The sequence below is a fragment of the Streptomyces sp. NPDC017246 genome, from assembly GCF_044331325.1.
Classification (GTDB): domain Bacteria; phylum Actinomycetota; class Actinomycetes; order Streptomycetales; family Streptomycetaceae; genus Streptomyces.
Genome location: NZ_JBIRMW010000002.1, coordinates 108,858 through 163,190, shown reverse-complemented (window position 1 = coordinate 163,190; position 54,333 = coordinate 108,858). Strand labels below are relative to the sequence as shown.

Annotated in this window: 55 protein-coding genes, 3 tRNA genes and 2 pseudogenes (2 of these 60 running past the window's edge); 33 read left to right on the top strand and 27 right to left on the bottom strand. The window is 71.8% G+C overall.

Annotated elements, in window-relative coordinates:
- The 11 genes from ACH4MY_RS05495 to ACH4MY_RS05445 all read left to right on the top strand — a co-directional run.
- Positions 1 to 136, top strand: partial view of an antitoxin gene (locus ACH4MY_RS05495; protein WP_397997900.1) — the 3' portion only. The gene continues 86 nt to the left of window position 1, outside the view; 136 of the gene's 222 nt are visible here — the last part of the coding sequence; the start codon falls outside the window, past its left edge; it ends in the stop codon at positions 134 to 136.
- A 204-nt stretch (positions 137 to 340) separates the two neighbouring features.
- Positions 341 to 865 (top strand): O-acetyl-ADP-ribose deacetylase, encoded by a 525-nt coding sequence (locus ACH4MY_RS05490; protein ID WP_397997897.1) that lies wholly within the window; start codon positions 341 to 343, stop codon positions 863 to 865.
- A 427-nt stretch (positions 866 to 1,292) separates the two neighbouring features.
- The gene (locus ACH4MY_RS05485) at positions 1,293 to 1,598 is read left to right on the top strand and encodes a hypothetical protein (RefSeq protein ID WP_397997894.1); all 306 of its coding nucleotides are present in this window, start codon (positions 1,293 to 1,295) and stop codon (positions 1,596 to 1,598) included.
- Between the two features lie 199 nt (positions 1,599 to 1,797).
- Complete coding sequence (locus tag ACH4MY_RS05480) at positions 1,798 to 2,964, top strand: acyl-CoA dehydrogenase family protein (RefSeq protein WP_397997891.1); 1,167 nt, start codon at positions 1,798 to 1,800, stop codon at positions 2,962 to 2,964.
- Positions 2,961 to 4,013 (top strand): OB-fold domain-containing protein, encoded by a 1,053-nt coding sequence (locus ACH4MY_RS05475; protein ID WP_397997887.1) that lies wholly within the window; start codon positions 2,961 to 2,963, stop codon positions 4,011 to 4,013. Before ACH4MY_RS05480 ends, ACH4MY_RS05475 begins: the two co-directional genes overlap by 4 nt.
- 1 nt (position 4,014) lies before the next feature.
- Entirely contained in the window at positions 4,015 to 5,055 is a 1,041-nt protein-coding gene (locus tag ACH4MY_RS05470; protein WP_397997884.1) for an acyl-CoA dehydrogenase family protein, read from the top strand.
- Positions 5,052 to 5,435, top strand: a complete 384-nt coding sequence (locus ACH4MY_RS05465) for a MaoC family dehydratase (protein ID WP_397997881.1) — start codon at positions 5,052 to 5,054, stop codon at positions 5,433 to 5,435. Before ACH4MY_RS05470 ends, ACH4MY_RS05465 begins: the two co-directional genes overlap by 4 nt.
- Complete coding sequence (locus ACH4MY_RS05460) at positions 5,432 to 6,598, top strand: lipid-transfer protein (RefSeq protein ID WP_397997878.1); 1,167 nt, start codon at positions 5,432 to 5,434, stop codon at positions 6,596 to 6,598. The genes ACH4MY_RS05465 and ACH4MY_RS05460 overlap by 4 nt, the downstream gene beginning before the upstream one ends.
- 292 nt (positions 6,599 to 6,890) lie before the next feature.
- Positions 6,891 to 7,778, top strand: coding sequence for a DUF1906 domain-containing protein (locus ACH4MY_RS05455; protein WP_397997875.1), 888 nt, complete (start codon positions 6,891 to 6,893; stop codon positions 7,776 to 7,778).
- A gap of 181 nt (positions 7,779 to 7,959) precedes the next feature.
- A complete protein-coding gene (locus ACH4MY_RS05450; RefSeq protein ID WP_266894292.1) occupies positions 7,960 to 8,505 on the top strand; it encodes a SigE family RNA polymerase sigma factor in 546 nt (181 codons plus the stop codon).
- Between the two features lie 145 nt (positions 8,506 to 8,650).
- Positions 8,651 to 10,303: a long-chain fatty acid--CoA ligase gene (locus tag ACH4MY_RS05445; protein ID WP_397997873.1), complete on the top strand. Its 1,653-nt coding sequence runs from the start codon at positions 8,651 to 8,653 to the stop codon at positions 10,301 to 10,303.
- Positions 10,304 to 10,375: 72 nt separating this feature from the next.
- On the opposite strand, the gene ACH4MY_RS05440 is transcribed toward ACH4MY_RS05445, so the two are convergent.
- Together ACH4MY_RS05440 and ACH4MY_RS05435 are read right to left on the bottom strand one after the other, a co-directional pair.
- Positions 10,376 to 14,311 (bottom strand): PAS domain-containing protein, encoded by a 3,936-nt coding sequence (locus ACH4MY_RS05440; protein ID WP_397997870.1) that lies wholly within the window; start codon positions 14,309 to 14,311, stop codon positions 10,376 to 10,378.
- A gap of 126 nt (positions 14,312 to 14,437) precedes the next feature.
- On the bottom strand, positions 14,438 to 14,860 hold the full coding sequence (locus ACH4MY_RS05435) for an SSI family serine proteinase inhibitor (protein ID WP_397997867.1): 423 nt from the start codon (positions 14,858 to 14,860) through the stop codon (positions 14,438 to 14,440).
- Positions 14,861 to 15,135: 275 nt separating this feature from the next.
- Here ACH4MY_RS05435 and ACH4MY_RS05430 point away from each other — a divergent pair.
- Positions 15,136 to 15,226, top strand: a tRNA-Ser gene (locus ACH4MY_RS05430).
- A 222-nt stretch (positions 15,227 to 15,448) separates the two neighbouring features.
- Positions 15,449 to 15,521 (top strand) — tRNA-Arg (locus tag ACH4MY_RS05425).
- Between the two features lie 84 nt (positions 15,522 to 15,605).
- On the opposite strand, the gene ACH4MY_RS05420 is transcribed toward ACH4MY_RS05425, so the two are convergent.
- Positions 15,606 to 15,965: a hypothetical protein gene (locus tag ACH4MY_RS05420; protein ID WP_397997864.1), complete on the bottom strand. Its 360-nt coding sequence runs from the start codon at positions 15,963 to 15,965 to the stop codon at positions 15,606 to 15,608.
- 440 nt (positions 15,966 to 16,405) lie between these two features.
- On the opposite strand from ACH4MY_RS05420, the pseudogene ACH4MY_RS05415 reads away from it, so the two are divergent.
- Positions 16,406 to 16,711, top strand: a pseudogene (locus ACH4MY_RS05415) (GNAT family N-acetyltransferase); the annotation flags it as partial.
- 74 nt (positions 16,712 to 16,785) lie between these two features.
- Here the strand turns inward: ACH4MY_RS05415 and ACH4MY_RS05410 are convergent.
- Positions 16,786 to 16,923: a hypothetical protein gene (locus ACH4MY_RS05410; protein ID WP_397997861.1), complete on the bottom strand. Its 138-nt coding sequence runs from the start codon at positions 16,921 to 16,923 to the stop codon at positions 16,786 to 16,788.
- A 703-nt stretch (positions 16,924 to 17,626) separates the two neighbouring features.
- On the opposite strand from ACH4MY_RS05410, the gene ACH4MY_RS05405 reads away from it, so the two are divergent.
- The 3 genes from ACH4MY_RS05405 to ACH4MY_RS05395 all read left to right on the top strand — a co-directional run bounded on the left by ACH4MY_RS05405 (position 17,627) and on the right by ACH4MY_RS05395 (position 19,716).
- Entirely contained in the window at positions 17,627 to 18,271 is a 645-nt protein-coding gene (locus ACH4MY_RS05405; RefSeq protein ID WP_397997858.1) for a hypothetical protein, read from the top strand.
- A 43-nt stretch (positions 18,272 to 18,314) separates the two neighbouring features.
- Positions 18,315 to 18,680 carry a PH domain-containing protein gene (locus ACH4MY_RS05400; protein ID WP_327163245.1) on the top strand — a complete coding sequence of 122 codons (366 nt, stop codon included), beginning with the start codon at positions 18,315 to 18,317 and terminating at the stop codon, positions 18,678 to 18,680.
- 208 nt (positions 18,681 to 18,888) lie between these two features.
- Entirely contained in the window at positions 18,889 to 19,716 is an 828-nt protein-coding gene (locus ACH4MY_RS05395) for a BRO family protein (RefSeq protein ID WP_397997854.1), read from the top strand.
- Here the strand turns inward: ACH4MY_RS05395 and ACH4MY_RS05390 are convergent.
- Positions 19,701 to 20,105 (bottom strand): hypothetical protein, encoded by a 405-nt coding sequence (locus ACH4MY_RS05390; RefSeq protein WP_397997851.1) that lies wholly within the window; start codon positions 20,103 to 20,105, stop codon positions 19,701 to 19,703. The genes ACH4MY_RS05395 and ACH4MY_RS05390 overlap by 16 nt on opposite strands.
- Positions 20,106 to 20,169: 64 nt before the next feature.
- On the opposite strand from ACH4MY_RS05390, the gene ACH4MY_RS05385 reads away from it, so the two are divergent.
- The 9 genes from ACH4MY_RS05385 to ACH4MY_RS05345 all read left to right on the top strand — a co-directional run bounded on the left by ACH4MY_RS05385 (position 20,170) and on the right by ACH4MY_RS05345 (position 30,755).
- The gene (locus ACH4MY_RS05385; RefSeq protein WP_397997848.1) at positions 20,170 to 21,000 is read left to right on the top strand and encodes a DUF2797 domain-containing protein; all 831 of its coding nucleotides are present in this window, start codon (positions 20,170 to 20,172) and stop codon (positions 20,998 to 21,000) included.
- Between the two features lie 85 nt (positions 21,001 to 21,085).
- On the top strand, positions 21,086 to 21,424 hold the full coding sequence (locus ACH4MY_RS05380; protein WP_397997844.1) for an antibiotic biosynthesis monooxygenase family protein: 339 nt from the start codon (positions 21,086 to 21,088) through the stop codon (positions 21,422 to 21,424).
- Positions 21,411 to 22,301 carry an amidohydrolase family protein gene (locus ACH4MY_RS05375; protein WP_397997841.1) on the top strand — a complete coding sequence of 297 codons (891 nt, stop codon included), beginning with the start codon at positions 21,411 to 21,413 and terminating at the stop codon, positions 22,299 to 22,301. The genes ACH4MY_RS05380 and ACH4MY_RS05375 overlap by 14 nt, the downstream gene beginning before the upstream one ends.
- Positions 22,302 to 22,368: 67 nt before the next feature.
- On the top strand, positions 22,369 to 23,112 hold the full coding sequence (locus ACH4MY_RS05370) for a response regulator transcription factor (RefSeq protein WP_397997838.1): 744 nt from the start codon (positions 22,369 to 22,371) through the stop codon (positions 23,110 to 23,112).
- Between the two features lie 168 nt (positions 23,113 to 23,280).
- Positions 23,281 to 24,765, top strand: coding sequence for a sensor histidine kinase (locus ACH4MY_RS05365; protein WP_397997835.1), 1,485 nt, complete (start codon positions 23,281 to 23,283; stop codon positions 24,763 to 24,765).
- Between the two features lie 26 nt (positions 24,766 to 24,791).
- A complete protein-coding gene (locus ACH4MY_RS05360; RefSeq protein WP_397997833.1) occupies positions 24,792 to 26,075 on the top strand; it encodes a glycosyltransferase in 1,284 nt (427 codons plus the stop codon).
- Positions 26,072 to 28,276 carry an ArnT family glycosyltransferase gene (locus tag ACH4MY_RS05355; RefSeq protein ID WP_397997830.1) on the top strand — a complete coding sequence of 735 codons (2,205 nt, stop codon included), beginning with the start codon at positions 26,072 to 26,074 and terminating at the stop codon, positions 28,274 to 28,276. Before ACH4MY_RS05360 ends, ACH4MY_RS05355 begins: the two co-directional genes overlap by 4 nt.
- Positions 28,277 to 28,410: 134 nt before the next feature.
- Positions 28,411 to 29,949 (top strand): MFS transporter, encoded by a 1,539-nt coding sequence (locus ACH4MY_RS05350; protein WP_397997827.1) that lies wholly within the window; start codon positions 28,411 to 28,413, stop codon positions 29,947 to 29,949.
- 35 nt (positions 29,950 to 29,984) lie between these two features.
- Complete coding sequence (locus ACH4MY_RS05345) at positions 29,985 to 30,755, top strand: TetR/AcrR family transcriptional regulator (RefSeq protein ID WP_397997824.1); 771 nt, start codon at positions 29,985 to 29,987, stop codon at positions 30,753 to 30,755.
- Positions 30,756 to 30,836: 81 nt separating this feature from the next.
- Here the strand turns inward: ACH4MY_RS05345 and ACH4MY_RS05340 are convergent, their stop codons facing one another.
- Positions 30,837 to 32,453 (bottom strand): MDR family MFS transporter, encoded by a 1,617-nt coding sequence (locus ACH4MY_RS05340; RefSeq protein WP_397997821.1) that lies wholly within the window; start codon positions 32,451 to 32,453, stop codon positions 30,837 to 30,839.
- Between the two features lie 15 nt (positions 32,454 to 32,468).
- Positions 32,469 to 32,912, bottom strand: coding sequence for a MarR family winged helix-turn-helix transcriptional regulator (locus tag ACH4MY_RS05335; RefSeq protein WP_397997818.1), 444 nt, complete (start codon positions 32,910 to 32,912; stop codon positions 32,469 to 32,471).
- Positions 32,913 to 33,101: 189 nt separating this feature from the next.
- On the opposite strand from ACH4MY_RS05335, the gene ACH4MY_RS05330 reads away from it, so the two are divergent.
- Complete coding sequence (locus ACH4MY_RS05330) at positions 33,102 to 33,344, top strand: hypothetical protein (protein WP_397997815.1); 243 nt, start codon at positions 33,102 to 33,104, stop codon at positions 33,342 to 33,344.
- A 78-nt stretch (positions 33,345 to 33,422) separates the two neighbouring features.
- Here ACH4MY_RS05330 and ACH4MY_RS05325 read toward each other — a convergent pair whose 3' ends face one another.
- The gene (locus tag ACH4MY_RS05325) at positions 33,423 to 34,052 is read right to left on the bottom strand and encodes a TetR family transcriptional regulator (RefSeq protein ID WP_397997812.1); all 630 of its coding nucleotides are present in this window, start codon (positions 34,050 to 34,052) and stop codon (positions 33,423 to 33,425) included.
- Between the two features lie 100 nt (positions 34,053 to 34,152).
- Here ACH4MY_RS05325 and ACH4MY_RS05320 point away from each other — a divergent pair, with 100 nt between their 5' ends.
- Positions 34,153 to 35,091, top strand: coding sequence for an oxidoreductase (locus ACH4MY_RS05320; protein ID WP_397997809.1), 939 nt, complete (start codon positions 34,153 to 34,155; stop codon positions 35,089 to 35,091).
- Here the strand turns inward: ACH4MY_RS05320 and ACH4MY_RS05315 are convergent.
- The 9 genes from ACH4MY_RS05315 to ACH4MY_RS05275 form a co-directional block, all read right to left on the bottom strand.
- Positions 35,078 to 35,911: a hypothetical protein gene (locus ACH4MY_RS05315; protein ID WP_397997806.1), complete on the bottom strand. Its 834-nt coding sequence runs from the start codon at positions 35,909 to 35,911 to the stop codon at positions 35,078 to 35,080. The two genes, ACH4MY_RS05320 and ACH4MY_RS05315, sit on opposite strands and share 14 nt — an antisense overlap.
- A gap of 62 nt (positions 35,912 to 35,973) precedes the next feature.
- A complete protein-coding gene (locus tag ACH4MY_RS05310) occupies positions 35,974 to 36,879 on the bottom strand; it encodes an RNA polymerase sigma factor SigF (RefSeq protein ID WP_397997804.1) in 906 nt (301 codons plus the stop codon).
- Positions 36,880 to 37,114: 235 nt separating this feature from the next.
- Entirely contained in the window at positions 37,115 to 37,960 is an 846-nt protein-coding gene (locus ACH4MY_RS05305) for an RNA polymerase sigma factor SigF (protein WP_397997801.1), read from the bottom strand.
- A 234-nt stretch (positions 37,961 to 38,194) separates the two neighbouring features.
- Positions 38,195 to 38,488 carry a Dabb family protein gene (locus tag ACH4MY_RS05300; protein ID WP_397997799.1) on the bottom strand — a complete coding sequence of 98 codons (294 nt, stop codon included), beginning with the start codon at positions 38,486 to 38,488 and terminating at the stop codon, positions 38,195 to 38,197.
- Positions 38,489 to 38,498: 10 nt separating this feature from the next.
- Entirely contained in the window at positions 38,499 to 38,663 is a 165-nt protein-coding gene (locus tag ACH4MY_RS05295) for a hypothetical protein (RefSeq protein ID WP_397997796.1), read from the bottom strand.
- A gap of 450 nt (positions 38,664 to 39,113) precedes the next feature.
- Positions 39,114 to 39,198: transfer RNA gene (locus ACH4MY_RS05290), tRNA-Ser, on the bottom strand.
- Between the two features lie 55 nt (positions 39,199 to 39,253).
- Complete coding sequence (tadA, locus tag ACH4MY_RS05285) at positions 39,254 to 39,682, bottom strand: tRNA adenosine(34) deaminase TadA (RefSeq protein WP_397997793.1); 429 nt, start codon at positions 39,680 to 39,682, stop codon at positions 39,254 to 39,256.
- 62 nt (positions 39,683 to 39,744) lie between these two features.
- Complete coding sequence (locus ACH4MY_RS05280; RefSeq protein ID WP_397999342.1) at positions 39,745 to 40,278, bottom strand: hypothetical protein; 534 nt, start codon at positions 40,276 to 40,278, stop codon at positions 39,745 to 39,747.
- Positions 40,279 to 40,540: 262 nt separating this feature from the next.
- Positions 40,541 to 40,750: a hypothetical protein gene (locus ACH4MY_RS05275; protein ID WP_397997790.1), complete on the bottom strand. Its 210-nt coding sequence runs from the start codon at positions 40,748 to 40,750 to the stop codon at positions 40,541 to 40,543.
- 92 nt (positions 40,751 to 40,842) lie between these two features.
- Between ACH4MY_RS05275 and upp the strand changes: the two genes are divergently transcribed.
- Positions 40,843 to 41,478, top strand: coding sequence for a uracil phosphoribosyltransferase (gene upp / locus ACH4MY_RS05270; protein WP_015034991.1), 636 nt, complete (start codon positions 40,843 to 40,845; stop codon positions 41,476 to 41,478).
- A gap of 63 nt (positions 41,479 to 41,541) precedes the next feature.
- Here the strand turns inward: upp and ACH4MY_RS05265 are convergent, their stop codons facing one another.
- Positions 41,542 to 42,171 (bottom strand): LytR C-terminal domain-containing protein, encoded by a 630-nt coding sequence (locus ACH4MY_RS05265; protein ID WP_397997787.1) that lies wholly within the window; start codon positions 42,169 to 42,171, stop codon positions 41,542 to 41,544.
- Between the two features lie 118 nt (positions 42,172 to 42,289).
- Positions 42,290 to 42,586, bottom strand: a complete 297-nt coding sequence (locus ACH4MY_RS05260) for a type II toxin-antitoxin system VapB family antitoxin (protein WP_015034993.1) — start codon at positions 42,584 to 42,586, stop codon at positions 42,290 to 42,292.
- A 97-nt stretch (positions 42,587 to 42,683) separates the two neighbouring features.
- Here ACH4MY_RS05260 and ACH4MY_RS05255 point away from each other — a divergent pair, with 97 nt between their 5' ends.
- Positions 42,684 to 44,363 (top strand): helicase HerA-like domain-containing protein, encoded by a 1,680-nt coding sequence (locus ACH4MY_RS05255; protein ID WP_397997785.1) that lies wholly within the window; start codon positions 42,684 to 42,686, stop codon positions 44,361 to 44,363.
- A gap of 69 nt (positions 44,364 to 44,432) precedes the next feature.
- On the opposite strand, the gene ACH4MY_RS05250 is transcribed toward ACH4MY_RS05255, so the two are convergent.
- From ACH4MY_RS05250 to ACH4MY_RS05230, 5 genes are all read right to left on the bottom strand, one after another.
- Complete coding sequence (locus ACH4MY_RS05250; RefSeq protein ID WP_397997782.1) at positions 44,433 to 45,986, bottom strand: M28 family metallopeptidase; 1,554 nt, start codon at positions 45,984 to 45,986, stop codon at positions 44,433 to 44,435.
- A 115-nt stretch (positions 45,987 to 46,101) separates the two neighbouring features.
- Positions 46,102 to 46,743 (bottom strand): HhH-GPD-type base excision DNA repair protein, encoded by a 642-nt coding sequence (locus tag ACH4MY_RS05245; RefSeq protein WP_397997779.1) that lies wholly within the window; start codon positions 46,741 to 46,743, stop codon positions 46,102 to 46,104.
- A gap of 42 nt (positions 46,744 to 46,785) precedes the next feature.
- The gene (gene pip / locus ACH4MY_RS05240; protein WP_397997776.1) at positions 46,786 to 47,721 is read right to left on the bottom strand and encodes a prolyl aminopeptidase; all 936 of its coding nucleotides are present in this window, start codon (positions 47,719 to 47,721) and stop codon (positions 46,786 to 46,788) included.
- A gap of 65 nt (positions 47,722 to 47,786) precedes the next feature.
- Positions 47,787 to 48,347, bottom strand: coding sequence for an RBBP9/YdeN family alpha/beta hydrolase (locus tag ACH4MY_RS05235; RefSeq protein ID WP_397997773.1), 561 nt, complete (start codon positions 48,345 to 48,347; stop codon positions 47,787 to 47,789).
- Between the two features lie 113 nt (positions 48,348 to 48,460).
- The gene (locus ACH4MY_RS05230; RefSeq protein ID WP_397997771.1) at positions 48,461 to 50,731 is read right to left on the bottom strand and encodes an ATP-binding cassette domain-containing protein; all 2,271 of its coding nucleotides are present in this window, start codon (positions 50,729 to 50,731) and stop codon (positions 48,461 to 48,463) included.
- Between the two features lie 100 nt (positions 50,732 to 50,831).
- Here ACH4MY_RS05230 and ACH4MY_RS05225 point away from each other — a divergent pair, with 100 nt between their 5' ends.
- A complete protein-coding gene (locus tag ACH4MY_RS05225) occupies positions 50,832 to 51,614 on the top strand; it encodes a TetR/AcrR family transcriptional regulator (protein WP_397997768.1) in 783 nt (260 codons plus the stop codon).
- 63 nt (positions 51,615 to 51,677) lie between these two features.
- On the opposite strand, the gene ACH4MY_RS05220 is transcribed toward ACH4MY_RS05225, so the two are convergent.
- Positions 51,678 to 52,316: a TetR/AcrR family transcriptional regulator gene (locus ACH4MY_RS05220; RefSeq protein WP_397997765.1), complete on the bottom strand. Its 639-nt coding sequence runs from the start codon at positions 52,314 to 52,316 to the stop codon at positions 51,678 to 51,680.
- Between the two features lie 174 nt (positions 52,317 to 52,490).
- On the opposite strand from ACH4MY_RS05220, the gene wrbA reads away from it, so the two are divergent.
- On the top strand, positions 52,491 to 53,099 hold the full coding sequence (wrbA, locus tag ACH4MY_RS05215) for an NAD(P)H:quinone oxidoreductase (protein WP_397997763.1): 609 nt from the start codon (positions 52,491 to 52,493) through the stop codon (positions 53,097 to 53,099).
- Between the two features lie 135 nt (positions 53,100 to 53,234).
- Here wrbA and ACH4MY_RS05210 read toward each other — a convergent pair whose 3' ends face one another.
- Positions 53,235 to 53,522: a metal-sensitive transcriptional regulator gene (locus tag ACH4MY_RS05210; protein ID WP_189835492.1), complete on the bottom strand. Its 288-nt coding sequence runs from the start codon at positions 53,520 to 53,522 to the stop codon at positions 53,235 to 53,237.
- Between the two features lie 69 nt (positions 53,523 to 53,591).
- Here ACH4MY_RS05210 and ACH4MY_RS05205 point away from each other — a divergent pair.
- Positions 53,592 to 53,897, top strand: a pseudogene (locus ACH4MY_RS05205) (rhodanese-like domain-containing protein); the annotation flags it as partial.
- A 98-nt stretch (positions 53,898 to 53,995) separates the two neighbouring features.
- Here the strand turns inward: ACH4MY_RS05205 and ACH4MY_RS05200 are convergent.
- Positions 53,996 to 54,333, bottom strand: the 3' portion of a protein-coding gene (locus tag ACH4MY_RS05200) for a TetR/AcrR family transcriptional regulator (RefSeq protein WP_397997760.1). 391 nt of this gene lie beyond the right edge of the window; the window shows 338 of its 729 coding nt (coding positions 392-729); its start codon lies off the right edge, out of view; the stop codon is at positions 53,996 to 53,998.

Genomic DNA, 54,333 nt, shown 5'->3' with positions numbered 1-54,333 from the left:
CGACGGGAAGACGCAGGGCAAGTACAGCAGTCAGGTCGACACCGCCCAGGAGAAGCTCAAGCAGCAACTGGGAGAAACGGGTCGGACCCCGGACTCTCCGCCGCAGCCTCCGCCCCCGCCCCCGCCCCAGCAGTAGCGCGGCGGCGCGAACCGACCGTCAGGGGCGCCCCGGATTCGTGTCCGGGGCGCCCCTTCGGCGATGCGCGGGGGCACCCTTCCGGGGACGAGCGAGGAGTTCTCTCCGGGGGTGACGGAATCCCCCGCCGACGCTGTCCCGGGGCGTTCCTTCAGGGTTTCAATGGACGCTTCGAAGGGTGTGGCCGGAGGAAGGGGTTCTGTCGTGGTGCGGATCGTGCTCGTGCAGGGGGACATCACCGCCGAGGCCGCGGACGCGATCGTGAACGCCGCGAACTCCTCGTTGCTGGGCGGTGGAGGGGTCGACGGCGCCATTCACCGGAAGGGCGGTCCCGAGATCCTCGCCGCCTGTCAGGATCTGCGTCGCTCGCACTACGGCAAGGGGCTGGCGACCGGGCAGGCCGTCGCGACCACGGCCGGGCGGCTGCCGGCCCGGCATGTGATCCACACGGTCGGACCGGTCTGGTCGGCGGAGACGGACCGCTCGGAGCTGCTGGCCTCCTGCTACCGCGAATCCCTGAAGGTCGCCGACGAGTCGGGGGACCGGACGGTCGCGTTCCCCGCCATCTCCACCGGGATCTACGGCTGGCCGATGGACGACGGCGCGCGGATCGCCGTGGAGACGGTACGGGCGACCCCCACCGAGGTGGAGGAGGTCAGGTTCGTGCTCTTCGACGGGTCTGCCTACGCGGCCTTCGAGGCGGCCGCGGGGGAACGGGACGTCCCTTAGGGGTGTCGTGCCGATCAGGCCGGGCTCGCGGTGCGGTCGCACTCCATTTCTCTTCTGGTCTCCCGTTCGGTTTCCCCGTCCCGGGAACGCGCCGGCGTGTTCTTCCGGGAGGGAGATTGGCGGGAAATCTGCCGGAACGCTTCCTCCCTTGTGACGTACGGGCCGTGCCTGTCCTGAACTCTCTCTGCCCCGGTGAGCTGGGCCTTTCCTCATACTGACCTGGTTTATCGGCTTGTCCTCACGCTTGCGGGGGAATCAGGCGCTCCGGGGTGGTTCGCCGGGGATTCGGTGGGCAACTCTGGATTCGCGACGTCGAGCACAAAGGACCGGGGCGGTCGGCCAACTGCCTTGGAAATAGCCGTACTTCAGAACACTTCAGAGCAGTTCCGTGCAGCAGGACCAGCTTTCAGTTCCCGGAGGAACAGACATGGCAAGCATCCGTACCGCCCGCATCCTCGCCGTTGCCGCCGCCCTGCCCGTCGCCGCCGTGCTCTTCGCCGGGGTGGCCCAGGCGGACAACGGCGGGTTCGCGGACAACGGATCGAACACGAGCGTCGCCTCGATCGTCGGCAGCGGCGTGGGTGGGGACAACTTCGGCAACTCGACCACGACGCAGCAGGTGGCGACGGGTTCCGGTGCCTCCAATCAGAACAACACGGCCAGCGTGAACGGCTCCGGCTTCACCCACATCGCGCAGAGCAACCCGGTGGTCAACTTCAACCCGTGGTGGTGATCCGCCCCGCACGGCAGCCGGCCCGACGGGGGGCGTGAGCGCGGTGTGAACGACGGCCTGTGCGCCGGTGCTTCGGTACCGGCGTGCGGGCCGTCGCGCTTGTGTGCGCGGGGGCACCCGGTCGGTCGACGACCTTGACAGAGGTCCTGAATCTGACGGACAGTCAGAAACCTCAGTCGTCCCACGGGAGGCCGTCGCCGTGCACCTCGCCCCGACCGAGCGGCAGCTACGGCTGCGCGCCGAACTCCGCGCGTACTTCCGGGACGTGATGCCCGACGGTCCGCCCTCCGCCACGGACACCGCCGCCCAGCGCCGGCTGCTCCGCCGGATCGGCGCCGACGGGCTCCTCGGCCTCGGCTGGCCCGAGGAGTACGGCGGACAGGGCCGCGGCCCCGACGAGCAGTTCGTCTTCTTCGACGAGGCCTACCGTGCGGGCGCCCCCGTCTCGATGGTCACCCTCAACACCGTCGGACCCACCCTCATGGCCTACGGGACCGAGGATCAGAAGGCCTTCTTCCTGCCCCGGATCCTCCGCGGCGAGACCGTCTTCGCCATCGGGTACAGCGAGCCCGAGGCCGGCACGGACCTCGCCTCCCTCCGGACGCGGGCGGTCCGCGACGGCGACTCCTGGCTGATCGACGGCCAGAAGATCTTCACCTCCAACGCCCAGAACGCCGACTGGATCTGGCTCGCCTGCCGCACCGATCCCGACGCGCCCCCGCACCGGGGCATCTCCATCGTCCTCGTCCCCACGGACACCCCCGGGTTCTCCTGGACCCCGATCTCGACCGTCGGCGGTCTGACGACCACGGCCACCTACTACGACGGGATACGGGTCCCCGCCGGGAACCTCGTCGGGCCCGAGCACGGGGGCTGGGGACTCATCACCAACCAGCTCAACCACGAGCGGGTCGCCCTCGCCGCGATCGGCATGCAGGCCGAGGACTTCTTCGCGGCCGTGCTCGACCGGGCCCGTACCCCCGATCCGGTGACGGGCAGGCGCCGTATTGACGAGCCGTGGGTCCGGATCCGAGCCGCCGAAGCGCATGCCCGGCTGGCGGCGACACGCCTGCTGAACTGGCGTTTGGTCGGCGATGTGGGGGCCGGCCGACTGGCCCCGGGGGATGCGAGCGGCGTGAAGTTCGCGGGAACCGAATCGGCGGTGGAGGTGTATCGAATATGTCAGGAGATCGCGGGTGGGCCGGGGACGGTGCGAGCGGGATCGCCGGGGGAGTTCGACGGCGGTGAGCTGGAGCGCATGAACCGGGCCGCGCAGATCAACACCTTCGGGGGAGGGGTGAGCGAGGTGCAGCGCGAGATCGTCGCGAGGATGCGGCTCGGCATGAAGGGAAGGGGGCGGCGATGACCCTCACGGAGCGGGACGGGGCGGCGGGGCCGCCGGAAGGGCCGGAGGGCCTGTACGAGCGGCTCGCGGGGTTCGCGGGGCGGGCCGCCGCCACCACGGGCCTCGGCAAGGACCCGGTCAACCTGCCCATGATCAGGCACTGGTGCGAGGCCATGGGGGACGCCCACCCGGCGTACCGGGGGGCGGACGCCGTCGCGCCGCCCACGATGCTCCAGGCCTGGACGATGGGCGGCCTCTCGGGGCACACGGACCGCACCTCCGCCCACGAGGAGATGTTCGCCCTCCTCGACGGCGCCGGATACACCTCCGTGGTCGCGACCGACTGCGAGCAGGAGTACCTGAGGCCGCTGCGGCCCGGCGACGAGATCACCTTCGACACCGTCATCGAGTCCGTGTCGGAGCTCAAGACCACCAAGCTCGGGACGGGGCACTTCGTCACGACCCGGACGGACGTCCACGCCGACGGCGAGCTCGCGGGCACCCACCGCTTCCGCATCCTGAAGTACGCGCCCGCGGCCAGGCCCCCGAAGCCCGACGCCCGGGGCGCCGGCCCGAAGCCCGCCGCCCCGGGCGCCACCGCGCAGTCCGTCGTCCCGGCCGCCGCCACCCCGAAGTCCGTCGTCCCGGTCGCCACCACCCCGAAGTCCGCCGTGCGGCCGCGGCCGGTGATCAACCGGGACAACGCCGGGTTCTGGGAGGGAGTGGCCGCGCACCGGCTGCTCATCCAGCGCTGCGGCGACTGCGCGGCCCTCCGCCTCCCCTGGCTGCCCGGCTGCGCCGACTGCGGCTCGCGGGAGTGGGACACGGTCGGGGCGAGCGGCGAGGGGACGGTCTATTCGTACGTGGTGATGCACCACCCGGCCTTCCCGGCCTTCGACCCTCCGTACGCGGTGGGACTGATCGAACTCGCCGAGGGCGTACGGATGATCAGCAACGTGGTGGGCGTGCCGTACGACAAGGTGCGGATCGGGATGCCGGTGCGGCTGGAGTTCCTGCGGGTCGACGAGGAGCTCGAGCTGCCCGTCTTCCGCGCGGAAGGGGAGGACTGACATGGACTTCACCCCCACCGAGGAGCAGGAGGCGGCCCGGGAGCTGGCCGCCCGGATCTTCGCCGATCTCGCCACCCACGAGCGGCTCAGGGCGGCCGGCACCGGAACGGACTCCGAGCTCTGGAAGGCGCTCTGCGCCGCCGGCCTTCCCGGCGCCGTCGAGGAGATCGGACTGCTCGGCCTGGTCCTGCTCCTGGAGGAGCAGGGGCGGGTGACGGCCCAGGTGCCCTTCGCGGCGACCTGTGTGTACGGGATCCTCGCCGTCGCCCGGTACGGCACGGAGGAGCAGCGCGCCCGGCTGCTGCCCGGCCTCCGCGACGGTACGACGGTGGTGACGGGGGCCTTTCCTGCGTCCGGCGCGGTCGCCCCGCGCGACGGGCGGCTCAGCGGGGCCGTGGACTGGGTGCCGTGGCTCAGGGACGCCACCCATGTCCTCGTGCCGGACGGGAACGGCACCCTGTGGCTCGTCCGCACCGAGGACGCGGCCCCGGTGGATCCCGTCGAGCTCACCGCACCCTGGTCCGCCGGCCGGCTCGTCCTCGACGGGACGCCGGGGGAGCGGCTCGGTGCCGGGGACGCGGCGGGCGGTGCCGGGGCGGACGTGCTCGCCGCCGCCCGGATCGCCTTCGCGGGGCTCCAGGCGGGGGTCTGCGCGGGCTCGCTCGCCAGAGCCGTGGAGTACACCTCGGTACGGGAGCAGTTCGGCCGCCCGCTCTCCACCCACCAGGCCGTCCAGCTGCGGGCCGCCGACGCCCATATGGACACCGAGGCCATCCGGGTCACCGCCTACGAGGCCGCCTGGCGCTTCGACGAGGGCCTGGACGCCGGCGGCGCGGCGCTGACCGCCGCCTGGTGGGCCTCGGAAGCGGGGAAACGGGTCGTGCACGCCGGGCAGCATCTGCACGGCGGCATGGGCGCGGACCTCGACCACCCCGTCCACCGGCACTTCCTGTGGGGCCGGCAGCTCGACGCCCATCTCGGCTGCGGCACCGAACTCCTCGCCGAACTCGGCGACCTGCTCGCTGAAGGAGACCTGTCATGAAGGCCGGGGACGAGCTGCCGCCGCTGACGATCCCGATCACCCGCACCCTGATCGTCGCCGGGGCCGTCGCCTCCCGGGACTACCAGGACGTCCACCACGACGCCGAGCTGGCCCGGGAGAAGGGATCCCCGGACATCTTCATGAACATCCTCACGACGAACGGTCTCGTCGGCCGCTACATCACCGACCACTTCGGCCCCCACGCGGTCCTCCGGAGGGTCGCCATCCGGCTCGGCGCCCCCAACCACCCCGGCGACACCATGGTGCTGACCGGCACGGTCACCGAGGTCGATGGGGGCACCGCGCACGTCCGGGTCGTCGGGGCCAACGGAATCGGGCACCACGTCACCGGGACGGTCACCGTGGAGGTGCCGCGATGAGCCTCCGCACCAGGGACGGACTCGGCGGCCGGGCGGCCGTCGTCGGTATCGGGGCCACCGAGTTCTCCAAGGACTCGGGCCGCAGCGAACTCTCCCTCGCCGTCGAGGCGGTGCGGGCGGCTCTGGACGACGCCGGGCTCGCCCCCGCCGACGTCGACGGCATGGTGACCTTCACCATGGACACCAACCCCGAGATCACGGTCGCCCAGGCGTCCGGCATCGGTGAGCTGTCCTTCTTCTCCCGGGTGCACTACGGAGGTGGGGCCGCCTGCGCCACCGTCCAGCAGGCGGCGCTGGCCGTCGCCGCCGGGGTCGCCGAGGTCGTGGTCTGCTACCGGGCGTTCAACGAGCGCTCCGGGCGGCGCTTCGGCTCCGGGGTCCAGCAGCGGGAGCCCTCCGCCGAGGGGGCCGCGCTCGGCTGGCAGCTCCCCTTCGGGCTGCTCACCCCGGCCTCCTGGGTCGCGATGACCGCCCAGCGGTATCTGCACACCTACGGGCTGACACCGGACGCCTTCGGCCATGTGGCCGTCACCGACCGGCGGCACGCGGCCCGGAACCCCGCCGCGTACTTCCACGGGAAACCGATCACGCTCGCCGACCACGCGGCCTCGCGCTGGATCGTCGAACCGCTCCGGCTCCTCGACTGCTGCCAGGAGACCGACGGCGGCCAGGCGATCGTCGTCACCTCCGTCGAGCGCGCCCGTGACCTGCGACGCCCGCCCGCCGTGATCCTGGCGGCGGCGCAGGGCGCGGGGCGGAAGCAGGAGGCGATGACCAGCTTCTACCGGGACGAGCTGACGGGCCTTCCGGAGATGGGCGTGGTGGCCCGGCAGCTCTGGCGGACCTCCGGGCTGGCGCCGTCCGACATCGACGTGGGCATCCTCTACGACCACTTCACCCCGTTCGTGCTGATGCAGTTGGAGGAGTTCGGCTTCTGCGGGCCGGGGGAGGCGGCCGACTTCGTCGCGGCCGACGCGCTCCCGCTGAACACCCACGGCGGGCAGCTCGGTGAGGCCTATCTGCACGGCATGAACGGCATAGCGGAGGCGGTACGGCAGCTCCGCGGCACCTCCGTGAACCAGATACCCGGGGCGGAGCGGACCTTGGTCACGGCGGGCACGGGGGTTCCCACGTCCGGGTTGATCCTGGGCACGGACGGCTGAGGCGACGGCCCCTGCGGTGGCCGGGCGGGGCGCGCGGTTCTTCACTCGCGCCATGAGCACCCACGCACCGCCCGAGCGCGGACCCGACCCCGGCCCCCACTCCGGACCCGCTTCCGCACCCCATTCCGGACCCGCTTCCGCACCTCACTCCGGACCCGCTTCCGCACCCGACTCCGCACCGTCCCCGTCTTCGGCCCGTTCGCAGCCGTGCGCCCTGTTCCGTTCGGGTTCGGGTTCCCGTTCTCGTCTCCGCTCCCGCTCGCGGTCCTCGGCGCCTCCCGGGGTGCGGACCGTGGTCACCGCCCTGCTGGCGGTGCTGGCCGGGGCGGCTCTGCTCACCGCGCCCGTCCCGGCCTCGGACGCCCGGCGGGGAGCCGACGACAGGAACTCGACCGGCCCCACCGCTGTCGCCGCCCCCACGTACTACACGGGTCGGGCCTTCGACACCTGTGAGGCACCGTCCCTCGCGGTGATGAAGGCCTGGCGCAGCTCCCCGTACGGGGCCGTCGGGATCTACTTCGGCGGCCGGGGGCGCGGCTGCCCGACGCAGCGGGAGCTGACCCCCGCCTGGGTCGCCTCCGCCCACGCCATGGGCTGGCGGCTGCTGCCCCTGTTCGTCGGCTCGCAGGCGCCGTGTGTGGTGGCCGCCGCCAAGCGGCCCTTCGCCATCGGCAGCAGCCCCGTGAGCCAGGGCACCCGGGAGGGGGGCGAGGCGGTACAGGCGGCGCGGGCCCTCGGGCTGGGCACGAGCAGTCCGCTCTACCTCGACATCGAGGCGTACCGGGCGGGTGACGCGCCCTGCGCCGCGACCACCCTCTCGTTCGTCCGCGCCTGGAGCAGGGAGGTGCTGCGTCTCGGCTATGTGCCCGGCTACTACAGCAGCGCCGACACGGGGGTACGGGACATCGAGGCGGCACGGCGGGCTGGTACGGCGGACCTGCCGGCGGTGATGTGGTTCGCGCGCTGGCAGGGACGGCCCGCGCTGTACACGGAGTCGGTGCTGCAACCGCAGGCCTGGATGCCGCACGCCCGGATCCACCAGTACGCGGGCAACGTCGCCGAGGCGTACGGCGGGCGCCGTCTCCTCATCGACCGGAACGAGATGGACGCGCCCGTCGCCAGCGTCACGCCCGCCACCGACCGCGTGACCGGGGCCCCGGGCCCACGGCCGCGTGGGTGACCGCGCGGCCCCCGGCCGAGGCCCCGGCCCCCTCCCGCCCCCCGTCCCGACCCTGACGCGCCCCCGAAGGGTCTCCACCCAGAGGAGGTCGGGGCGTCCCCGCCCCTACAACCTGAGGCGGACTGCGGGTCGGGACCTGGGGCCGATCCGCCGGGTACCCCCTTCCTCCTAGCGTGGAGCCATGACTCCGCCACCCTCTGGCCCCGTCTGCGCCGGTGCCTCGCAGTACGCGTCGTACTCGACCTTCTCCTCGTACGTACGGGCGCGTGGGCCCGTACTCCTGCGCACCGCGCGCTCCCTGACCGCCAACCCCTGCGACGCCGAGGACCTGCTCCAGACCGCGCTCGCCAAGACCTTCGTGGCCTGGGAGCGCATCGAGGACCACCGCGCCCTGGACGGCTATGTCCGTCGCGCGCTGCTGAACACCCGCACGTCGCAGTGGCGCAAGCGCAAGGTCGACGAGTTCGCCTGCGAGGAGCTGCCCGAGCCCGCCGGTCTCCCGGAGCCGGACCCGGCCGAGCGGCAGGTGCTGCACGACGCGATGTGGCGGGCGGTGCTGAAGCTTCCGGAGCGGCAGCGTCAGATGGTGGTCCTCAGGTACTACGAGGACCTCAGCGAGGCCCAGACGGCCGAGGTGCTCGGGGTCTCCGTCGGCACGGTGAAGAGCGCGGTGTCGAGGGCGCTCGGCAAGCTGCGTGAGGATCCGGAACTGACGCCCGTCCGGTAGGAAACCGCAGGAATCGGTACAGCGGGTCACTCATGCCAGTGATCACTGGCAATTTCCGTACCCCCGGGTAGTGACATACCGCGCGGTACGTGCGCAGAATCTGCACACCCTTTCTGCCACGTAGCGCCCACCGGGAGGACGCCCCGTGTACAGCACCATGCAGGACGTACAGCTGACCGTGAGCCGCATCCTCAAGCACGGGATGACGATTCACGGGAAGTCGATCATCACCACCTGGACGGGCGAGCCCGAGCCGCAGCGCCGCACGTTCGCGGAGGCCGGAGCACGCGCGCACCAGCTGGCCAACGCCCTGCGCGACGAACTCGGGGTCGTCGGCGACCAGCGGGTCGCGACCCTGATGTGGAACAACTCGGAGCACGTCGAGGCGTACTTCGCGATCCCCTCGATGGGCGCCGTCCTGCACACCCTGAACCTCCGTCTGCCCCCCGAGCAGCTGGTGTGGATCGTCAACCACGCCGCCGACCGGGTCGTCCTCGTCAACGGCTCCCTGCTCCCGCTCCTCGCCCCGCTGCTGCCGCACCTGCCGACGATCGAGCACATCGTGGTCGCGGGCCCCGGGGACCGGTCCGTCCTGGACGGCGTGGCCCCGCGCGTGCACGACTACGAGGAGCTGATCGCGGGCCGTCCGACCACGTACGACTGGCCCGAGATCGACGAGCGCTCGGCCGCCGCGATGTGTTACACCTCCGGCACCACCGGCGATCCCAAGGGCGTCGTCTACTCCCACCGTTCGATCTACCTGCACTCGATGCAGGTGAACATGGCCGAGTCGATGGGCCTCACGGCCAAGGACACGACGCTGGTCGTCGTCCCGCAGTTCCATGTCAACGCCTGGGGCCTGCCGCACGCCACCTTCATGACCGGCATCAACATGCTCATGCCGGACCGTTTCCTCCAGCCGGCCCCGCTCGCCGAGATGATCGAGCGCGAGAAGCCGACGCACGCGGCCGCTGTTCCCACCATCTGGCAGGGTCTGCTCGCCGAGGTCACCGCCAACCCCCGTGACCTCTCCTCGATGTCCCAGGTCACCATCGGCGGCGCGGCCTGTCCGCCCGCCCTCATGGAGGCGTACGACCGGCTCGGCGTCCGGCTCTGTCACGCCTGGGGCATGACCGAGACCTCCCCGCTGGGCACGATGGCCCACCCGCCGCACGGCCTGACCGCCGAGGAGGAGTGGCCGTACCGCGTCACGCAGGGCCGTTTCCCGGCCGGCGTCGAGGCCCGCCTGGTCGGCCCCGCCGGCGAACACCTGCCCTGGGACGGCGAGTCGGCCGGCGAGCTGGAGGTGCGCGGCACCTGGATCGCGGGCTCGTACTTCGGTGGCATCGACGCCGAGGCGATCCGGCCGGCGGACAAGTTCAGCGAGGACGGCTGGCTCAAGACCGGCGACGTCGGCGTGATCAGCCCCGATGGCTTCCTCACCCTCACGGACCGGGCCAAGGACGTCATCAAGTCCGGCGGCGAGTGGATCTCCAGCGTCGAGCTGGAGAACGCGATCATGGCGCACCCGGAGGTCGCGGAGGCCGCCGTCGTCGCCGTGCCGGACGAGAAGTGGGGCGAGCGTCCGCTGGCGACCGTCGTCCTCAAGGAGGGGGCGACGGCGGACTACGAGACGCTGAAGGCCTTCCTCGCCGACGAGGGCGGCATCGCCAAGTGGCAGCTGCCGGAGCGCTGGGCGATCGTGCCGGCGGTGCCGAAGACGAGCGTGGGCAAGTTCGACAAGAAGGTCATCCGCCGGCAGTACGCGGAGGGCGAGCTGGACGTGACCCAGCTGTAGCCGGCGGCGGTGCGAAGGGTACGGGGAGGGCTTCGGTGACGAAGCCCTCCCCGTACCCGTGTGCGCCGGAGGCTAGTTGGTGCCGATCTTGGCGAGCAGGTCGACGATCCGCGCCTGCACCTCGCCGCTGTTCGAGCGCTCGGCGAGGAAGAGGACCGTCTCGCCCGAGGACAGCTGCGGCAGCTCCTCCTCGGCCAGGTCGGTGGAGGTGTAGACGACGAGCGGGGTGCGGTTCAGCTGCCCGTTCGCCCGCAGCCAGTCGATGATCCCGGCCCGGCGGCGGCGTACCTGCATCAGGTCCATCACCACCAGGTTCGGCTGCGTCTGGGTGGCCAGGGTGACCGCCTCGGTGTCCGTGGCCGCCCGTGCGACCTGCATCCCGCGCCGCTCCAGGGTGGCCGCGAGCGCCCCCGCGATGTCCTCGTTCTCCTCGATCAGCAGGACCCGGGACGGGTGCTGCTCGCTGTCGCGCGGTGCGAGCGCCTTGAGGAGGACGGCCGGGTCGGCGCCGTACGCCGCTTCCCGGGTCGCCTGACCGAGCCCGGCCGCGAGCAGCACGGGCACCTCGGCGGCGACGGCGGCCTGACGGAGCGACTGGAGCGCGGTACGGGTGATGGGGCCGGTCAGCGGGTCGACGAAGAGCGCGGCCGGGAAGGCGGCGATCTGGGCGTCGACCTCCTCGCGGGAGTGCACGATCACCGGCCGGTAGCCCCGGTCGCTCAGCGCCTGCTGGGTGGAGACGTCGGGGGCGGGCCAGACGAGCAGCCGGCGCGGGTTGTCGAGGGGCTCCGGCGGCAGTTCGTCGTCGACGGGGCGCGGCGCGGGCCGGTTGGCGACCTCGACGGCGCCGCCCGGGCCGTCGAGCGGCTCGGGGCCCTCGTCGGAGCCCTCGGCGGGCGCTCCTATGGCGTACGCGCGGCCCTCCGGGGCGGCGGGGACGAGCCCGAGCGCGGCCTCCGGCGTCTCGCCGCCGGCCGGCGCGGGGAGCGCTGCCGGTGCGGGGAGCGCTGCCGGTGCGGGCGGGTCGATCTCGGGCGGGGTGGCGAGCCTGCGCCGCCGTCCTGAGCCGTTGGAGGGCGCGCCGGGGGCCGCCGGTACGGAAGATGCTGCCGGGGCGCCAGGTGCCGCCGGGGCGGCGGCCGGAGCCGCGGGGGAAGGGGTGGCCACGGGGGCCGGGGGGACGAAGGGAACGCCCTGCCCGAGGGTCCGGACGCTGAACGCCCGTCCCTGGGTCGAGTCCTTCGGCATGGGCAGCTCGGGCGGCAGCGGTACGGAACCGGTGCCGGGACCGGAACCCGTGCTGTTCCGGGGCTCGGACCGCGGAGCGGACTCCGCCTGCGCGTCCGAGGGGGCCTGAGCGTCCGGCTCGGGCGGCGGAGGCGTGACGGCCCGGCGACGTCCGGTCGGTTCGGCCGGCGGGATCACGGGCGGGATCGCCGCCCGCGTCGGACCCTGCGGCTGCGGCTGTGTGTGCGGATGGGGCTGCGGGGGCGTGTGACCGGCGCCCGGGACACCCCGTACGGCCTCGTGCCGCCCCTCGTCGGAGACGGGCGGCGGTCCGGCGGCGGGAGTTCCCCCCGGCCCGGTGAACGGCATGGCGAACGGTGCGTCGAAGGGCCCGTCGAACGGGGCGACGACCGGCTCGGGAGCGCGGTCGGCATCGGCCGGCGGCAGCGCGAACGGCGTCCGGGGCCCGGCCTCGGCGGCGGCCGCCCGCTCCTGCGCGGCGGCGAGCGCACGGCGGCGGCGCCCGCTCGGCCGCGCCTCGGGCGCGGCCTCGGCGGAGGCGACGGCCGGCAGGGCGCGGGCCTGCGCGGGAGCACCCGAGGGCTCGACGGAGACACCCTGCGGCGGCACTGCGGCGCCGAGTGCGGCCCGCCCCTGCGCACCCTCGGCGGCGGTCACCACGGACCCCTCTGCGGGCCGCCCGCGACGACGTCCGGTCGGCTCGACGACGGAAGCGGCGGACGCGCCGGAAGAGGCGGAAGTGCCCGGAGCGACCGGGACGCCCGCGGAGCCGGAGCCGGGACCGGAGACGACGGCGGGCACGGCCGAGCCGGCGGCCGGGGCGACGACCGCGTCGGCGGCGGCGTTCTGCTGGGCAGGGATCAGCTCGGCGGGTCCGCCGGAGGCCTCTCCCGTACGGGCACGGCGGCGGCCACTGGGCTCCGCGCCGCCCTCGGGGGCGACCGAGCTCTCCAGGAAGGCGTCCGTGGAGCCGCGCCGGGCCCGACGCCGTCCTCCGCCGGAGGTCTCGGGCGAGTCGGCGGGCGGTGCCGTGACGGGTGCGGACGCCTGCGCGGGCAGCGCGAGAGCCTCCCGCACACCACCGATCGGCCCACCGCCCGGGCCACCGGCCGAGCCACTGCCCGGGCCGGTCCCCAGCCCGCCGGCCGAGCCGCCGACCGGTCCGGTCGTCGGACCGTCCGGCCTCGTCTCCGTCGCGGGGACGGTGCCCCGCCCGGCGCCGAGCGGGACTTCGAGGACGTACGCGCCGCCGCTCGTCCCCGGCACCTCATGGGTCTGCACGACACCGCCGTGCGCCGCCACGATCCCGCGGACGACCGGCCCGTGGACCGGGTCGCCGCCCGCGTACGGTCCGCGGACCTCGATCCGTACGACGTCACCGCGCTGCGCGGCCGCGACGACGATCGTGGAGTCGGCCGGTACGGAGCCCTGGGCCGTGGCCCGGTTCTTGCCGGTCGCGTCGACGCCCGCGACGTCCGCGACGAGATGCGCGAGCGCCGTCGCGAGCCGGGTCGCGTCGACCTCGGCCTCGATGGGCGGCGCGTGGACGGCGAACTGGGCGCGGCCCGGCCCGATCAGCTCGACGGCCCCGTCGATGCCGGCCGTGACGACTCCGTCGAGGAGCGCGACGCGCTTGTCGAGCTTCTCCGTGCCCGCGTCCAGGAGCTGGTAGCCCAGGACGTTGTCGACGAGCGCCGTCATCCGCGCGTACCCGGCGGCGAGGTGGTGCAGGACCTGGTTGGCCTCGGGCCACAGCTGTCCGGCGTCGTCGGCGGCGAGGGTGCCCAGCTGGGTGCGCAGCTCCTCCAGGGGGCCGCGCAGCGACTCGGCGAGGACGGCCGTCAGCTGCTCGTGCCGGGCGGCGAGGGAGGCGTACCGCTCCTGCTGCGCCTCCCGCTCGGCGGCGTTCCGCTCGGCGCGGTCGGCGAGTTCGGCGGTGTGCTCCTCGACGAGCTGCTCGTACGGCCTGCGGTCGGTGAAGGTCATGACCGCGCCGACGAGCTGGTCGCCGTCGCGGACCGGAGCGGTCGTCAGGTCGACCGGCACCCGGTCGCCCTTCTTCGCCCACAGGACCTGCCCGCGGACGCGATGCTTGCGCCCGGACTTGAGGGTGTCGGCGAGCGGCGACTCCTCGTACGGGAAGGGTTCGCCGTCGGGCCGCTTGGCGAGGATCAGCGGGTGGAGCTCCTGCCCGCCGAGTTCGCCGGCGCGGTAGCCGAGGATCTGGGCGGCGGCGGGGTTGACCAGGACGACCCGGCCGTCGGTGTCCGTGCCGACGACGCCCTCGGCCGCGGCGCGCAGGATCATCTCGGTCTGCCGCTGCGAGCGGGCGAGTTCGGCCTCGGTGTCGAGGGTGCCGGTGAGGTCCCGTACGACCAGCATGAGGAGCTCGTCGCCGGTGTAGCCGCCGTACGAGTCGTAGGCCTCGCGGCCGTCCTCCAGGCTGGCGCTGGTCACCTCGACGGCGAATTCGCTGCCGTCGGTACGCCGGGCGATCATCCGGGTCGGCTTGGTGCGGCCGCGCTCGTCGGTGCCCTCGGGGCGGCGCATCGAACCCGGGATGAGCCGGGAGTCGAAGCCGGGCAGGAGATCGAGCAGCCCGCGCCCGACGAGTGCGGTGCCCGGAGTCTCGAACATGCCGAGGGCGATCGTGTTGGCGTTGACGACCGTGCCGTTGCAGTTGACGAGCACGAGCCCGTCGGGGAGGGCATCGAGTATGGCTGCGAGGCGAGCAGCGCCTCGGGATGGCCTGCTGCTCACGACGACGCTTCCTCCCAGACGCACTGCACGTGCTCGCCCTATCGGCCGGCCGGCCCCATCTTGCCCCTCGGGCCGCAGCCTGTCACTGAGGGGAGTCTAAGGGAGCCTCCGGGGGGCAACCCTGCCTCATCCCCTGACAAGGGGAAGGACCGGCTCCAGATTCTCCCAGCGATCGATCTCGCAGCCGTCGGCGCGGGAGAACCTGGCGTCGACCGTACGGCCCTGCCAGGTGCCGGTGACGCGGGCGACGGCGGGCCCGCCGTACACCTGTGTGCAGAGCCGGTCGGCGGGCACGGGCTCGAACGGGTTCGCGCCCTCCTCCGCGAGCCGGCCCAGGCGCTCACAGGCGTGCTCACGGGCCGGGTGGTTCCCGCCGGCCACGCCGTCGCAGCTCAGCTCGAAGGTGCCGTCGGCGTCCGGAACGCCGCTCTCGGCCACGGTCACGGTCAGCGAGTCGGGCGGCGACAGCAGTGGCAGCGGCGGCAGCGCACCGAACCCGGCGGTGCCGGCGGCGGTGGCGAGGGACGCGAGGACGAGACGGCGCAGCATACGAATCTCCAGGAGCGGGGTGTACGACGGGCGCGGGTGCACGGCGCGCCCGCCCCCTCTAACGCTCCGGGCGCCGGGGCGTTGCGCAAGCGGGGTGCGCCGGGCGGGGAGGGAGCGGCTCCGGAGGAGGCCGCGGGGTGTCGGCGGACGCCACGAGGATGCCGTGGGGCTTTGCCCTCGACCCCGGAGGCCTAGTACGGTGAGAATCGATTGGTGACAGCCGGTTCGCCTGTGTCATCATCTGCACGCACCGACCGCGCATGCGCGAGGTGCATGGAGGCGTCGCCTAGTCCGGTCTATGGCGCCGCACTGCTAATGCGGTTTGGGTCTTAAAGCCCATCGAGGGTTCAAATCCCTCCGCCTCCGCCCCTACCGAAGCCCCGGCCCACAAGGCCGGGGCTTCGGCCGTTCCCGGCCCGCCCGCACCCCGTCCCACCAGCCTCGCCATCCACGGCTCGTGCGGCGTTTTCGCAGGTCACAAGGGGTGGGGCAATCGGATTTCACATGGCGGCGGCAGTCATGTAATGTTCTTCCTGTCGCCGCGAGCGGGTCGAAAGACCGGGGAGCGAAGACAAAACAAAAGAACAAGCACTCGTAGCTTAACGGATAGAGCATCTGACTACGGATCAGAAGGTTGCAGGTTCGAATCCTGCCGAGTGCACACAGATCAGAGGCCCCCTGGACATCGTCCAGGGGGCCTCTGGCATCAGTGGGTGACATCAACGTCCTGTCACGCGCACTCTCCTCAGAACCCACTGCAGGTGGCTGCCGCCGATGGCCCGGAGGCGATAGCTGTCTTTGGCGAGTCGTTGTCCACGCTCACTGAGCATGTGGCCGTCCCTCCTGACCCGCTCAGACTGATGAGCAGTGATCCACCCTTCATGAAGCCCTTCGTCTTCAGGGTCTTCCGCCACGGCAGTTTCTCGACCGTCTCGGATCTTGACGAGATGCCATCGTCGTTCCAGAAGGAGTAGGCGATGGTTACGTCTCTTGCGTCGCCAGTAACCGCGTACTCCACCGTGACTTCTTTCGACACTTCGTTGGAGATGCCCGCGATGACGGCTACGCATCCGCCTGCCGCCAGCAGGACCAGGATGAGCAGCACCCACGGCCACTTTCGCCGCTTCTTCTTTGGCGGTGCTGCTCCATAAGGTGCGCCACCGCCCGGCGGGGCCTGCCAGCCTGCCCCGGCGTGAGGCTGCTGTGCACCCTGCCCCCACGGCTGCTGGTACGGATCTGGGCGGGGCTCTTGCCCTGATGGGGGTTGGTTCATGCCATCAGCGTCCGACTGCACGCTCAGGCGCGCTACTCCGCTTTCGGGTCCTGGCGCCCGTTCGGTTGACGATGCGAGGGCGAGTCGTGGTCGTTCTCGCCTTGGTCGGTCTCCAACCCCAGAGCGTCGTCCATTCGCTCGGCCGCCGCCCTGCATGCCGGCCTGCATCCCGTCCTGCTGCGGGGGTCGGTGGCCCGGCCGGTCGACGTGGTGAAGATGAGCCCACCCGGCTGGTGCTCCAGCGGCTTCCACTTCTCGCCGGCCACCTTCCGTTCCTGCAACTGCTGACAGTGGCACGCACGCACGCCGGCCAAGACCTTGGTGGTCGAATGCTCGATTGGGCAGGCGACCAGGCGTATCGTTCCGGCGCTCAGTGGCTCCGGCTCGACGCGTGGACCACGAACAGGCCGCTTCAGGACTACTACCTTCGTCACGGATTCCAGCACGTGCGAACGGTCACGGAGGGCGGTGCCGTGAACGGGGGACCCAGGGTTTCGGGATGGCTTGCGCAGCGGCCCGCTCGGCCGACCAACTATCGAGAGTTGATGGACGCGACCCGTCCCACTCAAGCGTTGTGATCGTTGGGCGGTCGGCTGCGCGACCCACGTGCGGGCCGCCAGCCGACCGGATTCAGTCCCGTCTCCGCCTGTCGTCAGATCAGCCCGACTGCGGAGAACGCCGACAGGAAGAGGGTCATGCTTACGGCGAAGGCGCCGCCGCCGTAGAGGAAGGCTTCCGCTAGCGAGGCACCTGTCGTGCTGACGAGGATGCCGGCTACCAGCGCAACCACGAGGGCGAGAGTTGCCGCGAGCAGGACAGTGAGGATCCTTGTGGTGCGGACGGGCTGTACGGGCTGTGAAACCAAGAACTCATTCCCTCCTGAAACGGAGGGTGGTTGGGCAAAAAAAGACAGACCTCAGCCCAACCACCCAGATGGGTGTTTGACCTGAGATCTGCAGACGCTCAGTTTCACAGCTTGTTCGTTTGCCGGAGCGGCGCTGGTCTAAGCCCCGCTTGACTACACGGCACAGCATCCCATTTGCGTCATGGGACTTCTGCCACTGCAACGGTAGCAGGACTGGCAACCGGTGCGAGGCGTAATGATGAAAAGCGATGCGCAGCTGGAAGACAGAGCCTGACATCAGCAGCTGACATCAACGCCCATGTACACCAGCGCATGTGGCCGGACGTCGAGTCACCGCGGGCCTTGGTCCGACGGGCTCCAGGCCTGGGGACGACGTCGAAGTGCGCGAGTTGGCACCCGCCTACGGATCAGAAGGTTGCAGGTTCGAATCCTGCCGAGTGCACACAGGCAAGAGGCCCGGACGAGAGTCCGGGCCTCTTGCGTTGTCGGCTCGCCGTCGGCGCGACGCGCCCAGCGGCCGGACCGATCGCTCAGCGCCGCAGAGCGGGGCGTGGGGGTTCGCTGGAATCGGGTCGACTTGGCACGCCGCGCGCGCGATCCTCGGCCTGGACCGAACCGAGGAGACAGGTTGATCACGGAGTACCAGCAGCGCAGGCGCGATCGCTACCTTGCCGCCCCCGTCATGTCGGCGCCGGCGCCCTGGCAGCCGGTCATGGACCGCGGGATCCCGGTCGGAGGCCTCATCGGCATCGGCTTCGCGGTGCATCCGGACACCGGGCACGATCTCGTCATGGCCGTATCTCACGACGGACACGGACTCTTCGACGCGGTCACCGGCGAGAAGATCGCGCGCGACCGGGATCCCGACCCCGCCACCAGCACCCCCGACGCGCACCCGGACCTCGCCTGCCCCGGACTCGGTCCCGTCGCGGGCGTCGAGATCCGCATCGCCGGCCTCTTCGGCGGCGGTCCGCACAGCACGACCTCGGACGGTTGGACGGTGGATGTCGTCAGTCCCGACTGGCCCCACGACCGCGTCATCCTCTCCGCCGACGGCGGAGTGCACAGGGGAGCGGCGGGAGGCAGTTGGTGGCATGTCCTCCACGCCGACCACGCGGAGCTGCGCGCCGCCGGATTCTCGCCGGCCGGTCGCACCCTGGCGGTCGCGACCAGCGGTGACCTCACCCTCTGGACCCGCCCTCGGTTCCGCGGTGGGGAGGGAGCGGCCGCAGAGGCGTCCGGGGCCTTCGGCGTTGTCGGGGTGGGGGGTTAGGGTCGGATGATCGTTCTTTCTCTTTGAATGTGGGGGTTGGGGCATGGCGCTCTTCGGGAACGCGCACGCGATAGATCCGGCGCAGGCGCAGCAGGACTACGCGCGGCTGCTCGGGCCGGGGGAGCAGGTGCACGCCGCGTACCTGCTGATCCGCGACACGATCTTCTTCACCGACCGGCGGCTCGTGCTGGTCGACAAGCAGGGCATCACCGGCAAGAAGGTCGAGTACCACTCGATCCCGTACCGGAGCATCACGCACTTCGCCGTCGAGACGGCCGGCACCTTCGATCTGGACGCCGAGCTGAAGATCTGGATCTCGGGCAGCCAGCTGCCCGTGCAGAAGACCTTCACCAAGGGTGTCGACATCTACGAGGTGCAGGCGATCCTGACGCAGTTCGTCGCGAAGTAGCCGACGGCGCGCGCCTCCTCGTCCGTTCGGGCCGGGCCGACCCGGTCGACGGTCCGGGCGCGCGTGGGGCGTACGCGTACGCCTAGTCGTGGGGGAGGGATTCCGGGGGGTATACCCGGAAATCTCTCCCCTTTTGGGTGAACCTGTCTGATTTGCATGTCAGTTGAATATGCCCTCGGCCTAGCTTGCGAAGCGGAGGTGATGATCGATGGACGCGATCGACATCGATGACTTGGTGCGTGCCGCCACCGGTGCGCCCCTGCGGCGGCTGACCGGGCCCGACGGGACCCATTGGTTCCCCGTGGTGGATGTGGCGAAGCGGCTGGGATACACGGGGACACGGGAGGCGCTGCGGACGGTGGCGCTGCCCGGGACGTGTCTGGCGTCCGCCCGGGAGCTCGCCGGAGAGGAGGAGTTCCTCGGCCGGTACGGGATCCGGGCGTCGACGCGGATGGTGAGTCTCCAGGGACTCGTCCAGCTCGTCGGGGCGTGCCGGAGGCCGGAGGCCGGGCCGTTCAGGGCGTGGACGGCCGAGGTCATAGCGGCGGTCCAGCGGTACGGGGGATACGGGCTCGAACCCTCGCCCGTGCACGCCGGGTTCGTCCTTCCGCCGGAGCTCGTGGACGTCCTGGTCGACCTGGAGGGGCAGTTCGACGAGCGGGCCGCGGCGTACGCCGAGCACACCGAGTACGCGGAGCTGCTCCGCGAGACCCGGCGGAGTCTCTCAAGGGTCGCCGAATCCCTTGAGCGGCTCTCCGTGCCCCGCCAGCGCACCGGCGCCGCCGCCGTCGCGCTCTCTCCGCAGGAGCTCGTCGAGTCCTGGGCGCTCACCGGCGACGTGCGGACGGTCGCCGGCTGCCTCGCGCCCGGGCTGGTCAGGGGCGGTGTCCGCTACCGGACCCAGGACGTCACCCGGCGCACCGGTCTCTCCCGCGAACGGGTCCGCGACTGCGTACGCCTTCTCCTCGAAGCCGGCTGTATGCGGGAGGTGGGCGAACCCGACGCGGACGGGGCGCGGATCTACGTCCTGCCCTGAACGGCCGGTGGTGGCACCGCCACCACCTGGTACGCGTCCGCGTAGACGATCCTGCCCGGGTTCGCCGACTCCAGGCGCACGCAGGGCACCCCGTGGTCCCTGAGGATGCGCAGATACGGGGCGACCCGGGCCAGTGCCTCGGTCGCCGTCGGGAGGAACCAGGCGGCCGCGCCCGGGTTCAGCTCCGGGTCGTAGACCGTCGGGTCGGCCGTCGACGGGTTCGGGAAGTGGGCGTCGTACCAGTCGTTCGAGGCACGCCAGATCGCCCGGTCCCCGGGCGAGAGCCGGCCCTCCCGCGCCAGGGCGTTGGCCAGGCCGAAGACCCCGGGGTGGTGGCCCCGGGGGCTCCGGTCCGGGGACTGGAAGCGGATGTGGCGGAGACTGGACATCCGAGGAGCATAGGGAGGCGTGGGCGTGGAGTGGCGGTGCCGGAGGATCACCTGGAGGGGTGGTGTGCCCGGGCTCGGGTGGAGCGGCGGGAGGGTCAGCCCGCTCGCGTACGGGCAGTGGCTCGCCTTCCGGGCCGTGGGAGCGCGGCGGTGTCCCGGCGCCCGGGGGAACCCCTGTCCGCTGGAGGCCGTGGTGCCCGGCCGGGCCACCGGTGGGCGGTGCGCGGAGTGCGCGCGGCTGGACCGGGCCCACTCCGTCGCCGCCGACACCTTCCTGGACGACCCGCAGCCGTACCGCGTGTACCTGGCCTGGTTCGGGCCCGGTATGACCAAGGTGGGGATCACCGCCGAGGCGCGGGAGGAGGCCCGGCTCCTGGAGCAGGGCGCCGTCACGTTCAGCTGGCTCGGGCGGGGGCCGCTGATGGCCGCCCGGCGCACCGAGGAGGTGCTGCGGCAGGCGCTGGGGGTGCCCGACCGGGTGGCGTACGAGCGGAAGCGGGCTGCCCGCCACACGCTGCCGTCCGCCTCGGCCCGTGCCGGGGAGGTCGAGGAGCTGCACCGGCGTGCGGGGGAGGTCGGCGGCTGGACGGAGACCCTGGAGCCGCTGGAGTTCGTCGCGCGCGACCATGCGGAGGCCTTCGGTCTCGACGGGCTGCCGCCGCTCGCCGGCACGGTCTCCGAGCTGGTCGACGGGGGTGTCGTCACCGGGCGGCTGCTCGCCGCGGCCGGTCCGGATCTGCATCTTCTCGATCCCGGCGGGCGCTGTCTCGCCCTCGACACCCGGCTGATGGGCGGGTGGGTGCTCCAGGGCGCGGGGGAGGGGGAGGGTTTCTCCGTGCCGGTGTCGGAGGTGGTGTCCGTCGTCGACCCGAGCACCCAGGGGGAGCTCTTCTGAGGGGCGGCGGTCGCTTCGTAAAGTCTTGGATCCCTTTGCCCGGCGGCCGTGGACAGCGCCGCCCGGACCCGGCGAGGGTGATCGCATGACCCCCAAGCTGGTGGCGGACATCGAACCGCCCTACTACACCGCTGTGTTCACTTCCGTGCGGCCCGAGGCCGCTCCCGAGGGCTATGCCGAGACCGCCGTCCGGATGCGGGAGATCGTCGCCAGGGTTCCCGGCTTCCTCGGCTACGAGACGGCCCGTACCCCTGGTGGCATCGCCATCAGCGTCGCCTACTTCCGGGACCTGGAGTCCCTGGACGCCTGGCGCGTCGACACCGAGCACCAGGCGGCCAAGTCGTACGGGCGGGAGCACTGGTACGACAGCTACAGCGTCCATATCGGCAAGGTCGAGCGGAGTTACAGCTTTGAGCGAGAGTGACGGCATCCGGGCTCTGGTCGAGCGGCTCGGGATTCCCGGGCTCGTCGATGTGCACACCCATTTCATGCCGCAGAACGTCCTCGACAAGGTGTGGGCCTACTTCGACGCCGTCGGTCCCCTGACGGGTCTGGAGTGGCCCATCACCTACCGCGAGGAGGAGGAGCGCCGGCTCGCCCTGCTGAGGGGCTTCGGGGCGATCGCCTTCACCGCCATGCTCTACCCGCACAAGCCCGGCATGGCCGCCTGGCTGAACTCCTGGGGCGCCGACTTCGCCGCCCGTACCCCCGACTGTCTGCACACCTCGACCTTCTTCCCGGAGCCGGACGCCGGCCGGTACGTCCACGAGGCGCTCGACGCCGGTGCCCGTGTCTTCAAGGTGCACCTCCAGGTCGGCGGCTTCGACCCGACCGACATCCGGCTGGACGCCGTGTGGGGAACCCTGGCCGACAGTGGCACCCCCGTCGTCGTCCACTGCGGCTCCGGGCCCACCCCGGGCGCCTTCACCGGCCCCGGTCCCATGGCGCGGCTGCTCGCCCGCCATCCCCGGCTGCGGGTGATCGTCGCGCATATGGGGATGCCGGAGTACAGCGACTTCCTCGATCTCGCCCAGCGGTACGAGGGCGTCCATCTCGACACCACCATGGCCTTCACCGACTTCAGCGAGCGGCTCGCGCCCTTCCCCGAGGCGGAGCTCAAGCGGCTCGTGGACATCGGCGACCGGATCCTCCTCGGCTCCGACTTCCCGAACATCCCGTATCCGTACCTGCACCAGCTCCAGGCGCTCGAACGCCTCGGGCTCGGGGACGACTGGCTCCGGCGTGTCCTGTACGAGAACGGCGCCGCGTTGTTTCACGTGAAACCTCCCCTGGACCGCTGAGGCCTTTCTCAGGGAATTCACAGGAAAGGGAAAGAGGCCTCTCAGCGGCGGCCGACAGCGTGGGTCCATGACCGTCACCACACGCCGTCCCGGCACTCGCGCCGACCTGCTCCGTGCCGACGGAACCGCCGTCCGTGTCCTCGTCGTCGACGACGAGGCCTCGCTCGCCGAACTGCTCTCCATGGCCCTGCGCTACGAGGGCTGGCAGGTCCGGAGCGCGGGGGACGGGGCCACCGCCCTGCGCTCCGCGCGGGAGTTCCGGCCCGACGCCGTCATCCTCGACATCATGCTGCCCGACGTCGACGGGCTGAGCCTGCTCGGCCGGATCCGCCGTGAGCTGCCCGACGTACCGGTGCTCTTCCTGACGGCGAAGGACGCCGTCGAGGACCGGATCGCCGGGCTCACGGCGGGGGGCGACGACTATGTCACCAAGCCCTTCAGCCTGGAGGAGGTCGTGGCCCGGCTGCGCGGGCTCATCCGCAGGTCGGGGGCGGCGCTCGCGCGCAGCGAGTCGCTGCTCGTCGTCGGCGACCTCACCCTCGACGAGGACAGCCACGAGGTCACCCGGGAAGGGGTGTCCATCCACCTCACGGCGACCGAGTTCGAGCTGCTGCGCTATCTGATGCGCAATCCGCGGCGGGTGCTCAGCAAGGCGCAGATCCTCGACAGAGTCTGGTCGTACGACTTCGGCGGCCAGGCCAATGTCGTCGAGCTCTACATCTCGTACCTGCGGCGGAAGATCGACGCGGGGCGCACCCCGATGATCCACACCCGGCGCGGGGCCGGTTACCTCATCAAGCCGGGGGAGTAGCGGCTCGTGTCCCGACGCGCAGAGCGGCGGTCGCGGTCGCCGTTCCGAACAGGGCGGTCGCGGTCGCCGTTCCGAACAGGGCGGTCGCGGTCGTCGTTCCGAACAGGGCGGTCGCGGTCGCCGTTCCGAGGTGCGGGAGGGCGGCCGTGGTCGCTGCGGACCCGCCTCGTGGTCTCGGCGGTGGCGCTGATCGCGGTCGTCGCGGCCGTCATCGGCACGGTCACGACGATCGCGTTCCGCTCCTACCTCTACGACCAGGCCGACGAGCAGGTCCGCGGGCTGTCCAACCGGGCCGCCGGGCCGCCGGTGGCTCTCGGCGGCACGCCCGATCCGGTGCGCGACCGGCAGCCGCTCGCCTTCCTCGGCGGGCCGGGTGCCCCGATAGGAACCCTCGGCGCGGTCCTGACCGACGAGGGAGTCGCCGCGGCCGGGTACTCCACGGAGGAGGCGGGCAACGGCGGGTCGGACGGGCCCAAGTTCCCGACCAAGGAGCTCGACGAGGCCCAGCGGGCCGCGCTCGTGGCCGTCCCGCGCGACGGCGAGCCGCACACCGTCGAACTGCCGGGCGGCCTCGGCTCCTACCGCATCGAGTACGCGGAGGGCAGCCACGGCACCTTCCTCACCGGCATCCCCCTCACCGAGGTCGAGAACGCCCTCTCCACCCTCGTCCTCGTCGAGCTGAGCGTCACCGGCGCCGGGCTCTTCGCCGCCTCCCTCGCCGGGACCGTGCTCGTCCGGGTCGCCCTGCGGCCGCTGCGCCGGGTCGCCGCCACCGCGGCACAGGTCGTCCAGCTTCCGCTGCACAGCGGCGAGGTGGCGCTCCATCAGCGGGTCCCGGAGACGGAGGCCGATCCGCGGACCGAGGTCGGCCAGGTCGGCGCCGCCATCAACCGGATGCTCGACCACGTCCACTCGGCACTCGACGCCCGCCAGCAGAGCGAGACCCGCGTCCGGCAGTTCGTCGCGGACGCCAGCCACGAACTGCGCACCCCGCTCGCCTCGATCCGGGGGTACGCGGAGCTGACCCGGCGCGGCCGGGAGGAGTGCGGGCCCGACACCCGGCACGCGCTCGGCCGGATCGAGTCCGAGGCGACCCGGATGACGGGCCTGGTGGAGGACCTCCTGCTGCTCGCCCGGCTGGACGCCGGACGCCCGCTCTCGTACGAGCCCACCGATCTCGTCCCGCTCGTCGTGGACGCCGTGAGCGACGCCCGGGCCGCCGGGCCCGACCACCACTGGACCCTCGAACTGCCCGAGGACGGCGGCACTCCCGTACGGGCGGACGGCGCCCGGCTCCAGCAGGTCCTGGTCAATCTCCTCGCCAACGCCCGTACGCACACCCCGCAGGGGACCAAGGTCACCGCCCGGGTCCGGACGGAGCCCGACGCGGTGATCGTCGAGATCGAGGACGACGGGCCCGGCATCCCGCCCGCCCTCCTGCCCTCCGTCTTCGAACGGTTCGCACGGGGCGACGCCTCCCGCTCCCGCAACGCCGGATCCACCGGCCTCGGGCTCGCCATCGTCCGGGCCGTGGTGCTCGCCCACCGGGGCGAGGTGACCGTCGAAAGCGCCTCCGGCCGGACCGTGTTCGCCGTCCGCATGCCGCACGCGTCCCACTCACAGGCAGGGCACAGGCTCATCACACAGCCGTGACAGCGGCCCCGGCGAGGGTCGTCGTCATGCGAACCCCAACGATCGCGGGGCCCACGTCCGGCGCCCTCCCCGCCCGGGAACACCTGCCGGTGAACATCGCGGGACGGCCTGTCCTGGACGTGGTGATCCCCGTCTACAACGAGGAGAAGGACCTGGAGCCGTGCGTCCGCCGGCTCCACGAGCACCTCTCCCGGACCTTCCCGTACGGCTTCCGCATCACCGTCGCCGACAACGCCTCCACCGACACCACCCCCGACGTCGCCGCCGGCCTCGCCGCGGAGGTGCCCGAGGTGCGCTCCGTGCGGCTGGAGCAGAAGGGGCGCGGCCGGGCGCTGCGCACGGTCTGGTCGGGCTCGGACGCCCCCGTCCTCGCCTATATGGACGTGGACCTGTCCACCGACCTGAACGCCCTGCTTCCGCTGGTCGCGCCGCTCATCTCCGGCCACTCCGACCTGGCGATCGGGTCCCGGCTCGCCCGCTCCTCGCGGGTGGTGCGCGGGCCGAAGCGGGAGTTCATCTCGCGGGCGTACAACCTGATCCTGCGCGGCTCGCTCGCCGCCCGGTTCTCCGACGCGCAGTGCGGGTTCAAGGCGATCCGGCGCGATGTCGCCGAGCGGCTGCTCCCGATGGTGGAGGACACCGGCTGGTTCTTCGACACCGAGCTGCTCGTCCTCGCCGAACGGGCCGGGCTGCGGATCCACGAGGTGCCGGTCGACTGGGTCGACGACCCCGACTCGACCGTGCACATCGTGAGTACGGCCACCGACGACCTGAAGGGCGTCTGGAGGGTGGGCCGGGCCCTCGCGACGGGCTCGCTGCCGCTGGACCGGCTGGCCAGGCCCTTCGGGGACGACCCCCGGGACCGCGAACTCAGCGGTGTGCCGGGCGGACTGGCCCGGCAGCTGGTCGGCTTCTGCGTGGTCGGCGTCCTGTCGACGCTCTTCTATCTCGCCCTGTACTCGCTCTTCCGGCTGGGCGTCGGCCCGCAGCTCGCCAACGCGGGCGCCCTCCTCGTCTCCGCCGTCGCCAACACGGCGGCCAACCGGCGCCTCACCTTCGGGGTACGGGGCCGTGACCGGGCCGTCCGCCATCAGGCGCAGGGGCTCGTGGTCTTCGCCATCGGTCTGGCCCTGACCAGCGGTTCGCTGGCCGCCCTCGGCGCGGCCACCGGCGATCCGGCGCACTCCACGGAGCTCGCCGTCCTGGTCGTCGCCAACCTCGCCGCGACCGTTCTGCGCTTCCTCCTCTTCCGGCTCTGGGTCTTCCCCGAGCGGTCCATCTCACGGAACGACCCAAGGAACGACCGATGACTTCGACCTCCCCGGAGCTCTCTCCGGTGTCACCCGAGGCCGGGCCGGGCCGCGGGGCGGCGCACACCGCCCCGCCCGGCGCCGGCCGGCTCACCCGGCTGTGGCGCGGCCGTGCCGAGGACGCCCCCTGGGTCCGGCCCGCGTTCCTCGGCCTGCTGGCCGTGACCACCGCGCTCTATCTGTGGAACCTGAGCGCCTCCGGCTACGCCAACTCCTTCTACTCCGCCGCCGTCCAGGCGGGGGGCGAGAGCTGGAAGGCCTTCTTCTTCGGCTCGCTCGACGCGGCCAACGCCATCACCGTCGACAAGCCGCCGGCCGCGCTCTGGCCGATGGCGCTCTCCGTCCGCTTCTTCGGCCTCGGGTCCTGGCAGATCCTGGTGCCCGAGGTGCTCATGGGCGTGGCCACCGTCGCCGTGCTCTACGCGGCCGTACGGCGCCGGTTCGGCGCGGGCGCGGGCCTGATCGCGGGCGCGGTCCTCGCGCTCACGCCCGTCGCGGCGCTGATGTTCCGCTTCAACAACCCGGACGCGCTGCTCGCCCTGCTCATGACGGTCGCCGTGTACTGCGTGCTGCGCGCCCTGGAGCAGGACAAGGGCGCGGCGAAGTGGCTGGTGTGGGCGGGTGTGGCCTTCGGGTTCGCGTTCCTCGCGAAGACCCTGCAGGCCTTTCTGATCCTGCCGCCGCTCGCCCTCGTCTACGGGGTGTGCGCGCCGGGCGGGATCGGGCGCCGGATCGGCCGGCTCGGCCTCGCAGGGCTCGCGATGCTGGTGTCGGCGGGCTGGTGGGTGGCCCTGGTCGAGCTGTGGCCCGCGTCCTCCCGCCCGTATGTCGGAGGCTCGCAGAACAACAGCTTCCTGGAGCTGACCTTCGGCTACAACGGCCTCGGCCGGATCAACGGCAACGAGACCGGCAGCGTCGGCGGCGGCGGGGGAGGTGGCGGCGGTGGCGGTGGCCGGTGGGGCGAGACCGGGATCGTCCGGATGTTCAACGACTCGATCGGCGGCCAGATCTCCTGGCTCCTGCCGGCCGCGCTGATCCTGCTCGTCGCGGGTCTCGTGGTCACCTGGCGGGCGCCCCGGACGGACACGGCGCGCTCGGCGTTCCTGGTGTGGGGCGGCTCGCTGCTGATCACGCTGGCCGTGTTCAGCTTCATGGCCGGCATCTTCCACGAGTACTACACGGTGGCCCTGGCCCCGTATCTCGCGGCGCTGGTCGGCATGGGCGCGGCCGTGCTCTGGGAGGAGCGCACCCGGCTGCTCGCCTCGGCGACGCTCGCGGTGACGGTGGCGGTGACGGCCTGGTGGGGCTGGACCCTGCTCGGCCGTACGCCGGACTGGCTGCCGTGGCTGCGCTGGACGGTCCTGGTCGCGGGCGCGGTGGCCGCGCTCGGGCTGACGGCCGCGGGCCGGGTGGACCGGCGGCTCGGGCTCGGGGTCGCGGGCCTCGGCCTGGCGGCGGGCCTCGCGGGTCCGTTCGCGTACACCCTGGCGACGGTGGACGCCGGGCACCAGGGCTCGATCGTGACGGCGGGTCCCGCGGGCGGCACCATGGGCGGCCGGGGGCCCGGCGGCGGTATGCGGATGGGCGAGGGCGGGGGGATGTTCCCCGGCGGCCGGATGCCCGGCGGCCAGGGCGGCGGCCAGATGCCTGGTGGTCAGGGCGGCCAGGGAGGTCAGATGCCCGGCGGCCAGGGCCAGGGCCAAGGCCAGATGCCCGGTGGCCAAGGCCAGGGCCAGATGCCCGGCGGCACCCCGCCGCAGGGACAGGGCGGCACGACCCGGGGCGAAGGCCCCGGCGGCGGTGGCATGGGCGGGCTGCTCAACGGCGCCGACGTCGGTACGGAGGCGAAGTCCGCGCTCCTCGCGGACGCCGGCTCGTACACCTGGGTCGCGGCCACGGTCGGCGCGCAGAACGCGGCCAGCTACCAGCTCGCCACCGAGAAGCCGGTCATGGCGATCGGCGGCTTCAACGGCAGCGACCCGTCCCCGACGCTCGCGCAGTTCAAGCGGTACGTCGCCGAGGGGAGGATCCACTACTTCATCGGCAGCGGCCAGGGCGGCGGTTCCGGTGAGGACGGCGGCCGGATGGGCGGTGGCGGCGGTCCCGGTGGCAACTCGGAGATCTCGGCCTGGGTCTCGGAGACCTTCGAGACGGTCACGATCGGCAACGCCACCTTCTACGACCTGACGGCCGAGAAGTAACCCGAGAGGCAACCCGAAAAGTAGCCCGAGAGGCAGCCGGAGAAGGAACCGCGAACTCATCGCTATACAGCGTACGAGAGCCCTTGTACGGTGTACGAGACCTAGTCCCGTACACCGTACAAGGAGTTCTGCCCATGACGGCGTCGACCGCCGCGACCGACAAGACAGCCACCGGCGGTCACCCGCAGCGCTGGCTGATCCTCGGCGTCATCTGCCTCGCCCAGCTCACCGTGCTGCTCGACAACACCGTGCTCAGCGTCGCCATCCCCTCGCTGACCTCCGAACTCCACGCGACCACCACCGACATCCAGTGGATGATCAACGCGTACTCGCTCGTCCAGTCCGGCCTGCTGCTCACCGCCGGCAACGCCGCCGACCGCTACGGCCGCAAGAAGCTGCTCGCCGTCGGCCTCGCGCTCTTCGGCCTCGGCTCGCTCGCCGCCGGACTCGCCGACTCCACCGGCCAGCTGATCGCCGCCCGCGCGGGCATGGGCGTCGGCGGCGCCCTCCTGATGACCACCACCCTCGCCGTCGTCATGCAGATCTTCGACGACTCCGAGCGGGTCAAGGCCATCGCGCTCTGGTCCACCGTCGCCTCCCTCGGCTTCGCCGGCGGGCCGCTGATCGGCGGCGTGATCCTGAACCACTTCTGGTGGGGAATGATCTTCCTGATCAACATCCCGGTCGCGGTCGTGGGGCTCGTCGCCGTCCTCAAGCTCGTACCGGAGTCCAAGAACCCGCAGGGCGAGCGCCCGGACCTGCTGGGCGCGCTGCTCTCCACCATCGGTATGACCGCCGTCGTGTACGCGATCATCAGCGGCCCCGAGCACGGCTGGGTCTCCGCCGAGGTCCTGGTCCCGGCCGCGATCGGGGTGCTCGGCCTCGGCGCCTTCGCCCTGTGGGAGCTGCACACCCCGTACCCGATGCTCGACATGCACTTCTTCCGGAACCAGAAGTTCATCGGCGCCATCGGCGGCTCGATCCTGGTCGTCTTCGGCATGGGCGGCTCGCTCTTCCTGCTCACCCAGCACCTGCAGTTCGTGCTCGGCTACGAGCCCCTGGAGGCCGGTCTGCGGATGGCGCCGCTCGCCCTGACCATCGTCGGACTCAACCTCACCGGCATCGGCCCGAAGATCGTCATGAAGCTGGGCACCCCGCCCACCGTCGTCCTCGGCATGACCCTGGTCGCCGCCGGCCTCACCTCGATCTCCCTGCTCGGCGGCGGCACGGACGGCAGCTACGCGGGCATGCTGCTCGGCCTGGTCCTGATGGGCGGCGGCATCGCCGTCTCCTCCCCGGCCATGGCCAACGCGATCATGAGCTCGATCCCGCCGGAGAAGGCGGGCGTGGGCGCCGGGATCAACGGCACCCTCGCCGAGTTCGGCAACGGCCTCGGAGTCGCCGTCCTCGGCGCCGTGCTCAACGCGCGCTTCGCCGCGCTCGTCGCCGTCACCGCGACCTCCCTCCCGGCCGCCCTGGCCGCCGCCGGGAGCGAGGCCGAGCGGCAGGAGATCTCCGACGCCTTCGCCTCCGGCCTCCAGACCAGTCAGCTGGTCGGCGCGATCGCCGTCTTCGCCGGCGGTCTGGTCGCCGCGGCCCTGCTCCGGCGGGCCGAGCGGACGGAGGCCAGGGCCGCGCGGGAGCGGGCGGAAGAGATGGAACCGGCTGCTTAGCATGGTGACGAACCGCTGACAGACGGAGGAACGCGATGGTCAAGGCAGCCGACCGGGCCAAGAACCCGGCGCGTTCCAGCGTCTGGCTGGAGGCGAGGGCACCCCGCAGCGGCGGCGGTCCGGCCGGGCTCGACCGGGACCGGATCGTCGTCGCCGCGATCCGGATGCTCGACGAGGAGGGCCTGGCCAAGCTGTCGATGCGCAAGCTCGCGGCCGAGCTGAACGTCACCGCGATGTCCCTGTACTGGTACGTGGACACCAAGGACGACATCATCGAGTACGCCGTGGACACGGTCTACGGGGAGATCGACCTCGCGGCGGTCGACGCGGCGGGCGGCTGGCGGGACCGGATCCGGGTCCTCGCCCTGGACTACCGCCGGATGCTGGTCCGCCACCCGTGGATGTCGCCGAGCGCCGGGCAGTACCTGAACATCGGCCCGCACGCGATCGCCGTCGGCAGCAAGATCCAGGAGGCGATCAGGGACACCGGGCTGCCGATGGACCGCCAGCCCAGCGCCATGTCGGCCGTCTTCCAGTTCGTGTACGGCTACGGGACGATCGAGTCGCAGTTCGAGCGGCGCGCGGCCGAGGCCGGGATGTCGCAGGACGACTTCTACGGGGAGTCGATCAAGGCCTTCCGTGACGAACCGGCGTTCGCCGAGGTCCTCGAACCCATCGTGGACCTCCTCGACGAGCGGGCCTCGCATGGCAGCGTGACCGAGATCTGGGACCGCGACTTCGACTACGCCCTGGACGTCCTGGTCGCCGGCATCGAGGCGATGGTCTCCCGTGAAACAGGAAAATGACGGAGCGGCGGGCCGTCCCCTGCCCGCCGCTCCGTACTCGACCCGGCCGCGCCTCCGCTCGAAGCGCGGCCGGGAGTCTTTCTAGGCCTCCGCGGCCACCGGCTTCGCCTCGGAGTCCTTCGCCGAGCTGCTCTTCAGGGCGACCTCCTTGATGAACAGCGTCACCACGAAGGCCAGCAGCGCGAACGGCGCCGAGTAGAGGAAGACATCGGCGACACCGTGTCCGTACGCGTCCTCCATGACCGTACGGATCGGGGTCGGCAGCTTGTCCATGTCGGGGATGCCGCCGCCGCCCTGGCCCATGGCGCTCGCGGCCTTCGGGCCGAGCTCGGTCAGGCCCTCCTTGACGTAGCTCGTGACCCGGTGGGCCATGACCGCGCCCAGCGCCGAGACACCGATCGCACCGCCCAGGGAGCGGAAGAAGGTGACGACGGAGGAGGCGGCGCCGAGGTCGGCGGGGGCCACCTGGTTCTGGGTGCAGAGCACCAGGTTCTGCATCATCATGCCGAGGCCGAGGCCGAGGACCGCCATGAAGAGCGCGATGTGCCAGTACGCCGTGTCGTAGCGGATCGTGCCGAGCAGCCCGAGCCCGCCGGCGGCCAGGGCGCCGCCGCTGACCAGCCACGCCTTCCACTTGCCGGTCTTGGTGATGACCAGGCCGGAGACGGTGGAGGAGACGAACAGACCCGCGATCATCGGGATGGTGAGGACGCCGGACATCGTCGGCGACTCGTTCCGCGCCAGCTGGAAGTACTGGCTGAAGAAGACCGTGCCGGCGAACATCGCGACACCCACGAAGAGCGAGGCGAGCGACGCGAGGGTGATCGTGCGGTTCCGGAAGAGGCGGAGCGGGATGATCGGCTCGCTCGCCTTCGACTCGACGAGGACGAAGATCCCGCCGAGGGCGATCGCGCCGAGCACCATCGCGGCCGTCTGCCAGGACATCCAGTCGTACTTGTCGCCCGCGAAGGTGACCCAGATGAGGAGCAGGGAGACGGCGGCGCTGATGAAGAAGGCGCCGGCCCAGTCGACCTTGACCTGGCGCTTCACGACGGGGAGCTTGAGGGTCTTCTGCAGGACGACCAGCGCGATGATCGCGAAGGGCACGCCCACGTAGAAGCACCAGCGCCAGCCGAGCCACTCGGTGTCGGTGATGACGCCGCCGAGCAGCGGGCCGCCGACGGTGGCGACCGCGAAGGTCGCGCCGAGGTAGCCGCTGTACCGGCCGCGCTCACGCGGGGCGATCATCGCGGCCAGGATGATCTGGGAGAGGGCGGTCAGACCGCCGACGCCGATGCCCTGCACGACACGGCAGGCGATGAGCATGCCGGTGCTCTGCGAGAGGCCGGCGACGACCGAGCCCGCCACGTAGATGACCAGGGCTATCTGGACGAGCAGCTTCTTGGAGAAGAGGTCCGCGAGCTTGCCCCAGAGGGGGGTGGTCGCGGTCATCGACAGGAGCGCCGCGGTGACCACCCAGGTGTACGCGGACTGGCCGCCGCCCAGGTCGTTGATGATCTGGGGGAGGGCGTTGGAGACGATCGTCGAGGACAGGATGGCGACGAACATGCCGAGCAGCAGCCCGGAGAGCGCCTCCATGATCTGCTTGTGCGTCATCGGGGCGCCGCCGGAGGCGATGTCCCCCTGCTGGGCGCTCCCGCCGCGCACACCGGTCTCTGGTGTGGTGGTCGTAGCCATCAACTTCCTTCGTTCTCAAGCGTGGTGGGCCCGGCAGTCCCCGAAGGAATCGCGGAGGCGGGCGAGCAGGGTGGTGAGCAGTTCGACGTCGTCGTCGGACCACTCCGCGAGGGTGTGGGCGAGCATGTCGGTCAGCCGTCGGTCGAGGACGGCGAGCATGTCTTCGCCCGCCCGGGTCAGGTGCAGGATGCGGGAGCGCCGGTCGGCGGGGTCGGGCAGTCGCTCGACCCAGCCGCGGTCCACGGTGTGGGCCACGTGGCGGCTGCTGACCGACATGTCGACGGCCATCAGCTCGGACACCCGGCCCATCCGCATGTCGCCGTGGTGGTTGAGCAGGGCGAGGACGATGGCGGATCCGCCGGGGCACTCGGTGGGCAGGACCCGCGCGAGTCCGCGCTTCACCGCTCCGATGGCGCTCACCTGGCGGGCGAGGTTCTCGTATCGATTGCCTCTGTCCATCGGGCACTCCATAGATGTTGTTGCTTAGGGCAACCATAGAGATGGATGGTTGCTCCAGGCAAACTAAATCGGTCAAACGGCGCTAAAGAATAGGCAAAGGCGGCCCAGGGCCGCCGAGCCGCCCCTCGGACCCGTGGCCGGGGGAGCCGGGCTTGGGCCCCCACCCCGACTTCGCTAGGGTCCTGGCCCATGGCACACAACCCCCAAGCACCGTACGGCCAGGGCCAGAACCCTCAGGGTCAGGGCCCCGAGGGTTACGACCCCGCCGGCAACACGCAGATGTTCCGCGCCTTCGTCGACGAGGGCGCCCCGCAGCAGCGGCAGCCGCAGGCCGCGGCCACGTCGTCGGGCGGCCCGAAGGTCGGCCTCATCGTCGGAGTGGTCGTGGTGATCGCCGCCCTGGCGGCCGTCGCCTGGCTGGCCCTGGGCTGACCGCCCCGTCCCCCCTCCAAGCCCCCGGGTGGGCCGGATCCGCGTCACGCGGACCCGGCCCACCGTTCTTTTGCCGCTCTACGGAGCCACGGGGTCCAGCGCGGGGGCGAGCACCGCGAAGGCCTCCCCGATCAGTGCCGCCGGGTCCTCCGCGCTCGCCGCGCTCTCGCCGTCGCTCCACCGGCGCAGTACGGCGTCGAAGGCGGCCAGTGCCATGCCCGCGGCCAGCCGGGGATAGAGGTCGCTCCCGGGGTCGCGCCCCAGGCGGGCCGCCAGCTCCTCCGTCAGTTCCTCGCGCCACTGTGCCTGGTGCTCCAGGAAGCGGGCGAGCAGTGCGGGGGTCCGCAGGATCAGCCGGACCACCGGCAGGGCCCGCTCGGCGTGGTCGCCGCAGGTGGTCAGGGGTACGGAGACGGCGTGCCGCAACGCCTCGGAGGGGCGCTCGCCCGCGGGCCGGGCGGTGAGCCCTTCGCGCATGTCGGCGCCCATGCCCGCCAGGAACTGGACGACGACGTCCTCCTTGGAGGCGAAGTACCGGAAGAAGGTCCGCTTGGAGACCCCGGCGGTGGTCGCGATCTCGTCGACGGTGACGGCGTCGAAGCCCTTGAGGGCGAGCAGCTGGAGGGCCGCTTCGGTGAGCTCGGTCGCGACGAGCTGACGTTTGCGCTGGGCCAGGCTGACGGGGCCGGCGTCGGGGCGGGTGCTCACGGAGGCATGGTAACGCGGTGTCTTCGGCGACACCAAGGAGCAGTACTGGCAGTCAGATGCACCCTTGACACTCGGTGACACAAACGGCAACGTGTGCCGCATGGCCAAGAAGCAGCGCTGGACCGCCGACCTGATCCCGGACCAGACCGGGCGGGTCTTCGTCGTCACCGGGGCCAACAGCGGCCTCGGTCTCGCCACCACGCGTGCGCTCGCCCGCCGCGGCGGGCGGGTGATCCTCGCCGTGCGGGACGAGGACAGGGGCCGGCGGGCGGTCGACGAGCTCGTGGCGGCCGGGACGGCGCCGGGCCTCCTCGACGTACGCCCGCTCGACCTGGCCGACCTCGACTCGGTCCGTGCCTTCGCCGCCCGGATGCGCGAGGAGCTGCCCCGCCTCGACGTGCTCGTCAACAACGCGGGCGTGATGGGGCCGCCCCGCACCCTGAGCCCCCAGGGGCACGAGCTCCAGTTCGCCACCAACCACCTCGGCCACTTCGCGCTCACCGGGCTGCTGCTCGATCTGCTCGCCGCCGGGCGGGATCCCCGGGTGGTCACGGTCAGCTCCCTCAACCACCGGCAGGGCCGCCTCCGCTTCGACGACCTCACCGGCGAGCGCGGCTACACCCCGATGGCCTTCTACAACCAGTCCAAGTTCGCCAACGCCGTCTTCGGCCAGGAGCTCCACCGGCGGCTCACCGAGGCCGGCAGCCCGGTCCGCGGAGTGCTCGCCCACCCCGGCTACACGGCGACCCGGCTCCAGACCCGGGACACGTCCGGTCCGGCCAAGCTGCTCTTCGGCCACATCGGCAATCCGCTGCTCGCGCAGCGACCGGAGCGGGGCGCGCTGCCGCAGCTGTACGCGGCGACGGCACCGGACGTGGCGGGCGGCGAGTTCATCGGGCCCGACGGCATGGCCGAACTGCGCGGCGCGCCGGCCCGCGTACGTCTCTCCGCCGAGGCGGCCGACCCCGGGACCGGCCGCCGGCTGTGGGAGCTCTCGGAACGGCTGACCGAGGTGCGCTTCCCGGTCACTGCCAGCTGACGGTGACCTTCCGGGTGTCGATCCGCATCCCCAGCGGCACCCGCCAGGAGTCCACGCACACGGTGTACGTCTCCGTCCGCGCCGCCCCGGCCGCGATCGGCGCCGGCAGCGGCTGGGTGGAGGTGAGCGTCGCCCAGTCCACGCCGAGGGCGCCGATCACATGGGTGGCGAAGGTGACCGCGCCCGAACGGGCCGCTGTTCCTCCGCCGTTCCGGAAGGTGACGGTCACGCGCTCGCACCAGCGCCGGTCCCCGTCGGCGAGGACGGGCGCGGAGACGGTGAGCAGGGCGGGACCGGGTGCGGTGGTGGTCGGGGGGACCGGGGTGGGTCCCGGTGTGCCGGTGCCGGGTGCGGGCCCGGAGGGCGGTGCGGGGGTACGGGGAGGGGTGCTGCCGCCGGGGCGCGGCGCGGTGGTGCCGGTGCCGCCCGGCGCGGTCGTCGGACCGGTACTCGACCCCGCTCCCGTACTCGACCCCGTGCCCGTGCCCGTACTCGGATCCGTGCCGGAAGACCCGGAGCCCGCGGAGGCCCCCGACGTACCGGAGGACCCGCCCGCCGACGACGTGGCCGGGTCCGGGCCCGCATCCGCGTCCGGACCCGGGGTCGGGGCGGGTGATGACGTGCTGGACGTGGTTCCGCTCGCCGTGGGGCTGTCCAGGGGGATCAGGGTGACCGCCCCCGAGGGGGTGGCCGCGCCTCTCGGGGAGGGGCCGGCGCCCACCGCCGCGTACCCCTCGCCGTCTCCTCCGCCGCCACAGGCGGTCAGCGCCCCGCCGAGGCAGAGCGCCACCGCCACGAGTCCCGGCTTCCTTCGCCTCATGGGCGCCAGTGTGTCTGACGCCCCGTCAATAAAGGAGGCTTTTCACGGAACCCGACCGTCGGTCAGTCGGCGATCAGGCCCTCGCGCAGCTGGGCGAGGGTGCGGGTGAGCAGCCGCGAGACGTGCATCTGGGAGATGCCGACCTCCTCGCCGATCTGCGACTGGGTCATGTTGGCGAAGAAGCGCAGCATGATGATCTGGCGCTCGCGGGGCGGCAGTTTGGCGAGCAGCGGCTTGAGCGACTCGCGGTACTCGACGCCTTCGAGCGCCGTGTCCTCGTAGCCGAGGCGGTCGGCGAGCGAGCCCTCGCCGCCGTCGTCCTCGGGCGAGGGGGAGTCGAGCGAGGAGGCGGTGTACGCGTTGCCGACGGCGAGGCCGTCGACGACGTCCTCCTCCGACACCCCGAGCACGGCGGCGAGTTCGGGGACGGTGGGGGAGCGGTCGAGCTTCTGCGCGAGCTCGTCGCTGGCCTTGGTGAGGGCGAGGCGCAGCTCCTGGAGCCGGCGCGGGACGCGCACCGACCACGAGGTGTCGCGGAAGAAGCGCTTGATCTCGCCGACGACCGTCGGCATGGCGAACGTCGGGAACTCCACGCCCCGTTCGCAGTCGAAGCGGTCGATCGCCTTGATGAGGCCGATGGTGCCGACCTGGACGATGTCCTCCATCGGCTCGTTGCGGGAGCGGAAGCGGGCCGCCGCGTACCGCACGAGGGGGAGGTTGAGCTCGATGAGGGTGTCGCGGACGTAGGTCCGCTCCGGGCTGTCCGGGGCGGCGCCTTCGGTGTCGAGGGCGCGCAGCCGGAGGAAGAGCGAGCGCGAGAGGGTGCGGGTGTCGAGGGCTCCCGACGTGACGACCATCGGCGGAGGCGTGGCCTCCGCGCTGTCGGTCGCGGTCGGCGCCGTCGTCTGCGTGGGCACGGGAACGGGCGTGAGCGTGAGCACCTTCGAGCTGCCCAGTTCTGTGGACATGCCACCCCCTTGAGGTCGCGGACGGTCGCGGTGGCCGCGACCATCTGAGGAACGCAGCCACCACCTGAATACCGGCGGAGGGGCTGCGGCAAACTCGGTTCCAGCAGAATGTCACATGTCGGCAACACGCTGTAGTGACTTGTCGACAAGGCGAGGGTGCATATCCGCAGGAAACAAGGGGTGTACGGCATTTGGGGCGGCGCAGAACTGCTCCGAACCGGTCTACCCGTTCCGGTTACGCCTCGATTCTGTTTGCGGATCTCAAACGCGCGAAGCTGCGGGCGAGGAGCCTTGACACATGCATCTGGGAGACGCCGAGTTCCTGACTGATCTGAGATTGGGTCAGATTGCTGTAGTAGCGCAGCATCAGGATCCGCTGCTCCCGCTCGGGCAGTTGTACGAGCAGATGACGGACGAGGTCGCGGTGCTCGACGCCGGCCAGGGCGGGGTCCTCGTACCCGAGCCGGTCGAGCAGCCCGGGCAGCCCGTCGCCCTCCTGGGCGGCCTCCAGGGAGGTCGCGTGGTAGGAGCGTCCGGCCTCGATGCAGGCGAGCACCTCGTCCTCCCCGATGCGCAGCCGTTCGGCGATCTCCGCCGTCGTGGGGGAGCGGCCGTGAGCGGTCGTCAGGTCCTCGGTGGCCCCGTTCACCTGGACCCAGAGCTCGTGCAGCCGGCGCGGCACGTGGACGGTGCGGACGTTGTCGCGGAAGTACCGCTTGATCTCGCCGACGACCGTCGGCATGGCGAAGGTGGGGAACTGCACGCCACGGTCGGGGTCGAAGCGGTCGATGGCGTTGATGAGGCCGATGGTGCCGACCTGGACGACGTCCTCCATCGGCTCGTTGCGGGAGCGGAAGCGGGCCGCCGCGTACCGCACGAGCGGGAGGTTGGCCTCGATGAGGGCCCCGCGCACCCGGTGGTGCTCCGGAGTGCCCACCTCCAGGTTCTTGAGCTGCCCGAAGAGCACCTGGGTGAGGGCGCGGGTGTCGGCGCCGCGGGTGCTCTGAGGGCGGGGGCGCGGGGTCTCCGGGCCGCCTGCCTCGTGCTGGGGCGGGACCTGAGGCGCTGTACTGGCCGGCACGTTCACGCCACCCCTTTGGCTGGTCTTGCTGGTCGACTGGGTCAACTACGGTCAACTCATCCGTCAAAAGCGGTCATAGCATCACAAGACATGTCCACTGTGTGCAAGCACCGCATAGTGACGTGTTGAGGGCATGTTGGCGTAAAAAGGGGAGGTCACGCACGGAGTCACGCACGAAAAAGACCCCCCACCTCGATGGCGGAGGGCCCGTCGGAGTCTTGGGCGCCGAACGGCCTAGAAGGCGTAGTCCGCGATCACCCACGTGGCGAACTCGCGCCACTGGGCGACGCCGGCCTGGTGCGCGGGGTGGTCCAGGTAGCGCTGGAGCGCGTCGGTGTCCTCGACTGCCGAGTTGATGGCGAAGTCGTACGCGATCGGCCGGTCCGTGATGTTCCAGTCGCACTCCCAGAACCTCAGCTCCGGGATCTGGCCGCCGAGCGCGCGGAACGCCTCGACACCGGCGACCACACGCGGCTCGTCGCGCGTGACACCGTCGCTGAGCTTGAAGAGGACCAGATGGCGGATCACGGAAGGGCTCCTAGTTGATGAGTTCGGTCATGAACTCGCCGACACCCTGGGCGGCGCTGGCTATGCCCTCGAACCCTACTCCCACGAGGTCGGCCGCCCGCTGGGGGGAATTGATGATCGTGTACAGCACAAAGACCACGACCGCGTACAGCGCGACCTTCTTCGCTTGCACCATTGTCCAGCCCTCCCCAGTTCCCCCGCCGTACGACCGCGCCACTCTAACCGAGCCTTTATGGACCAAGGGCCCGGAGATCGAGGCCTTTTGCCGCCCTCGGAAGAGTGAGGGGCGAGCAGGATGGATGTCGAGCCCGGAGGATCTGGCAGGAATCCGAAGGGCTCCCGGAACCGGCCCGCACTGCGGGGTCCGCGCCGCGCGCTTCCCCCTGAGCGCGGCGCAGGACTTGGAGGACCGGTTCTCACCGGGGGGAGCGGCTTGTCCCCCCGATGCCGCTCCCCCCGTCCCAAGCTCCCCGTCCCCACGGAAGAAGGCCCCGGCCGCGCCCCAGAGCGCGCCGGGGCCTTTCCCGTACGGGGGCCGCGGACCGGTATCAGGACGCCAGGGGGCGACAGGATGCGCGGGGATACGCCGAAGGGCCCGACGCTGATGCGTCGGGCCCTTCTGAAGCGGTAGCGGAGGGATTTGAACCCTCGGTGACTTGCGCCACACTCGCTTTCGAGGCGAGCTCCTTCGGCCGCTCGGACACGCTACCGAGAGAGAGCTTAGCCGAAACTCGGGCTGCGATGAAATCCGTATCCCGCAGCAGGTCAGCGTGTGCGGAAGAAGGCCGTCAGCTGCTCCGCGCACTCCTCGCCGAGGACGCCCTGGATCACCTCGGGACGGTGGTTGAGACGGCGGTCCCGGACGAGGTCCCAGAGCGAGCCGGTCGCGCCCGCCTTCTCGTCCGGTGCGCCGAACACCACCCGCTCGACCCGCGACTGGACGAGTGCCCCCGCGCACATGACGCACGGCTCCAGCGTCACGACCAGCGTGCAGCCCGTCAGACGCCACTCTCCGGTCGCCGCGGCGGCCCGGCGCAGGGCGAGCACCTCGGCGTGCGCGGTGGGGTCGCCGGTCGCCTCGCGTTCGTTGTGCCCGCGGGCGAGCACCGTGCCGTCGGGGCCGAGCACGACCGCGCCGACCGGTACGTCACCGGCGGGCACGGCCGCGTCGGCCTCGGCGAGAGCGAGTCGCATGGCGTCCCGCCAGGGGTCCCGAACGGGGTCGGGCGCAGGTACGGCAGGTACAGCGCGTGCCACTAGCGGACGGCCTCCAGGACCTCGGCGGCCCCCAGGGCGTCCGCGATCTCCGCGAGCGCGTCGCTGTCGAGCGCCATCAGATCGGCCGGCGGCATGCCGAGGTCCGCGAGGATCAGCCGGTCGCCGACCGGAGCGGCCGGCACGGCATCGGCGGCGACGCCCGTCTCCTCGTCGTCGTCCGTGTCGTCGGCCGTCGGCTCACCGTCCTCGGTGCCGTCCAGGTCCAGCGACTCGAGCTCGTCGACGATGTCGTCCAGGTCGTCGCCGAGGATCTCCCGGGTGAGGATCTCCCCGTACGAGGAACGGGCGGCGGCGGCGCCGTCCGAGACGTAGATACGAGGGTCTTCCTCACCCTCGATCCGCACGACCCCGAACCACGCGTCCTCCTGCTCGATGAAGACGATCACCGTGTCGTCGTCCGAGGCCTCGCGGGCGAGCTCGGTCAGATCCGACAGGGTCTCCACGTCGTCGAGCTCCGTGTCGCTCGCTTCCCACCCGTCTTCGGTGCGCGCGAGCAGTGCGGCGAAGTACACCTGACTCTCTCCCACTGATCAGAGGTGTGACGATCCGGCGGAGCCTCCTGATGCCCCGCCCAATCGGCATCGTGACAGAAACGACGCCGACAGGAGAGGTCTTCGGCTCTTGCGTCGTGCATCAGTCTGAACGACCCCGCGATCGGGTGGGCGTGCGACCCCGGCGCACAGAGGGGCGCACAAGGAAGACGGGCCGGTGTGGGGTGCGTGCGGGCCCGGACGGGTCCCGCGCGCGGTCCGGACCGGCCCCGGGCGCCCCCGGTCACCAGCGGAAGGTCCTCATCCGCATGGCCTGGCGCATCCGGGCGGCCCGCGCGCGTCGCGGCTGCACGCGCTCACGCAGCGCCTTGGCCTCGTTCAGTTCGCGGAGGAACTGGGCGCGGCGCCTGCGGCGCTCCGCGTCGGTCTCCGGTGCCGGCCTCCGGGCCGCCCCCTCGGCGGTTCCCTCGGCCGGTTCTTCCAGGTCGGGCATGGGTCACTCCGCCCCATCGCTGGGTCCCTGTGCCCCCACCTTCCCCCAGTGGCGTGGGTCGACGCCAGTGCGCGGCGGGCTACTGTTGAGTCATGCGTCTCCACGTCGTCGATCACCCGCTGGTCGCCCACAAGCTCACCACGCTGCGCGACAAGCGCACGGATTCCGCGACCTTCCGTCGGCTCGCCGACGAGCTGGTCACCCTGCTCGCCTACGAGGCCACCAGGGACGTCCGGACCGAGCAGGTCGACATCGAGACCCCCGTCACGCCCACGACCGGCGTCAAGCTGTCGTACCCGCGTCCGCTGGTGGTCCCGATCCTGCGCGCCGGGCTCGGCATGCTCGACGGCATGGTCCGGCTGCTCCCGACCGCCGAGGTCGGCTTCCTCGGCATGATCCGCAACGAGGAGACGCTGGAGGCGTCGACCTACGCCACGCGGATGCCGGAGGACCTCTCGGGCCGCCAGGTGTACGTCCTGGACCCGATGCTGGCGACCGGCGGCACGCTGGTCGCGGCGATCCAGGAGCTCATCAAGCGTGGCGCGGACGACGTGACCGCGGTCGTGCTCCTCGCCGCCCCGGAGGGCGTCGAGGTCATGGAGCGGGAGCTCGCGGGCACGCCGGTCACCGTCGTGACGGCCTCGGTCGACGAGCGTCTCAACGAGAACGGCTACATCGTTCCGGGCCTGGGCGACGCGGGCGACCGCATGTACGGCTCCGCCGAATAAGGCACGCCGGCTCCGCCGAGCAGGCCGCAGCCGGCTCGGCGGAATCGATTCCCTTCCGGATCCTCAGCACTTTCCGGTCGGTACGGGCGCGGGCTTGGTCAGGGCGACCAGGGCCGCGTCCGCCGTCGTTTTCGGGGCCAGGTTCTTGAAGGCGGTCCCGATGATCAGGTCCACGTCGGCCGTGCCCCGGGTGTCCGTCTTGGTCGTGGCGCCCTTCAGCTGGGTGCCGAGGACCGGGAAGGTGCCCTTGGTGGCGGTGGTGGCGCCGAGCAGCAGCCCGGTGCCGGGCACCTTCTTGTCGTAGGCGGTGGGCGCGTTCCCCACCTTGCCGATCTTGAAGCCGCGTTTCTTGAGCTCGTCCGCGGTCGTCTTGGCGAGTCCGCTGCGCGGGGTCGCGTTGTAGACGTTGACCGTGATCTGGGCGGGCTTGGGGAAGGCGGCCGCGGGCGGGGTCGTCGCCTTGGCGACGGGTTTGCAGTCGGCCTGTTTGCCGGCCGTCGCCTTCTTGCCCTCGTCGCCCGAGAAGACGTCGACGAGCTGGAGCGTGCCCCAGCCGGCGGCGCCGAGCACGACCACGGCGGCCGCGGCCGCGAGGACGATCCTGCGACGGCGCCGCGGGCGGCGCATGCGGGGGTAGGTGTCCCCTGTGATGCGGTACTTTCCGCCCATTCCGGGGGGAGTGAGCATGCTCATGAACGCAGCGTAATGCCGCCCGTCGGCGATGCCTACTTGATGATCATGTGATCGCGTCCGGATGGGGGCGAACTGACCCCGAAAGGGTCAGCGGAAACGGGGCCGGTCGGGCGCCGTCTCAGTCCATTTCCAGGACGCGGGCGTGCAGCACCTGGCGCTGCTGGAGTGCCGCGCGGACGGCGCGGTGCAGTCCGTCCTCGAGATAGAGATCGCCCTGCCACTTCACGACGTGCGCGAAGAGGTCGCCGTAGAACGTGGAGTCCTCGGCGAGCAGCGTCTCCAGGTCCAGCTGGCCCTTGGTGGTGACCAGCTGATCGAGGCGGACCGGGCGCGGGGCGACGTCCGCCCACTGCCGGGTGCTTTCCCGGCCGTGGTCGGGATACGGCTTTCCGTTTCCGATGCGCTTGAAGATCACACGGAAAGCCTACCGGGCGAGCGGCTACCGGCGCAGCCATGCACGGGCAGTGGGATGCTGGTGCAAACCATGACATAAACGAAATCGGGGTGCCGTGATGAGCGCGAGCGAGCAGCCGCCGGCCGCTGCCGGAGGAGCCCAGGAGGCCTCGGCGGCCCAGGCGTCGGGCGCCGCCCAGGGGGCTCCCGACACCGCTCCGGCGGCGTCCGCCGCCGCACTTGCCGGTCCCGCCGCCGAGATCGCCGCCGGATACGCCTTCGAGGGCGCGGCACTCGAACTGGGGGCTCTGCTCTGGGACGGCGACTGTCACCCGGACGCGCCGATCCGCATCCCGCTGCCCGTGCTCAACCGGCACGGCCTGGTCGCCGGGGCCACCGGCACCGGCAAGACGAAGACGCTCCAGCTGATCGCCGAGCAGCTCTCGGCGAACGGGGTGCCGGTCTTCCTCGCCGACATCAAGGGCGACGTCTCCGGGGTCTCGGCCCCCGGCGCTGACGGCGGGAAGGTCCGCGAGCGGGCCGCCCAGGTCGGGCAGGAGTGGCGGGCGACGGGCTTCCCCTGCGAGTTCTACGGACTCGGGGGAATCGGCCCCGGCGTTCCCGTGCGCGCCACGGTGACCAGCTTCGGCCCGGTGCTCCTGTCGAAGGTGCTCCAGCTCAACCAGACGCAGGAGCAGTCCCTCGGCCTGATCTTCCACTACGCCGACGCCAAGGGCCTGGAGCTGGTGGACCTCAAGGATCTGCGGGCAGTGGTCGCCTTTCTGGTCTCGGACGTCGGGAAGGCCGAGCTCAAGGGGATCGGCGGGCTCTCGACGGCGACGGCCGGGGTGATCCTGCGGTCGATCACGGCCTTCGAGCAGCAGGGCGCGGGGGGCTTCTTCGGGGAGCCGGAGTTCGACACGGCCGAGTTCCTGCGGACGGCGCCGGACGGGCGGGGGATCGTCTCGGTCCTGGAGCTGCCGGCCGTTCAGGACAAGCCGCAGCTCTTCTCGACCTTTCTGATGTGGATGCTGGCGGACCTCTTCAACGACCTTCCGGAGGTCGGCGATCTGGAGAAGCCGAAGCTGGTCTTCTTCTTCGACGAGGCGCATCTGCTGTTCAACGGGGCGTCGAAGGCGTTCCTGGAGTCGATCACCCAGACGGTGCGGCTGATCCGCTCGAAGGGGATCGGCGTGTTCCTCGTGACGCAGACGCCGAAGGACGTACCCCCCGACGTGCTGGCGCAGCTCGGCAACCGGGTGCAGCACGCGCTGCGCGCCTTCACCCCGGACGACGCGAAGGCGCTCAAGGCGACGGTGCGGACGTTCCCGAAATCGCCGTACGACCTGGAGGAGCTGCTCACGGGGCTCGGTACGGGCGAGGCGGTGATCACCGTACTGAGCGAGAAGGGCGCCCCGACCCCGGTGGCGGCGACCCGGCTGCGGGCCCCGGAGTCGCTGATGGGTCCGCTCGACGCGGCGGCTCTGGACGCGGCGGTGAAGGGCTCGCCGCTGTACGGGCGGTACGCGGAGGCGGTGGACCGGGAGTCGGCGTACGAGAGGCTCACCGCCGAGCAGCGGGCGGCGGAGGCGGCGGCCCTGGACGCGGCGGCCGCCAAGGAGGCGGAGAAGGCGGAGAAGGCCGGGAAGCAGGGAGCGAGGGCTCCGAAGCCGGAGCCCTCGCTCGCCGAACAGGTCGTGGGCAGTGGGATGTTCAAGTCCCTCGCGCGGTCGATCGGCACCCAGCTGGGCCGGGAGATCAGCCGCTCGATCTTCGGCACCGCCCGCCGCAAGCGGTGACCTGCGAGCGGTGACCCGCGAGCGGTGGCCGTCGGCGGTGGCCGCTGGGCGGTCACCGCCACACGGTGCTTACGAGGTGACCTCGTCGTGGTCGCTGTGCAGGCCGCCGCCGCTGCTCTCGCCGCCCGTGGTCGGCTCGGAGACGACCGGCTTGCGCAGGGACGAGATGTCGTGGGCGTAGGTGCCCACGGCGTTGGCGATGACCTTGATGTTGGCGTCGAAGGCCGTCATGTTGATGTTCTTCAGGTCGTCGCCCTTGGCGTGGTAGTTCACGTCGTACGCGACGCCCGCCGTGCCGCCGAACTTGGCGGCCTGGGCGGCGGTCTTGATGCCCTCGGCGCCGGTGAAGGTGCCGCCGGAGGGGATGCCGACCGCGATGAACGGGCCGTAGTCGGAGCGGCCGGAGAAGTCGGTGCCCTCGTGCGGGACCCCGCGCTTGTCCATGAAGTCGGTGATGTCGCGCTCCAGCTGGGCGGAGCCCGTGGGGCCCGCGCCCTCGCCGACGTTGTCCGAGTTGTCGCCGTCGTAGACGAACAGGCCGTAGTTCGGCGAGGCGATCATGTCGAAGTTGAGGTAGAGCTTGATCTCGCTCTTGTCGAGCGCCGTCAGGTTGTCGACGTAGTGCTCGGAGCCGAGGAGGCCGTTCTCCTCCGCGGACCACCAGGCGAAGCGGACCTTGTTGCGGACCTTGTCCTTCGACTTGGCGAGCTCCAGGGCGGTCTGGAGGAGACCCGCGGAGCCGGAGCCGTTGTCGTTGATGCCGGGGCCGGCGGTGACGGAGTCGAGGTGCGAGCCGAGCATCACGGTGTTGGCGGCGTTGCCGCCCCTGGTCTCCGCGATGACGTTGTTGGTGACGCGCTTCTCCTGGAGCTGGCGGATCTCGAAGGAGAGGTTCACCGCGCCCTTGGCGAGGTCGGCGGCGAGCCCCTCGCCCTCGGCCTGGGTGAGGCCACCGGTCGGGATCTTGCCCGCGGCGGGCTCGCCGAGCGTGCCGGACAGGGCGCCCGCGGTGTTGTTGTAGACGAGCGCGCCGGCGGCGCCCGCGGCGGCGGCCTGCTGCTGCTTGATCGCGAAGGAGCAGCCGCCGCGCTTGATGAGCGCGATCTTTCCGGTGAAGGTCCCCGAGGTGTAGTCGCCCGGCTCGCAGCCGGTGGTGCCGTCGGCGTCGACGGGCACGGCGGCGAGATCGGCCTTGATGCCGCCGACCGGGGTGGACTTGGTGTACGTCATGGCCTTGACGTCGAGGGCGCGGGGCGCGGGCGAGACGACGGAGACCTTCTCGGCGAGCGTCTGGGTGTAGAGGAAGTCGAACTGCTCGTACGAGACGTCGTAGCCGGCCTTCTTGAGCTGCGTGTAGACGTACGCGGCCGAGGCGTCGTGTCCGAGCGAGCCGGCCGCGCGGTGACCGCCGGCCGAGTCGGCTATCGCCTGGAACTTCTGCAGGTGCTTGTAGGCGTCCTGGCCAGTGGTTTCGCGAACCAGCTTCTTCGCCAGTCGGGCGGCATCGCGGGCGGGTGCGGCCGTGGGGTCCTTCACCGCGGTGGCGGGGGAGGCAAGGACCAGCGGGGTGGCGAGGGCGGCGGCGGCCAGAATGGCCGCGGCTCGGCGCTGGGTAGCGTTCACAGAAGTCCTTCCCGTTACGGACGAGGTTGAGGGGAAGTTAGCGATCCGCAGGGCCTTCTGTGAACACCTTCTCCACAATTCCTGTCACATTGAGCAGGATTGAAATCTGGAATTATCAATTCCCGGTGCTTTTGGCCTCCTTGGCGGCTTTGGCCGCTTTCGCCTCCGCCTTCATCTCCTGTTTGTGGGCCCGCACCTTCGCCAGCGACTCCGGGCCCGTGATGTCGGCGGCCGAGCGGTACGCGCCCTGCTCGCCGTACGGCCCCGCCGCCTCCCGCCAGCCCGGGGGCCGCACCCCGTACTGCTTGCCGAGCAGTGCCAGGAAGATCTGCGCCTTCTGCTTGCCGAAGCCGGGCAGCGCCTGGAGCCGCGCGAGCAGCTCCTTCCCGCTCGCCGCGTCCGCCCAGACGGCCTCGGCGTCGCCCCCGTACTCCTCGACGAGGAACCCGCACAGCTGCTGCACGCGCTGCGCCATCGACCCCGGGTAGCGGTGCACCGCGGGCTTCTCGGAGAGCAGCGCGGAGAACTCCTCCGGATCGCGGGCGGCGATCTCGTGTGCGTCGAGATCGTCCGCGCCGAGCCGCGAGGCGATGGTGTACGGCCCGGAGAACGCCCACTCCATCGGAACCTGCTGGTCGAGGAGCATGCCGACGAGCGCGGCCAGCGGGGACCGGCCGAGCAGGGCGTCGGCGTCCGGCTGCTGGGCCAGACGGATCTCCGGGGGCGGGGAGGCGGGGCTCTTGGAGGCGGGACTCATCCTCCGATCATCCCGCCCGCGCGGGCGGCCCGCCCGGTGGATTCACCCCTTCGCGAATCCGTCCAGGGCGGTGAGGATCAGCTGCCCGGTCTCGTCGCTGCCCAGGTGACCGGCGTTCCCGACCACGTGCAGCTCGGCGTCGGGCCAGGCCCGGGCCAGCTCCCAGGCGGTGTCGAGCGGCCCGCCCATGTCCAGCCGGCCGTGGATCAGGACCCCGGGGATTCCGGCGAGCCGATGGGCGTCGCGGATCAGGGCGCCCTCCTCCAGCCAGGCGCCGTGCGCGAAGTAGTGCGAGCAGATCCGGACGAAGCCGAGCCGGACGTCGTCGACCCGGTCGGTGTACGGGGTGCCCCTGCCCTCCGTCGAGAGGACGGCGTCCTCCCAGGCGCACCAGTCGGCGGCGGCCTTCCGCCGTACGGCCGGGTCGGGGTCGTTCATGCGGGCGGCATAGGCCCCCACCAGGTCCTTCGCGTCCCCGACGCCCGCCCGGAAGCGCTCGTGGGCCTCGGGGAAGAAGCGGCCGACGCCCTCGTACAGCCAGGCCGTCTCGGAGCGGCGGGTGGTCGTGACGGCCGCGATCACGATCTCCGTCACCCGCTCGGGATACGCCTCCGCGTACGCCAGGATCAGGGTGGAGCCCCAGGAGCCGCCGTACAGCAGCCAGCGGTCGATCCCCAGGTGCTCGCGCAGCCGCTCCATGTCGGCGATCAGGTGCGCCGTGGTGTTCACGCCCATGTCGGCGGCCGGGTCGCTCGCGTGCGGGGTGGAGCGGCCGCAGCCCCGCTGGTCGAAGAGGACCAGGCGGTACGCCTCCGGGTCGAAGAAGCGCCGGCCGCGCGGGGAGGAGCCGGAGCCCGGCCCGCCGTGGACGACGAGCGCGGGCCTGCCCTCCGGGTTGCCGGAGACCTCCCAGTGGATGTGGTTTCCGTCGCCCACGTCGAGCAGGCCCTGGTCGTACGGTGCGGTTTCCGGGTACATCCGGTCGAGCCTAGGGGCTGCGCCGGCCGGTCGGACCGGGCTTTCGCGGTCTGACCGGCAGGACCCTAGTGCCCCTTCACCCGGACACCCGGGTCCTCGCACCAGTCCAGGAGCGAGGGCCATTCCCCGTACCCCGAATCGGGGTTGAGGTGCTTCCCGCCCGGTACGAGGTCCAGGTCGAGACCGAGCGGGAGGCCGTAGTGCACGTCGGCGCCCTCGGGGCAGTAGGGGTCCCCGTCGCCGTACACCAGGCGTGCCTCCAGCCCCGTCTCCGTCAGGTCGAGCCCGTCGGCGAAGGCGGCGATCCCGGGGATCGAGGCGGTCACCCGCGGCGACGGCGGGGCGACGAGCAGCACCCGGTCGGCCGCCGGCCTGCGCGCGCCCGCCCGCAGCCACAGCAGGACCGACAGGCTGTGCGCGAGGACCACGAACTCGCCCTCGGCCGGCCGGCTCCCGTGCTCGTCGAGCGCGGCGAGCCAGTCGCCGGGCACGGGCGCGTCCGGCTCGGGCAGCTGCGGGTAGCGGACCTCGTGGCCGCGCGCCCGCAGCTCCCCGGCGAGCCAGTGCTGCCAGTGGCCGGGCGGGCGGTGGTTCTGGTAGCCGTGCAGGATCAGATACGTGGTCATGCCACGATCCTGAGGCCGGTGCCCGCCGCCGGTCCACCACCGTCCACGGAGCGGGCGCCGCCCTCGCTCCGGTGGCTCAGCCGGGAGCGGGCGCCCGCCCTCGCCCCGGTGGCTCAGCCGCCCACGTACTCCTTGAGGTGGCGGGCCGTCAGGGTCTCGCCCTTCTCGACGAGCTGGGCCGGGGTGCCCTCGAAGACGATCAGGCCGCCGTCGTGCCCCGCGCCCGGCCCGAGGTCGATCAGCCAGTCGGCGTGGGCCATGACGGCCTGGTGGTGCTCGATGACGACGACCGTGTTGCCGGCCTCGACGAGCCGGTCGAGGAGGGCGAGGAGCTTGTCGACGTCGGCGAGGTGGAGGCCGGTGGTCGGCTCGTCCAGGACGTAGACGGCGGCCTTCTCCGCCATGTGGATGGCGAGCTTGATGCGCTGGCGCTCGCCGCCGGAGAGCGTGTTGAGGGGCTGGCCGAGGCGGAGGTAGCCGAGGCCGACGTCCTTGAGGCGGCCGAGGATCGTGCGGGCCTGGCTCTTCGTGGTGAAGAAGTCGTAGGCCTCCTCGATCGACAGGGACAGGACCTCGTGGATGTTCTTGCCGTTCAGCTCGTACGTGAGGACCTCGGGCGTGAACCGCTTGCCCTCGCACTCCTCGCAGACCGAGGCCACGCCCGCCGCGATGGCCAGGTCGGTGTAGACGAGTCCGAGGCCGTTGCAGCGCGGGCAGGCGCCTTCCGAGTTGGCGCTGAAGAGGGCCGGCTTGACCCCGTTGGCCTTGGCGAAGGCCGTACGGATCGGGCCGAGGAGCCCGGTGTACGTCGCCGGGTTCGAGCGGCGCGAGCCGCGGATGGGGGACTGGTCGGCGACGACGACCCCTTCGCGGCCCGGCAGGTTGCCGTGGACGAGGGAGGACTTGCCGGAGCCGGCGACACCCGTGACGACGGTCAGGACCCCGGTCGGGATCTCGACGCTCACGTCCTTGAGGTTGTGCTGGGTGGCGCCGGTGATGCTCAGGGCGCCGGTGGGGACCCGTACCTCCGTGCGGAGCTTCGCCCGGTGCGCGAGGTGGTTCCCGGTGAGGGTGCCGGAGGTGCGCAGGCCCGGCACGTTCCCGCTGTAGCAGATCTCGCCGCCGGCGGTCCCGGCGCGCGGGCCGAGGTCGACCACGTGGTCGGCGATCTCGATGACCTCGGGCTTGTGCTCGACGACGAGCACGGTGTTGCCCTTGTCGCGGAGCCGCAGGAGGAGGTCGTTCATGCGGCGGACGTCGTGCGGGTGCAGTCCGGTGGTGGGCTCGTCGAAGACGTACGTGATGTCGGTGAGCGGGGAGCCGAGGTGCCGGACCATCTTCACGCGCTGGGCCTCGCCGCCGGAGAGCGTGCCGGAGGACCGGTCCAGGGAGAGGTAGCCGAGGCCGATCTCGACGAGCGAGTCGAGCAGTTCGCGCAGGCCCGCGAGGAGCGGGGCGACGGACGGGTCCTCGATCCGGCGCACGAAGGCGGCGAGGTCGCTGATCTGCATCGCCGAGCACTCGGCGATGTTCACCCCGTCGATACGGGAGGACAGCGCGGCCCGGGTGAGCCGGGCGCCCTCGCACTCGGGGCAGGCGCGGAAGACGACGGCCCGGTCGACGAAGGCCTTGATGTGGGGCTGGAGGGACTCCCGGTCCTTGGCGAGGAAGAGCCGCTGGACCTTCGGCACCAGGCCCTCGTAGGTGAAGGTGTTGCTGCCGACCTTGACCTTGCACGAGGGCTTGTGGAGGAAGTCCTCCCACTCCCGCTCGGTGAAGTCGGCGAGCCTCCTGTCGCGGGGGTAGAAGCCGGACTCGGCCATGATCCGCCAGTACCAGGAGTCCACGGCGAAGTTGGGGACGGTGATCGCGCCCTCGTCGAGGCTCTTCTCGCGGTCCACGAGCTGGTCGACGTCGATGTCCGAGATCTCGCCGGCGCCCTCGCAGCGCGGGCACATGCCCTCGGGGAGGTTGAAGCTGAACGCCCCGGAGGTGCCGATGTGCGGGGTGCCGAGGCGGCTGAAGACGATCCGCAGCATCGTGTACGCGTCGGTGGCGGTGCCCACGGTGGAGCGGGAGTTGGCGCCCATCCGCTCCTGGTCGACGACGATCGCGGCGCTCAGGTTGTGGAGTCCGTCCACGTCGGGGCGGGCGAGGGACGGCATGAAGGACTGCAGGAAGGCGCTGTAGGTCTCGTTGATCAGACGCTGTGACTCGGCGGCGATGGTGCCGAAGACGAGGGAGGACTTCCCGGAGCCGGAGACCCCGGTGAAGACGGTGAGGCGGCGCTTGGGGAGGTCGAGGTCGACGTTCCTGAGGTTGTTCTCCCGGGCCCCGCGGACCTGGATGACGTGGTGGCTGTCCGCTGCGACGGGGTGGTTCATGCGTGCGCCCTCCGATGGTCGGCCTGCTTGCCCGGGAAGGGTACTCTATACACCGTATAAAATTAGCTGAAACGGCTTTGACCTGCGAGAACGGAACGACATGGCGGCTACGAAGGGGAACGGCGACAGCAGTGGCGCGGGCGACCCCGCGCGCACCCTGGAACTCCTGTGGCGCGACGGCTCGGCGACCCCCGCCGGGCGCCGCGGCCCCCGTCAGGGGCTCACCGTCGACGCCGTCGTCGACGCCGCCCTCGCCCTCGCCGACGGCGGCGGACTGGACGCGCTCACCATGCGCGCGGTCGCCCAGCACCTCGGCGTGACCCCGATGACGCTCTACACCTACGTCCCCGGCAAGGCCGAGCTCCTCGACCTCATGCTGGACGCCGTCTTCCTGCGCATGGCCCGGCCGCCGTTCCGCCCCGACGAGCCCTGGCGGACCCGGGTCACGGCGGTCGCCGACGCGAACCGCGCCCTCCATCTCGGCCACCCCTGGCTGGTCGAACTGCGCATCGTCCGCGCCCCCTTGGGTCCCGGCGTGATGAACAAGTACGAGTACGAGCTCGCGGCCTTCGAAGGGCTCGGCCTCGACGACGTGGCCCGCGACTCGGCGCTGACCCACGTCCTCGGCTTCGTGCAGTCCGGCGCGCGGGCGGAGCTGGACGCCCGGGCCGTGGAGCGGGAGAGCGCGATGTCCGACGGGGAGTGGTGGGAGGCCCACGAGCCGCTGCTCGCACGGGCCTTGGACGCGTCGCGCTTCCCGCTGGCGACACGGGTGGGGGAGGCGGCGGCGCTGGCGTACGACGGGCTGTACGACGCGGAGCACGCGTACGGCTTCGGTCTGGCGCTGGTGCTGGACGGGCTGGCGGCGCTGGGACGGGTCTGAGACCGGGCCCCGCCCGGGTGGTGCCCGGGGCCGGGTGCGGAGCGGCTCCCGTACGCCGTGGAGTCAGGCCCGCAGGCGGAGGAGCTCCCGCACGCCGGCCTTGAGGCGGTCCGCCGACAGTTCGCGCTCGACCGTCAGATGGTGCATGACGTCGGGCGAGAACGGCGCGAGCAGCAGATGCGCCAGGAGCGTGCTGTCGGACCCGCGCCCGAGCTGCCCGATGAGCAGGGCCACATGCGTGTGCATCACGCCGTACGCGCCGCCGTGGTAGCGGGCGCGGGGCGCCGCGGAGTGCGCGGCGAGCAGGATCTCGCGCTGTTCGCCGACGCGGTCGACGAGCGCGTCGAGGAAGGCGTCGAGCCGTTCGGCGGCGGGGGCGCCGGGCCCGAGCGGCGGCGGGCCGCTCATGTACGCCTCCTGGAACTGGCGCTCGCGGTCGTCGAGGAGCGCCCACAGGAGCTGGGTGACGTCGCCGAAGCGGCGGTAGACGGTGCCGACGCCGATGCCGCTGGCGTGGGCGACCTGGTTCATGGTGACGGCCTCGGGGCCGTCCTCCGCGACGATCCGGGCGGCCGCGTCGAGGATCTTGCGCCGGTTGCGGGCGGCGTCGGCCCGCTCGGGCGCGGGGGTGCCGACGGTGGGGAGCAGACCGAGCAGCGGCGCCGCCGCCGAGCCTCCGACCTGCGGATTCTCTGTGCTCATCTGCCGACTCCCTGTTCCCGGTGCGCTGTGATGCGCGCATTGTCCCTGGTTCGCGCCCCGTCCCCCGTGCCGGTCGCCCCTCATGTGAGCATACTCGCCGCCCTTGCGATCCGGATAGCAATCCGTTTAACCTCGGCCATCGAAACGGAAAGTAATCCGGTTGAGGAGATCGTCATGTCCGTCAAGGTCGCCGTCATCTACTACTCGGCCACCGGTGCCGTCCATCAGCTCGCCAGGGCCGTCGCCGAGGGCGCCGAGAAGGCGGGCGCCGAGGTGCGGCTGCGCCGGGTGCCCGAACTCGCCCCCGAGGCGGCCATCGACTCGAACCCGGCCTGGCGCGCCCATGTGGACGCCACCGGTGATGTGGAGGTCGCCGGCCTCGACGACCTGGAGTGGGCGGACGCGTACGCGCTCGGCTCCCCGACCCGCTTCGGCAACGTGGCCGCGCAGCTGAAGCAGTACATCGACACCTCGGGCGGCCTCTGGCAGCAGGGCGTCATGGCGGACAAGCCCGCGACCGCCTTCACCAGCGCGCACAACCCGCACGGCGGCAACGAGTCGACGCTGCTCGCGCTCTACAACACCTTCCACCACTGGGGCTCGGTCATCGTCTCGCCCGGCTTCACCGACCCGGCGGTGTACGCGGCCGGCGGCAACCCGTACGGCACCGCCCACCCGGGCGCGAACGGCGCCCCGGAGGAGAACGTCCTCGCGGCCGCCCGCTACCAGGGTGCCCGCCTGACGACCTTCGCGAAGCGCCTGAAGGGCCTCGCGGTCGACTGACCGGGCCGGCGGCCCGACACGGCCGCTCCGCCCGACCGATGTGACGTACCCCCGGGGGTGAGATACCGCCGGGGGTACATCTGTTTGGGTCGCGGGATAGGCGGACGCGGTGTTCTGAGCGCCCGCCTCCGCGTTCTACGCGAGGGACAGGAAGAGCTTCTCCAGCCGGGCCCGCATCGCGTCACGGTCCTCGCCGTTCCGCTGTCCGTCCTCGACATCGGTCAGACACTGCTGGAGCCCGGTCGCGATGATCGCGAACCCGGCCCGGTCGAGGGCCCGGGAGGCGGCGGCCAGCTGGGTGACGACCTCCTCGCAGTCCCGGCCCTCCTCGATCATCCGGATCACGCCGGCGATCTGCCCCTGAGCCCGGCGCAGCCGGTTCAGGACCGCCTTCAGCTCCGCACCCGCGAGATCCAGTTCCACAGCGACTCCTCCACAGATACCCCAGGGGGTAATTTACTCCCCCGCACGGGGCCCCGTCGAAAACCAAGGATGACACCTGCCGTGAACGCACCCCTCCTGCTCGACCCCGACCAGGCCCGCACCCGGATGGCCGGACTGACCGTCGTCGACGTGCGCACACCCGGCGAGTACGCCTCCGGACACGTGCCCGGCGCGCTCAACGTCCCGCTCGACCGTCTCGACCGGGCCGTCCCCGCGCTGAGGGAGGCGGCGGCGCGCGGCGGCCTGCTCGTCGTCTGCCGATCGGGCAACCGCTCGGCCTCCGCCTGCGCCCGGCTCGCGGGCCACGGCATCACCGCGTACGACCTCGACGGCGGTACGAGCGGCTGGGCGGCCCGCCTCCGCCAGGGAGCGGACTCGGCCTCGGGCCAGGGAGCGGACTCGGCCTCGGGCCAGGGCTCGGGCTCAGCCTCGGGCCAGGGCTCGGGCTCGGACTAGGACCCGGGCTCGGGGTCCGGGGTGGGGGCGGGGGCGGGGGTGTAACGGCGGAGGAACATCTCCACCCCGTCGACGACGAGCCGCTCGCTCAGCTCCTCGCCCGGCTCGGTCCCGTACTGCTCGAACACCATCTGCGGGAAGACGAGCAGCGAGTAGAGCTGGAGGACGGCCACCTCCAGGTCGGGGACGTCGAGAAGGCCCCGGTCCGCGAGGGTCCTCAGGGCCTCCGCGACGGCGGGGTGGTGGCCGGCCGGGCCGTGCGCGCGCCAGGCGCGGCCCAGCTCGGGGAAGCGGTGGAGTTCGGTGGCGACCAGGGTGCGCAGGGCGCGGCCCT

What these genes read in the sequence shown, in the direction of transcription:
- ACH4MY_RS05475 (WP_397997887.1), top strand. Translation starts at nt 2,961, where the DNA reads ATGACCCTCACGGAGCGGGACGGGGCGGCGGGGCCGCCGGAAGGGCCG.
- ACH4MY_RS05345 (WP_397997824.1), top strand. Translation starts at nt 29,985, where the DNA reads ATGGTCAAGGCAGCCGACCGGGCCAAGAACCCGGCGCGTTCCAGCGTC.
- ACH4MY_RS05310 (WP_397997804.1), bottom strand. Translation starts at nt 36,879, where the DNA reads ATGTCCACAGAACTGGGCAGCTCGAAGGTGCTCACGCTCACGCCCGTT.
- ACH4MY_RS05360 (WP_397997833.1), top strand. Translation starts at nt 24,792, where the DNA reads ATGCGAACCCCAACGATCGCGGGGCCCACGTCCGGCGCCCTCCCCGCC.
- ACH4MY_RS05435 (WP_397997867.1), bottom strand. Translation starts at nt 14,860, where the DNA reads ATGCTGCGCCGTCTCGTCCTCGCGTCCCTCGCCACCGCCGCCGGCACC.
- ACH4MY_RS05355 (WP_397997830.1), top strand. Translation starts at nt 26,072, where the DNA reads ATGACTTCGACCTCCCCGGAGCTCTCTCCGGTGTCACCCGAGGCCGGG.
- ACH4MY_RS05350 (WP_397997827.1), top strand. Translation starts at nt 28,411, where the DNA reads ATGACGGCGTCGACCGCCGCGACCGACAAGACAGCCACCGGCGGTCAC.
- ACH4MY_RS05295 (WP_397997796.1), bottom strand. Translation starts at nt 38,663, where the DNA reads ATGGTGCAAGCGAAGAAGGTCGCGCTGTACGCGGTCGTGGTCTTTGTG.
- wrbA (WP_397997763.1), top strand. Translation starts at nt 52,491, where the DNA reads ATGTCCGTCAAGGTCGCCGTCATCTACTACTCGGCCACCGGTGCCGTC.
- pip (WP_397997776.1), bottom strand. Translation starts at nt 47,721, where the DNA reads ATGTACCCGGAAACCGCACCGTACGACCAGGGCCTGCTCGACGTGGGC.
- ACH4MY_RS05230 (WP_397997771.1), bottom strand. Translation starts at nt 50,731, where the DNA reads ATGAACCACCCCGTCGCAGCGGACAGCCACCACGTCATCCAGGTCCGC.
- ACH4MY_RS05370 (WP_397997838.1), top strand. Translation starts at nt 22,369, where the DNA reads ATGACCGTCACCACACGCCGTCCCGGCACTCGCGCCGACCTGCTCCGT.
- ACH4MY_RS05245 (WP_397997779.1), bottom strand. Translation starts at nt 46,743, where the DNA reads ATGAGTCCCGCCTCCAAGAGCCCCGCCTCCCCGCCCCCGGAGATCCGT.
- ACH4MY_RS05380 (WP_397997844.1), top strand. Translation starts at nt 21,086, where the DNA reads ATGACCCCCAAGCTGGTGGCGGACATCGAACCGCCCTACTACACCGCT.
- ACH4MY_RS05255 (WP_397997785.1), top strand. Translation starts at nt 42,684, where the DNA reads ATGAGCGCGAGCGAGCAGCCGCCGGCCGCTGCCGGAGGAGCCCAGGAG.
- ACH4MY_RS05330 (WP_397997815.1), top strand. Translation starts at nt 33,102, where the DNA reads ATGGCACACAACCCCCAAGCACCGTACGGCCAGGGCCAGAACCCTCAG.
- ACH4MY_RS05460 (WP_397997878.1), top strand. Translation starts at nt 5,432, where the DNA reads ATGAGCCTCCGCACCAGGGACGGACTCGGCGGCCGGGCGGCCGTCGTC.
- ACH4MY_RS05390 (WP_397997851.1), bottom strand. Translation starts at nt 20,105, where the DNA reads ATGTCCAGTCTCCGCCACATCCGCTTCCAGTCCCCGGACCGGAGCCCC.
- ACH4MY_RS05450 (WP_266894292.1), top strand. Translation starts at nt 7,960, where the DNA reads ATGACTCCGCCACCCTCTGGCCCCGTCTGCGCCGGTGCCTCGCAGTAC.
- ACH4MY_RS05320 (WP_397997809.1), top strand. Translation starts at nt 34,153, where the DNA reads ATGGCCAAGAAGCAGCGCTGGACCGCCGACCTGATCCCGGACCAGACC.
- ACH4MY_RS05225 (WP_397997768.1), top strand. Translation starts at nt 50,832, where the DNA reads ATGGCGGCTACGAAGGGGAACGGCGACAGCAGTGGCGCGGGCGACCCC.
- ACH4MY_RS05315 (WP_397997806.1), bottom strand. Translation starts at nt 35,911, where the DNA reads ATGAGGCGAAGGAAGCCGGGACTCGTGGCGGTGGCGCTCTGCCTCGGC.
- ACH4MY_RS05400 (WP_327163245.1), top strand. Translation starts at nt 18,315, where the DNA reads ATGGCGCTCTTCGGGAACGCGCACGCGATAGATCCGGCGCAGGCGCAG.
- ACH4MY_RS05340 (WP_397997821.1), bottom strand. Translation starts at nt 32,453, where the DNA reads ATGGCTACGACCACCACACCAGAGACCGGTGTGCGCGGCGGGAGCGCC.
- ACH4MY_RS05395 (WP_397997854.1), top strand. Translation starts at nt 18,889, where the DNA reads ATGGACGCGATCGACATCGATGACTTGGTGCGTGCCGCCACCGGTGCG.
- upp (WP_015034991.1), top strand. Translation starts at nt 40,843, where the DNA reads ATGCGTCTCCACGTCGTCGATCACCCGCTGGTCGCCCACAAGCTCACC.
- ACH4MY_RS05470 (WP_397997884.1), top strand. Translation starts at nt 4,015, where the DNA reads ATGGACTTCACCCCCACCGAGGAGCAGGAGGCGGCCCGGGAGCTGGCC.
- ACH4MY_RS05465 (WP_397997881.1), top strand. Translation starts at nt 5,052, where the DNA reads ATGAAGGCCGGGGACGAGCTGCCGCCGCTGACGATCCCGATCACCCGC.
- ACH4MY_RS05485 (WP_397997894.1), top strand. Translation starts at nt 1,293, where the DNA reads ATGGCAAGCATCCGTACCGCCCGCATCCTCGCCGTTGCCGCCGCCCTG.
- ACH4MY_RS05265 (WP_397997787.1), bottom strand. Translation starts at nt 42,171, where the DNA reads ATGAGCATGCTCACTCCCCCCGGAATGGGCGGAAAGTACCGCATCACA.
- tadA (WP_397997793.1), bottom strand. Translation starts at nt 39,682, where the DNA reads ATGCGACTCGCTCTCGCCGAGGCCGACGCGGCCGTGCCCGCCGGTGAC.
- ACH4MY_RS05335 (WP_397997818.1), bottom strand. Translation starts at nt 32,912, where the DNA reads ATGGACAGAGGCAATCGATACGAGAACCTCGCCCGCCAGGTGAGCGCC.
- ACH4MY_RS05275 (WP_397997790.1), bottom strand. Translation starts at nt 40,750, where the DNA reads ATGCCCGACCTGGAAGAACCGGCCGAGGGAACCGCCGAGGGGGCGGCC.
- ACH4MY_RS05220 (WP_397997765.1), bottom strand. Translation starts at nt 52,316, where the DNA reads ATGAGCACAGAGAATCCGCAGGTCGGAGGCTCGGCGGCGGCGCCGCTG.
- ACH4MY_RS05235 (WP_397997773.1), bottom strand. Translation starts at nt 48,347, where the DNA reads ATGACCACGTATCTGATCCTGCACGGCTACCAGAACCACCGCCCGCCC.